The sequence below is a fragment of the Streptomyces sp. NPDC001828 genome (assembly GCF_042892175.1).
Lineage (GTDB): Bacteria > Actinomycetota > Actinomycetes > Streptomycetales > Streptomycetaceae > Streptomyces.
Genome location: NZ_JBIATV010000004.1, coordinates 335,274 through 392,673, shown reverse-complemented (window position 1 = coordinate 392,673; position 57,400 = coordinate 335,274). Strand labels below are relative to the sequence as shown.

Here is a 57,400-nt window from a genome sequence, read left to right as displayed (position 1 = left end):
CGGCCAGGAACACCGGGAAGGCGGTGCTGCGGCAGGTGCGGGCGCATTCCCTGAGCAGCGGTTCGACGTCCGCGCCGGGGACGGTGACGGTCAGGCTGTCGCCGCGGAACGTCTGCGTCGCGGGTCGCGGGCGGTCCAGAGGCATGCCGAGCAGTTCCGGGGCGTCGGCCAGCGACCGGCGCCAGCGCTCGACGGCGGCCTTGTGCTCCGCTCCGGCGGCCGCCGCGCGGCTGTCGGTGACGAAGGCACGGAACGCGGCGCCGGAGACCGGCCGCTGCGGAAGATCGCCGCCGGCCGCCAACGTCCGGTAATTCTCCGCCACTTCGTCCAGAACGAGACGAAGGCTCCAGTCGTCGATCACGATGTGATGGACCGTCAGACCGAAGAGCCAGATGTCGCCCGGCAGCGCCACCAGGACCGAGCGGAGCGGCGGGGCCACGCTCAGGTCGAAGGGCCGCCGATGGTGCTCGGCGAGCACCTCCTCCGCCCGGGAGCGGGCCTCGGCAGCGCTCAGGGTGCGCAGGCCGACGAGGGTCATGCTGTCCGGGAGCGCGTCCCCGGTGGCGTGGTGGACCACGGCCCGTGGCCCGTCGGGGGTCTCGTGGAACGTCGTGCGGAGCGCGTCGTGCCGCGCGACGGTGGCCCGCAGGGCTTGGCGCAACGCGTGCGCGTCGAGTCCGCCGGCCGTCTCGAAGACCACCGACTCGTTGTACGCCGGCTCGTGGGAGCCGGCCAGTTCGTGGAAGAGCCAGAGGCTCTCCTGGGTGTACGAGAGCATGCTTGCGCCTGTGTCCGGTCTCCCGGCCATACCGCACTCCAAACTCGGAACGAAACCTTGGCCCGTGACGTGACGGGCGATGTGAGGGACCGACGACGTGCCGCACGGGCCTCCGGCGCACCCGGGTGATCCGCGGGTCCGCGTCGTGGCCGTGTCCGGGCGGACGCGCGGGACGCGGCTGTCCGCGTTCCGGCGCGCCGATGGGCGCGGGCGTGCCCGGCCCCGTGATGACAGGAGATTGATCTGGCAGGTCCGACCGGGACGGCCGGACCCGCGACCGCGACTACGGCGTGGTCATCGAGACCTGATACGGATCGAACACCTCGTCGTACGGGCGCAGGATCGAGCTCAGTGTGTCCGGTGCCGCCGCGTCCGGACCCGGACAGTCCGTGACGGGCTCGGTGATGATCTCGACGCAAGCCGCAACCTCACGAGCGAGGCGTACCGCCGCCTCCGCGTCGTCGGCACGGACGATGACGTGCCCGCAGCGGTCGTCGGACCAGCGGAGTTCGGGCACCACGGATCCCACGTCCACACCCACCGATACTTCCACCACTCCGTCGACGGCCCGGGCCGCGTCGAGCCCGGTGACGGCGGTGACGGCTCCGGGGGCCGCGGTCAGGAAGCGGATGGCGGCCGCTCCTCGGGCCGGGTGCAGATGACCGTCGAGCGGCGCCCCGTGACCGACCAGGCGGTAGGCCGCCTCTTCCATGTCGACCCCGTACACCATCTTGACGAGATCGTTGATCCGGTCGCCTCCGCGCCGGGTGTGCGATTCGACGACCCGCGGTCCTTCGGCGGTGAGGATGACCTCCGTGTGCGCCGGACCGTCCTCGAGACCGACCGCGTCGAGCAGACGCACCGTCAACTCTCGTATCTGGTCGAGTTGTTCTTCGGACAAGGGCGCCGGAATGACGTGCCCGAGTTCCACGGTGCCGCCCTCGGTATCTTTGGCGGTCACCGCGATAATCGTGTGGCGGCCCGACTCGGAAAAGGATTCCACGCTGAGTTCGGGTCCGGTCAGAAGTTTTTCCACCTGGAATTCACCGAGCTCGAACTGCTGACTCCAGGCCCATACATCGTCGACGTCTTCGACCGATTCGATCCGGCGCACTCCGAGGCTTCCCGAGCCTTTGGTCGGCTTGACGATCGCCGCCCCGTGGGAAATCACGAATTCGCGAAGGCCCGCCTGGGTCGGATTGACCGCATAGGGAACGGTCCCGATTCCCCGCTCGTTCAGCAGGGCCCGCATCGCGGACTTGTCGTGCAGGAGCCGGGCGCACCGTTCCGAGGTGCCGGCGATCCCCAAGGCGTCGGTCAGGTGCCCGGCCACCAGCTGTGCAGCCTCGGTCTGGGTCACGATCCGTGTGATCGGCGCGATCCGGTGCAGCGCGGCCGCCATCGCGTCGGCGCTGGGCACATGCTGATAGTCCACCAGAACAAGCTGCTCACAGTGCGGAACCAGCGCGGGATCAAATTGTGACGGCTTTTGCATATAGACGACGTCCACGTCCGCCGACTTCGCCTTCGAAACTAATCGGATGCTGTCCCCAATGACAAGCACACGCCCCCGTAACACGATCATCCCCCGTTTCCGACCGCTTCCGCCAATCCGACCGTTCCTTCTAAGCCGTCGGCGACGCTAGCACAGCGCTACCCGCCCACATAGGGATCACACGAAGATCCACGGGCAGTCGGGCGCTCACAACGTCCCTGCCTGCGATGATGGGGATGCCGCAGCGGGCAACGTTCGCCCGGCCGACAACTTCCCGTAACAATTCGCCGGCGGCGACCGGCTCCACGAATGAATGCGGCGGCGTGAAAACGCCCCTCTGCCCCTTGTGGCGCGCGTCGCCCATCCGCACCCACGAACTCCCGTGGGATCGTGGACGTCCGCCGACGCGGTGCCGCCAACTCCTTTCGACCGAAGCCGACATGAGCCAACACGAGTGGAGAGACCTTCGCGTGCTGAACTACGACATCGATGTCTCCGACGTGGACTACGACCTCGTGCTCTCGGACCTGGCTGCCGAGGGCGACGTCCTCGACGCCCTGGTGGCTGCCGAGGACGACTGGACCCGGCCCACGCCTGCGGCCGGCTGGACGATCGCGCACCAGATCGCCCACCTCGCGGCGGCGGACGTGAACGTGCTGACCGCCCTGCGTGCACCCGCCGCGTTCGACGCGGTGCGCGAGCGGGCCGACGCCGGAGGCAGCCGGTACGCCGACGACGTGGCAGCCGAGGGGGCGGCCCGGCCGCGAGCGGCCCTCCTCGACCAGTGGCGCGCCGGTCGAGCCGAAGTGGTCGCGGCGTTGCGGGAGGTGCCGCGTGACTTCGCGTTCCCGTGGTTCGGGTCGACATTGACCGCTGCCCTCATGGCACCGCTGCGGGTGATGGAGATCTGGGCCCACGGGCAGGACGTCTTCGACACCGTGGGTGTCGCGCACCCCGCGACGACGCGGCTCAAGGCGGTGGCCTGGCTGGGAGTCAAGGGGGTGGATCTTTCGTTCGCCGCCGCCCAACTGCCGCCACCGAAAGCCCCGTTGAGGTTCGAGCTGGCCGGCCCGGGCGGCGAGACCTGGGCATGGGGTCCCCGGGACGCCGCCCAGCGGGTGCGCGGCTCCGCACTCGACTTCTGTCTACGCGTCACCCACCGCCGGCCGCTGTCCCGGACCGGCCTGACGGCGACCGGCCAGGACGCGCAGACCTGGCTCGAGGTCGCCCGCGTCTTCCTCTGAGTCGGCAAGGGGCCGCCCTCAGCGGGCCGTTCGCCCAGCGGCGGAACCCGCATGGACCAGGTGCGACATCGAGGGTGCACAACTCGGCCTCCGCACAGGGGACATGATGGTCTGACGTCATTGGCCGCAGCCGAGGAGCCCGATGCCCGGATTCGATGGTGCCAACCTGCCCACGCCGGCTGAGCCCGGCGCCAGTCCTGCCGGGGCCCGCAATGGGCGGATCATCTTCCTGAACGGGACGTCCAGTTCGGGGAAGTCCAGCATCGCGCGGGAACTGCTGCGGATCCTGGACGGGGGGCCGTACTTCCACCTCCCCGTGGACGCCTTCCATGCGATGCGGGCCCGCCGTGAGGTCTCATCCGACGAGCTGCCTCACCTTCTTCGACGCACCTGGATGGGCTTCCACCGGGCGGTCGCCGGGATGGCCGCGGCCGGCAATGACGTCGTGGTCGATCACGTGCTGAGTGAGGACTGGCGGCTGCTGGACTGTCTCGGACTCTTTCCGGCCAGGGACGTGGTCCTGGTGGGGGTGCGCTGCTCACTCGATGAACTCGCGCGGCGCGAACGGGAGCGCGGCGACCGCCCGTTGGGCCTCGCGGTCCGGCAATTCCATCAAGTGCACACGCACGGCCTCTACGACATCGAGTGCGACACGACCGCGACCAGTGCCGTGGACTGCGCGCGGCAGATCAGTGACTTCCTGCCGCAACGACCGGTACCCACCGCGTTCGAGCGGCTCATGGTGCGGCTGCGCCCCGATCTGCTCGGCATCGCCCCAGGCAGCGGCTGACGCCACTCTCCCAGCGCGGAGGAACGGCTCGCGGTCCGGGAGACCGCGGGAGGACGACGCGGGCTGGACTAGAGTCCCGTTCATGGCCACCCTCGTTCCTGCCCCCTTCGGCGACTTCGCCGCCGCGTACCCCGCGCTGGAAGTCCGCGCCGACCTCGCCACGCCCGTGGCCGGTGCTCTCACGAGCTGGGGCGACTCCGAAGCGGCCCGCTCGGTCCTCTACGTCGACACCGATCCGGCGAAGGCCGACACCGCCGTCTTCGCCGAGACGTACGAAGTACCGCTCGACGCCTCGGCGAACTGCGTCGTGGTCGCCGCCAAGCGCGGCGGCGAGACCACCCTCGCGGCCTGCCTCGCGCTCGCCGGCACCCGCGTCGACGTCAACAGCGCCGTGCGCAGACACCTCGGCTCGCGCAAGGCGTCCTTCGCGCCGATGGACGTCGCCGTGGCCGAGAGCGGGATGGAGTACGGAGGCATCACCCCCATCGGCCTTCCCTCCTCCTGGCCGCTGCTCATCGACGCGGCGGTGGTGGAGACCCCGTTCGTCCTGGTCGGCAGCGGACGCCGGCGCGGCAAGCTGATCGTTCCGGGCTGGGCACTGGCACAACTCCCGGGAGTGGAAGTGCTCCAGGGGCTGGCCCGCTGACCACCCGTACGTCTTCTCGATCGACGGAAAGCAACAGGCCGGACCCTTCACGGGTTCAGCCATGCCCGCAGCACGGCGCCCAGCACTGACAAAGCCCCCGAACAGCGCGGCCCGCTCGTCGTTCCCGGAATCACTCGGGGCGGCTGAACCGGTGGGCGGCCCAGAGCAGGGCCAGGACTCCGGTGGTCAGCAGGAGCCCGCCTTCCAGGAGCAGGGGAGGCTGCCAGCCGGACCATGCGATGCCCGTCGAGGCTGCCGCCCGGTCGGGGGCCCGAAGGGCGATGCAGCGGCGGAGCAGGTCCACACCGTAGGCGAGGGGGTTGGCTGCCACCAGGGTGTGGGCCCAGCCCGGCAGGTTGTCGACCGGGAAGAAGCCGCCGGAAAGGAGGAGCAGCGGCATCATCACCAGGCCGAGCAGCATGTTGAAGACCTCCGGCCGGTTGAGGCCCACGGCCAGGGTCAGGGCAAGCGCCGTGAGGGTGAAGGAGGTCAGGATCATGCCGCCGAGGAGCAACAGCAGCATGAGCGGGTCGTAGGGCAGGCCGATCGCGCCGACGAGTGCGAGCAGCACGGCGCCCTGGACCGTGGCGACGATGGTTCCGCCCGCGCAGCTGCCGAGGAGCAGGGTGGGTCGGTGCACGGGGGCCATCAGGAGTTCGCGCAGGTAACCGCTCTGCCGGTCGGTGATCAGACGGATGCCGACCATGATGGCCGGCGTCTGTACCGTCATCATCAGCACGCCCGGAAAGAGGTAGGTCTGGTACCCGCCCCCCAGTGAGGTGTTGGGGATCAGGGCAGCCAGTCCACCGCCCAGGATGAAGAGGTAGAGCATCGGCTGGACCAGCATCAGCGCGGTGTGGACGGGTTGGGACGCCAGGCGCAGCAGATCGCGGTAGACCAGGGCGTACACGGCACGCAGTTCGTGCCACAGGCGGGGCACCCGCTCGCGGTGGGTGTCGTCGTGGACGGCGGGTCCTTCGGGGGCGGTGCGGGCGTCCGAGGCGGGGAGTGCGGGTGCGGTCACGGGGCCTCCTCGGTTGCTGTCCGGCTCACGCCCGGACTTGTGGCTGCCGAAGTCCCTTGCGGAGAGGGGGTGTTGATGCTGCGGCCGGTGTGGTGGAAGAACACGTCGTCGAGGGTCGGCGGGGTCGCGGACGCGGCGTGCACCGCGATGCCGTGGGCCTCGAGTGCCGCGCAGAGGCGGGGAATCCAGGTGCTGCCGTTGGGCATCCGCAGCGTCACCCCTTCGCTGTCCAGGGTGACGGCGAGACCCGGGGGCGCCAGCCGGCCCACGACCTGCCGTGCCGCCGCGTCGTCGCTGGTGCGCAGCGCCACCCGGTCGTCCCCGATCGCGGCCTTCAGCGCGAGGGGCGTGCCCTGGGCCACGAGGCGGCCGTGGTCGATGATGCCGAGGCGGTCGCAGTTCTCCGCCTCCTCCAGGTAGTGGGTCGTGACGAACAGCGTGCTTCCGTGCTGGTCGCGCAGCGCGCGCAGATAGTCCCAGATCTGAGCGCGGGCGTGTGGGTCGAGGCCGGTGGTCGGCTCGTCGAGGAACAGGACCTGGGGTGCGTGCAGCAGGCCGCGGGCGAGTTCGAGTCGGCGTCGCATGCCTCCGGACAGGGTCCGTACCCGGGACCGCCGGCGGTCGGCGAGGCCGACCTTCTCCAGCGTCTCGGTGGCCCGCAGACGGGCGTGGCGGCGGCTCAGTCCGTAGAGGCGTGCGTGGATGTGCAGGTTCTGCTCGGCCGTCAGGTCCGGGTCCAGGGCGCTGTGCTGGAAGAGCATCCCGACCCTTCTCCGTACCTCGTCGGGCTGCTGGGTCACGTCGATTCCCGCCACCGTGGCCCGTCCGGCCGTGGGCCGGGCGAGGGCGCACAGGAGGGAGATGGTCGTCGACTTGCCCGCGCCGTTGGGGCCGAGGAAGGCGAAGGTCTCGCCCCGCAGCACGTCCAGGTCCAGGCCGTGAACGGCATGGGTGGTGGATCCGTCCGGGCCCGGATAGCTCTTGACCAGTCCGCGCGTGCTGATGGCGTACACCGGTGGGGCGGCGGGCCGCGCGGGGGCCGCTTTCGTAAGGGCGGCGGATGGTGTGGGCGCCGGACTTGTGAGGGTGGTTGGTGGGCGGGTCGCCCGGGTGGTGCGTGTCTCGTCGTCGGCGGGTGGCTGCATGGTCGGCTCCTCGTCCACGGGGGTGTCTTCCGCAGGCCTGCCAGCCACCGCGGCCCTGGCTCCGGCCGGTGGCTGCGGAGGCAGCCACCGGCCGGAGGTCTATGGACTAGGCGCAACTGACGCCGACACAGACGGTGTTGAGCAGGGTCAGCAGGCCAGTACAGGCGCACGTCCCGCCGAACTGTGCTTCGTCGACGCCAACCGGGTCGGTCTCCGGAAGGGCGTGCAGGTGCGCCAGAACCTCAAGGTCTTGGTGTTCCATGACTTTCTCCTTCTCTGTGAGCTGATCTGTGAGGTGGCGACAGCGACGATGGAGTCCCCTGTCGCTCAGCCCGGCTGCTGGATCATCCAGAGCCGGGGGCTTGGGTGGCGGGTCCGCAGCAGGAACGCCAGGATTCCCGCGGATCCGTCGCTCCAGCTCGTCGAGACGTTCCCGTATTCGTTGGGAAAGACGACGTGGCTGTCGCGGCGGGTCCGTTCGGAGCCGATGAGGCGGGCCAGGTCTTCGGCCATCGCGCGGTAGGAGGGGTCCCCGGTCGCTTCCGCCATGTCGAGGAGGAAGTCGCCGTTGCCCGCGAGCCCGTGGCATTGGGTGAGGGCGGCGCGGGAGGCCCGCTCCACGACGGCCCGTGCGGCGTGGCGGGCGAGTTCGGCGAACCGCTCGTCCCCGGTCGCCTGCCAGAGGCGGATCAGGAACGAACCGATGCCCGCCGAACCATGGCACCAGTAGGGGGCCGTGGGTACGTCCGTGGCCTGGGCCGGCCACTGGGCCGCTCGGCCGACCATCACGGCGTGGGCCACCAGGGACTCCCCCGCCGCCACGGCCAGCTGCATGTGTTCGGGGCGGTTGGAGATGGCCGCGGCGGCGAGGAGGAAGCAGCCGATGCCGGCGGTTCCGTGCGCGAAGCCCAGATAGCGTTTGCCGGCCTCTTCGGATACGGCTTCCGCGGGTACGGGCCAGCTCACGCCGGCCGACTCCATCCGCGCGGCGGCGGCCAGCCGGTCGGCGTCGGCCACGACCAGCTCGGCCAGGCGCGGATCACCGGTTCGGTGCCACAGATGGGCGGCGGCGAGTCCACTGCCCGCCGAGCCGTGGGTGATGTCGTAGCTGGGTGTCGACTCCAGCGACGCCAGAGCCAGGGCCACCGCGTGATCCGTGAGTTCACGATCGCCGATCGCGTGTCCGGCGTCGTACAGCGCCCAGGCGATGCCACGCCCGCCGAAGTGCAGTCCTGGACGTATGGAAGCGGTGTCGGCGCGCTCGGCGATCCACCGGCCGGCGGTGGAGATGAGATCCGGCAGGCGCGGGTCCCCGGCGGCCTCGAAGTACCGGGTCAGGACCGCCAGTACCCCTGCCGCGCCTTGCTGCACGGTGCAGGGGCCGGTCTCCCCGGCCTGGGTGGACACGGGCCACAGCCGCCGGTCGTCGGCCGGGGTCATCGAATCGACGAGGTGGTTCACGATGCCGGTGATCGCGTCCTGCGTCACGTCGCGCGGCGCTTCCCTGCGTACCGGGCCGGTGGCGGCGCGTCCCGGCCGGGCCGGGTTCACCTCGCGAAGGGCCGCTCGCGCCGCGGCCGGGTCCCAACGCGCGTCGGGATCGTCCCTCATCAGGCCGAGGATCATCTCGGCCAAGCCGTCCGGCAGGCGCAGCACTCCGTCACAGGCCGTCAGCCACTCGGCGAACCGCTCCTCGGCGGGCCTGGCGGCCGGCTCCTCGGTCAGCAGGTTCGCCACTTTCCCCGCGAGTACGAAACACACCGTGGCGCCGAGGCTGTAGTAGTCGGCCGTCGGCGAGACGGGAGCGCCCACCAAGCGTTCGGGGGCACTGAAGCAAGGGGTCCCCACCGTGGTCGGGAGCATGCCCTCGCCCTCCGGTACGGCGAGCTCCAGGTCGATGAGGCGTAGCTCGCCGTCGGGGCGGACCATGACGTTGCCGGGCGTGAAGTCCCTCAGTACCCAGCCGTGGTCGTGGGCCGTGGCGACCAGGTCCACCAGGCGCCCGACCTGGGCGAGCGCGTCCGCTCGGTAGCGTTCGCTTCCGACGTCGCGGAAGCGCTCGGCGACCCAGGCGTGCAGGGGCACGCCCGGCACCTCCTCCTGGGCGAGGAACAGGTGCCCGCCCGTCTCGAACATCGCGAGCGGCTCGGGCGCGAGGCCGGTGCCCCTGAGCCTTTCCAGCGTCCTGGCCTCGGCGCGTAACCAGTCGCGGACGTCGGAGCCCGAAGCGTCGCCCTCGACGTGCGGCCGGGCCTCCTTGAGCACCACCGCCCTGCCCGTGGTGATGTCCGTGCCCCGGTAGACGCCGCCCTTGTTGGTGTGCCGGATCGCTTCGCGTACCGAGAACCGGCCGCCGAGCACCACGGGGCTCGTCGCCACCTTCTCCTGTCGCGGCGGAAGGGGTACGGAGGCGGGGAAGGGGCTGACCGCCCATGGGGGCGGCGAGTAGCGTCCGGTCCGTTTGTCCTCCACGGGGTTGCCGTCGGGGTCCTCGATGAACCACACCAGCAGGCCGTGCTCCGACAGCCTGCGCCGGCCGACGAACGCGCCGTAGCGGTAGTGCACCAGGCTGTGCGGGGCGTACGGCTGGTCCGAGAGGATCTGCGGACCGGCCAGTCCCACGGTCGCCTTGTGCAGCTCAAGCGCCAGGCGGGCCGCGTCGTCGTCGGAGGTCGGATAGACGGTGATGAACTTGCCGGAACTTCCCCGTGGCGTGGCACGGGAGTTGAGCGCGCCCACCTGCTCCAGCGACCGGGCGAACTTGAATATCGACTCCTCCCGCAACAGCACGTCCAGAGCCCTCACGAGGACTTCCGGTGCCGAGGCGGCCGTCGCGGACACATGCAGTTTCCAGCCCTGCCGGCGTCCGATACCGGACGGGCGCGTGAGGCGGCACCACATCTCGTCCGTGTCGACGGTCCAGCGCTCGCTCGTACCCGTGGCCTGCAATGCCCGGCGAAGCAGAATTTGGAGATCGACCTCGGTTGCGTGACTCGTCATGCGCGTTCCTCTCAACGGCGAAAACCGCTGGTGGAATAGGCCCTGGAATATGCCTTCGGTAAGAAATGTAGAGCGCGAAAGCGGCAGAGGATACGGGCTGCCACTGGCGCGCAGGAGTACTCGGACGGCGGCTGGCGCAGTCCGGCGCAAAGGGAGGCGCACGCCCGTCGCCGGGCGGGAAATAATCCACCTGTTCGACTATTCGAGTCGCGGTCACTCACAGGCTGCCAGGCAAACAGCATGGGATCATTTTCCTGAGTTTCACAGGGCTTCTTCAGGTTGACCATCTATCGAGTGACGCGGGCGGAGAAGCCGGCAGAGCCCAGCGCTACCCGATGCGGGAGGGCCGCGACGGTCCTGTGGCCCCGCTCATCTCAACTGCCCCAGCAGACCCACCATTCGCGACGACAAGGGGCCGTCTTCCCGAGTTCACCATCATGCGACTCCTGGTTCCGATCAAGCAGCGGATTGATCACCGGCAGTGGCCCCGCCGAGCACCTCCGGCGTGGACTGCCGCCCCACAGCTTCATCCCCGTCCAGCACTCGGTAAAGGGCGCAATCCCGCCACGATGGCAGCCACCGGGAAGGGGACAATCCGAGCCATGGATACGGTCATGGATACGGCCACGATCAGTAGCCTGAATTGCCCTCTCAGTGAAGAAATTGAATCATCAACGCATACCGGAAACCGCCCTGGTGAAATGCATTGAGCTTGGCTGCGGGACTGCTTGGCTATCGATCCCGGTGAACTGACTTTCGGCCGCAATGCGGAACAGTCGGGTGCATCGCTTCAGCGGATGGCTTCAGCGGAGGGGCCTGGTGGCTGAGGGGAGGCTTGCCCGCCTAGGCCAGACGCGGTCTCGTGCGCATGCCGGCATGCGTCCGCCCCACGGCCTGCGGGGCCCGCACCCCGTGCGGCCGACGTCGGATGCGTCGTCATTTATGCTTCAAGGCGGCTTCGGGGTGGTGGCCTGTCGTCCGGCAACCACGGGAAGCCGGTCCGGACAGTGGCCACATGACGCTGACCTGAACGTTCTTGGGGAGTCGGCGCTCCGCCGACACACGTCTCAGTTGGTGCGGCCTCCCAGCCAGGCCTGCCAGCGCAAGACCCCCCGGGGAGAAGTGAGGAATGCCAGTGATCTGCGTCGGAGGCATGATCGGGATCGGCAAGACGAGCGTGGCCGAACTGCTCGCCAAGGAGCTCGGAAGCGCGGTCTTCTACGAGAGCGTGGAAGACAACCCGATCCTCCCGCTCTTCTACACGGCGACCCCCGAGGAGATCCAGGCCAAGCGCTACCCCTTCCTGCTGCAGCTCTACTTTCTGCAGACGCGGTTCGCCTCGATCAAGGAGGCGTACAAGCAGGGCGACAACGTCCTGGACCGGTCCATCTACGAGGACTGGTACTTCGCCAAGGTCAACCACGACCTGGGCCGGATCAGCTCCCTCGAGATGCGGGTGTACGAGGGCCTGCTCGGCGAGATGATGCGCGAGATCGACGGCCTGCCGTACCGCAAGGCACCCGACCTCATGGTCTACCTGAAGGCGGACTTCGCCACCGTGCTGCACCGCATCGGGCTCCGGGGCCGTGATTTCGAGCAGGACGAGGGACTCGTCGAGTACTACCGGACGCTGTGGGCCGGCTACGACGACTGGGTGCACAAGCACTACTCCGCGAGTGACGTGCTCGTCATCGACATGAACCAGACGGATGTGGTGAACAACCCCGAGGACGCGGCCCGCGTGGCCCGAGAGGTCAAGGACGCCCTCGCGGCGGCCAGACTCCGAGGCTGAAGCCGGTCCCTCCCGGCGTGCCCCTCCGCCGGGCATGGAACGACCCGGTCACGACGTGCGGGTGGGTTCGCCCAAGGCGCGCGCGGGGCCGCCGGGCTCCAAGTCCCCCACCCGCACGTCCAGTTCAGGCGATGGTCACCGGGACCAGGGGGATCTCGACGCCGATACGAGCGAGCATCTCCCGGAACCGGTCCGCCGGGTAGTCCGGGGTCTCGGTGACCAGACCCACCACTGAGCCACTCCCGGCACGAGTGTGCGGAGCGATCTCGGCGATCACCGAGTCGCCCGGGTCGAGGAAGTCCAGGTCCGGGGCAGCCTCCTCCAAGAAGGGCCGCAGCCACGGGAGATGCGTGCTGGACAGGGTCGCCACGCGGACCGCGGGGTGCTCGCCGCGAAGACGCGCCACGTACTCGGCGACGGTACGCAACGTGCCCTCCGGGTCGAAAAGGAACGCCCCGCTCTCGACCAGCTCGACCAGCGCCGAGGCATCGCGCAGCCGCACGCGGGCACTTCGGCCCGGCCCGGACTCCCGGTCCACGTAACGGACGAGGGCGTCGCTGGTCACCAGGCTGGTGACTCCGAGCACGGCCACCTCCCCGTACTCCCCCGCCTTCTCCAGCGCCTCCCGGACGGGCGGCACCACCCGGACGACGGGCATACGCCGCCCCGTCACGGTCTCGTCCAGCACGGTGACCGACGGCACGTTGGAGGCGACCACGATCGCCGAGGGCGCGGGGTCCAGCGCCTCCAGGTGGTCGAGGGTCCGCTCGATCGTCGTACGCAGCTCGGGAAGAGACTTGCCCCCGTACGGAAAGCTGGCCCGGTCGGCCAGGTACACGATGTCCTGCTCAGGAAAGGCGCGATGGATGCGGTCGACGGCCGCATAGCTTCCGATGCCCGCGTCGAACACGGCGACGGGGGCGGTGAGGGGAGGGAGCACGGGGGAGGTCATCGAGGTCTTTCCGTGAGCCGGACGGGAACGCCACGATAACCGGCGTGCGGGGAGCGCGCGTTGACCACGTCTCGAACCGATTCAGCGGGGCGTTGGCCGGACGTCGGCGGACATCGCTTCAGCTGACGTCGCTTCGTTCTCAACAGCCCCTGTCAACACTATGTACAACAGGGTTACCTATAGGTAACTTGCCTGCAATCGATCTCGTCGCTCATCTCACAATCCATGGGGAGCCATGTTCAGACGCACGAACCGGGTACTGGCGACCGCGATTGCCACGGCGCTGGCAGCCACTCTCGCTCCGGTCGCCACGGCCGCCGCCGCCACGTCGTCGACGGCCAGGGCGGCCGACTCGTTCTACACCTACGACGGCGGCGCACCCCTGTCCTCGTACGCACCCGGCACCGTTCTGAAGAAGCGGACGCTGCAGTACCACATCGTGGGTCTGGCCACCCCGGTCAAGGCGGTCCAGCTGCTCTACCGCACCAGTGACGCTCAGGGCCGTCCGGCCGCCAACGTGACAACGGTGGTCCGCAGCATCAACGGCGACGGCAGCAAGGCGGTCTCCTACCAGTCGTTCTACGACTCCCTCAACCCCGAGGACGGCCCCTCCCGCGCCATCGCCGGCGACGTGAGCCTGGGCGGAGTCATCGCGAACGCCGAAAACCTCTTCCTGGTGCCCCTGTTGGCCAAGGGCTACAACCTCGTCATCCCGGACACCGAAGGCCAGACCGCCGACTTCGCGGCCGGTCCGGAGTACGGGGCCAACACGCTGGACTCGATCCGGGCCGCGACCGCGCCCGAGGCCGGAACCGGCATGACCGCCGACACCGAGGTCGGCCTCATGGGCTACTCCGGCGGCGCCATCGCCACCAACTGGGCGGCGGCACTGGCTCCCGCGTACGCGCCGGACGTCAACAAGAGGCTCGTGGGCTTCGCCGAGGGCGGCCTGCTCGTGGACCCGGCGCACAACCTCAAGTACGTGGACGGTTCCGTCGTCTGGTCCGGCGTGATTCCCATGGCCATCATCGGGGTCTCGCGGTCGTACGGCATCGATCTGAAGCAGTACATGAACGCGTACGGTCAGCAGGTGTACGGGGACCTGGAGCACGGCTCGCTCCTCGACGCGCTCGGCCACTACCCGGGGTTGACCTGGAAGAAGCTGGCGAAGCCGGAGTACGCCAACCCGAATTCGGTTCCCGCGTTCGTCGAGGCGGTCAACAAGATCAACCTCGGTTCGGCCGCCACCCCGACCGTCCCCGGCCTCATCGCGCAAGGCAACGGAGGCGTCGTCGAGGGCACCTTCGGCAACCCGCCCGGCATCGGAACGGGTGACGGAGTGATGGTCGCCGGGGACGTTCGCGCACTGGCCCGGCAGTACTGCGCCACCGGCAACAACTCGGTCGCCTACCGCCAGTACAACCTGCTCAGCCATGTCTCCGTGGCTGCGGCCTGGGCTCCCGACGCGATCGGGTGGCTCGGAGACCGGTTCGCCAAGAAGCGGGCTCCGTCCGACTGCGGTCACATCGCGCCGGGCAACTCGCTCGCACCGGAGCGGCCGACGCCGGGGGCCTGACGCCGGGAACCTGACGTTAGGGGCCTCACGCCAGGGGCCTGACCGCCGGGAGCCTGACCGCCGGTGCCTTGATGCCTCAGCGGCAGCGTCCGACCGCACCCGTCCATCGACTTGCCGATCCGGGAGGAGAGGGCGAGACCGTGATGGTGGCGGGGAGGGCAACTCCCCTGAAGCGTCCGGAAATCTCGCCCTCCAGCGCCGCAGCGCCGGCAGGTGGCACGTCATCGGCCCCACCACGTACCCAGCGGCTGCGGGGTCACGCCCCGGCGGAGGTCAACTCCCCATGCTGTTCAGGTTCTCGCGCACCTTGGCGATGGCGAAGCCCCAGCCCTGCTGCACGGTGGGCTTGGCGGGTACGGCGATTTCGTCGGGGTTGGTGAGCACGTCGAGGAGGACCGGTCCGGGTTCGGCGAAGGTGCGCTCGATCGCGTCGGCCAGGTCCTCGGCGCGCTCCACGCGGATGCCCTTGATGCCGAGCGCCTGGGCGACCGCCGCGAAGTCGGGGTTGTCCAGGACGGTGCCGAACTCGGGAAGGCCCGCTTGCTCCTGTTCGAGTTTCACCATGCCCAGGCGCCGGTTGTCGAAGACGACGAGCTTGATGGGCAGCTGCTCGGTGTGGATCGTCATGAGGTCGCCGAGCAGCATCGACAGGCCGCCGTCGCCGCAGAACGCGACGGTCTGCCGGTCGCGGTCCAGGAGCTGGGCGCCGATCGCCTGCGGCATCGCGTTGGCCATGGAGCCGAGGTTGTAGGAGCCGATCAGCCGGCGGCTGCCGCGCATCTCGACGAAGCGGGAGAGCCAGACGGTGGCCATGCCGGTGTCGGAGGTGAACACGGCGTCGTCGTCGGCGGCGGCGTCCACCGCGGCGGCGAGCGCCTCGGGCCGTACGAGGTGGTCTCGGTTGTCGAAGACGGAACGCACCCTGCCTACCAGGCCCTTGTCATGGCCGGGGGCGGCGAGCCGGCGCTGGCCGTCCTGCCAGTGGGTGAACTTCTCGCGCGCGGAGTCGAGGTGCTTGCGGTCCTCTCGGGCGGCGACGCGCTCCAGGAGTCCGCGCACGGTGGGGCCTACGTCGGCGGCGAGCGCCACGTCGACGGGCACACGGCGCCCGATGTGTTCGGCGACGCGGTCGACCTGGACGACCTTCTTGCCCTCCGGGTACCACTCCCGGTACGGGAAGTCGGTGCCGAGCAGGACCAGGGTGTCGGCGTGGTCCATCGCGTGGGCGGCGGCCGGGTTGCCGATCAGGCCGGTCTGGCCGACCTGGAAGGCGTTGTCGCCCTCGAAGCCTTCCTTGGCCTTGAGGGTGAGGACCATGGGTGCGGCGAGCCGGTCGGCGAGGGCGAGGACGTCGTCGCGGGAGGTCCGGGCGCCCCGGCCGACGAGCAGGGTGACCTTCCCCCCGTCGTCGATGAGGCGGGCGGCCTCGTCGAGGGCGGGGTCGTCGGGCCGGTACTCGGACTGGGCGACGGAGAGCCGCAGCGGGCGGTCGGTGGGCAGTTCCTGGTCGCCGATGTCGCCGGGGATGGTGAGGACGGCGACGCCCCGGCGGCCGATGGCGGTGCGCACGGCGACCTCGAGGAGGGCGGGGAGCTGTTCGGGCGAGGTGACGGTGGCGCGGAAGACGGCGACGTCCTTGAAGAGGAGGTCGTTGTCGACCTCCTGGAAGTAGTCGGTGCCGACCTCGGACAGGGGGACCTGCCCGGCGATGGCGAGCACCGGTGTGCCGCTCTTGGCCGCGTCGTACAGGCCGTTGAGCAGGTGAACGGAGCCGGGCCCGACGGTGCCCATGCAGACGCCGAGGGTGTCGGTGAGCTGCGACTGCGCTCCGGCCGCGAAAGCGGCGGCCTCCTCGTGGCGGCAGCCGACCCAGGAGAGGGTCTCGGAGGTCCGAATGGCGTCGGTGAGCGGGTTGAGCGCGTCACCGACGACACCGAAGACCTGCCGCACTCCGAGTTCTTCCAGCGCGTCGGTGAAGAGTCGGGCGACGGTGCGGGACATGAAGGGTGTCCTTTCTGCGGGGCCGGACCGCGGGATCCGGCCTGCGGGGTCTTCCAGGGGTGACCGGTCGGGGTTACACATCCGGTGCGCCCGTAGTGGAGCGTTCAAACAGAATTGGGGCAAACGGGACGGCGGGCTGGTCAGGCGGCGAAGCTGTCCGGGTCGGCGGCCTTCCAGTCGGCGGCCCATCCCGTGGGCGGGTCGACGGTCAGCTCGCCGGGCTTCAGCCACTCGTAGAGCTCGGCGTACGAGCGGAAGTCGTCGGTGTCGGCGGCACGGCGGCGCAGCAGGTGCGGGCCGAGGTCGCGGGGGTGGGAGGCGCCCATCGCGGCCATGATCTGAAGGGCGCTGGAGACGGTCGCCTTCTGGTAGCGCCGGACCCGTTCGGACTTGTCGGCGACGTCGAGGGCGCGGGCTCGGCGCGGGTCCTGGGTGGTGACGCCGGTGGGGCAGCGGTTGGTGTGGCAGCGCTGGGCCTGGATGCAGCCGACGGCGAACATCATGGCGCGGGCCGCGTTGGTCCAGTCGGCGCCTATGGCGAGGCGCTTGACGATGTCCGAGCCGGTGGCGACCTTGCCGCTGGCGCCGATCCGGATCCGGTCGCGCAGTCCGGCACCGACCAGGGCGTTGTGGACGGTGATCAGCCCCTCGGTGAGCGGCATGCCCAGGTGGTCGGCGAACTCCAGTGGGGCGGCACCGGTGCCGCCTTCGGCGCCGTCGACGACGATGAAGTCGGGGGTGATGTCCTCGGCGAGCATCGCCTTGCACACGGAGAGGAACTGCACGCGGGAGCCGGGGCAGAGCTTGAAGCCGACCGGTTTGCCGTCGGCGAGCTCCCGCATCCGGGCCAGGAACCGCACCATTTCACGCGGCGTGGAGAAGACACGGTGGTACGGCGGCGAGACGACCGTCTCGCCCTCCGGGACGCCGCGGACCTGGGCGATCTCGGAATTGACCTTGCTGCCCGGCAGTACGCCGCCGATGCCGGGTTTGGCACCTTGGGAGAGCTTGAGGGAGACACACTTGACGGCAGGGTGGGCGGCCTTCTCGCGGAACTGGTCCGGGTCGAAGTCGCCGTCCTTCGTACGGCAGCCGAAGTAGCCGGTGCCGATCTCCCAGATGATGTCGCCGCCGGGACGCAGGTGGTACTCGGACAGGCCGCCCTCGCCGGTGTCGTGGGCGAAGCCTCCCCGTGCGGCGCCCGTGTTGAGGGCCAGCACGGCGTTGCTGGAGAGCGAGCCGAAGCTCATCGCGGAGACGTTGAGGAGCGCCATGTCGTAGGGCCGGGTGCAGTCCGGGCCGCCGACACGCACTCGGGGTATCTGCTGGGGTACGTCACCCGGGTGCATGGACGGCACCAGGAACTCATAGCCGCGGCTGTACATGTCACGCTCGCTGCCGAAGGGCTCCTCGGCGGCGACGCCCTTGGCGCGCTCGTAGACGATGCTGCGGGTGTCGCGGTCGTAGGGGCGGCCGTCGTAGTTGCGCTCCACGAAGTACTGCTGGAGTTCGGGACGGATCGCCTCAAGGAGGAAACGGGCGTGTCCCAGAACCGGATAGTTGCGCAGGACCGAGTGGCGCCGCTGCAGCAGGTCGTAGCAGCCCAGCAGTGCGATGGCGCCCAGCAGGACCCCCGCGAACCACCACCACGGCGAGACGGCCAACGCCGAGACGACCGCCGCGGCGGCACACAGAATGAGCAGGCCTACGGCCCCGATACGCACCATGGGTTACCGGATATCCGGGATCGAGGCATTCATGTGTGCCGGGTACGGGCGACCCCGGGGCGACCGTCGTCACCCCGCCCTACGACAGCCACGGGCCCGGCCGCACTCCCCCGCCCACGTCCACGGCCGGGCGGCCGGGCACCGGCTCCCGACGCTCCTCCCTCCGGCCGGGCCCCGTATCAGCCGGCACGCACGCCCTTGGCCTCGATCGGCTCGAAGCCGGAGCGTGAGGGCGGCGGCGGTGCCGAGGTGGGCGCAACCGGCACTTGTCGTAGCAGGTGGCCGCCTGCCTCAGAAGCGGTGGCGGGGCCAGCGCGGATCTTCCCAGCGTGCCGGACCGGATAGCCCCAACAGCTCTATCCGGCCGATCAGTTCCTCCGCCTCCCCCCGGGCGCGCAGCCGTTCGGGGGCGACACGGACGAGCCAGGCCGCGAGCTCGGTCCCCCAGGCATGCGCGTCGATGTCCCCCAGGTGCCCTGGCTCCCAGGGCAGGCTGTCCACCAGCAGGTCGCGCTCCCAGCGAGCAGCCGCCTGGGCCAAGTGCCGGTCGGCGACGGGGTCGTCGAGAGCCTCCCAGGTTTCGAGCCACGGGCTGAGCGTGGCCGACGCCTCGGCGCACAGTGTGAGCAACTCGTGTGCCGGGAAGGCCGGTTCGGGCTCGGTGAGGCTGTGAGCCCACCAGGCGTCCAGGAACTCCGCTACCGCCGCGCGCTGCTCGGCGGGCCAGCGCCGCCACTCGCCGCGCGCGAACGACTGTCCGGCCCAATCGCCGAACGTGGGCTCCACGCCACCGTTGACGAGCGTCCTGGCGAATTGAGGAAGGACACGGCGGAGCACCGCCCCGTGGTCGTTCCAGTCGGGGGCGTTCCAAGTGCGGAGCAGGAGGTCCGCGTCGAGCTCCACGTCCGGGACCTTCAACCGCTCAAGCTCTTCGTCGCTGCCCCAGTGGCACTCGCATTGGACCTCATCGCCGCGCGCTTTCATACCGCGGAATGTGACGGACAGACAGTCCAGTGCCCGGTCGAGTCGGAGTCGTGCGGGAGTCGTGTTACGGGTCATCGTCGTCGGCACAACCTCAAAGGACTCCGGACGGCCTCCGCCGGCCGAAGTTCCCTACGCTACCTCAGCGCAGGGAGCGGATCGCCGGGCTCGTGGCGACCAGGCCGGCGCAGGCCAGGACGGCGCCGCCACACACCAGGAACAGTGTCGTCGTCCCGTACGGGATCAGGACCCCGGCCAGCACGTAGGAGAACGGGTCGAACGCCACCGTGGCGAGCACGACGAGACTGAGCACCCGGCCCCGCAGTCGCTCGGGCACCATCTCCTGCAGCGTGGCCACGACCACCACTCCGAGAAACGCGGACCCGAGGCCGACGAGCGAGACGAGCGCCGTCGCGGTGACGACATGGGTGACGCCCGCGAGTCCGGCCACGCCCGCCCCGATCGCCGCGACCCCGCCGACCACGGTCCAGCCGCGCCGGGCTGGCGGCCGCCAGCCGGCCACGAGTGAGCCGGCCAGGGAGCCGACACCGAAACCGGAGAGGACGATGCCCAGAGAGCCCGCGCCGCCGAGGCGTTGGTCGGAGAGCACCGCGCCGCCGACGATCACGGGGCCCACGACCGCGATGTTGATCAGGGCGATGGCTGCCAGCATCGCTCGCACCAGCGGTTCCTGCCAGGCGTATCTCAGGCCCGCGCCGAGGGCGCGCGCACTGCTGGGTCGCTCACCGTCGAGGGCGTCCGGACCGGCCTCGGCCTCGGCACCTTCGCCCCGTCGTACCAGGCGCATGAGTGTGCTGAGGGCGACGGCGGCCAGCGCGGCCACCGCCGTGATCCCACCCAGCGTCGCATCGAAGCCGACCGCGGCGATGACTCCGGCGGCAACCGCCGGGCCGACCAGGTCGCCGCCCGACTCCGCCCCCTGTACCAGCGCGTTGACCCGCGAGAGCTTGTCGGTCGGCACGATGGCGGGCAGTAGCGCAAGGGCCGCCGGGAAGTACGCGGCGTCGGCGGCGCCGAGCAGTGCGGCAAGCAGCGCGACCGTCGTCACCGAGGGCGAGCTGAGGGTGACCACGGCGCCGAGGGCGAGCAGGACCGCCACCCGGAGCCAGGCGGCGCCGGCCGCTACCCGGGCGGGGCCCATGCGGTCGACCAGCACTCCCGCAGGGAGCAGGAGGACCGCGCGCGGCAGCGCCACGGCCACCAGTACGAAGCCCGTGGCCATCCCCGGTTCCGACAGCTCCAGCACGAAGAGCGTGAGCCATATGAGGAACAGCGCGTCGACCACGGCCGCCAGGCCCTGGCCCACGATCAGGCGGCGCAGGTGCGCATCGCCGAGCGGTTCGCGCGGAAGGGAACGGGCGGTCGGCTCCGTCGTCATCGCCGGCCCCCGGGGGCGCCGAGTGGGCCGGTCCCGCGCAAAAGGCGGTCAACTGCCTTGCGTACAAAGCCATATGCGTCGGAGTGGCTCGCACACCGACCCCCGAGCTCGGCGCCCGCGACGTCACCGCCCACGTGGCCGCGCCCGGTCGAGCGGGGGTGGACGCGGCCGCGTCTCTCATTGCTCGACAAGCCGCGTCTCTCGCTGATCGACAACTTGAACACCTCCACTCATCTCGGGCGGGACGCGCTGCTCGCGGCGGCTGTTGCCCGGTCGGCGGCCCCATCGGCGCCGCCGACCGGGTCACGCCGCTGTCGCTATGCGATGTGCGTGCCTCCGTCGACCGTCAGGGTGGTGCCGGTGATGTAGGACGCCGCGTCGGACACCAGGAAGACCAGGGCCGCGGCGAGCTCCTCGGGCAGCCCGATGCGGCCCGAGAGCACGCGCGGCATCACGGCCTCCAGGTAGCCCTCGACATAGCCGTCGGTCATCTCGGAGGTGAACAGGCCTGGCGCGAGGGCGTTCACGCGGATGCCCTTGCCGGGGGTCCACTGCTGGGCGAGATCTCGGGTGAGACCGAGGATCCCGGCTTTCGACGCGGAGTAGGCGGCCTGCGGAAGACCGCCCGTGACCATCGCGAGGATGCTGGAGACGTTGACGATGGCGCTGCCGGGCAGCATCACCTCGCCCGCGGCCTGAGCCATCCAATAAGAGCCGTTGAGATTGATGTCGATGACCTCGCGGAACTGCTCCGGCGTCTCCTCCGCCGCCGGCACCTCACTGCTGATCCCGGCGTTGTTGACGAGAATGTCCACCCGCCCGAACGCGTGCACGGCGGCGTCGATCAGCGCGCGGCAGTCCTCCGGCTCGGCGACATCGGTACGCACGGCGACGGCCCGGCGGCCGAGCTTCTCGACGGCCGTGCGCACCACTTCGAGGCGCTCGGTGCGCCGCGCCCCGAGCACGACATCGGCACCGGCCTCGGCCAGCGCCGTGGCGAAGGCGACCCCCAGTCCGGAGGAGGCGCCGGTGACCACGGCGACGCGGCCGTCGAGCCGGAAGCGATCGAGGACGCCCATGGTCAACTTCCCCTGGACAAAGGCAACTTGTGCATGGCACATCTCCCGATAGTGAGTCTCGTGCGGTGCGGGAAACGATGCGGTGACCGCCGTCCGACTGCGGTCACCGGTGGTCGGCGATATAGCCCACTACGTCACCGACGGTCCTCAGATCCACGATCCGGTCGTCGGGGATCTTCACCTCGAAGCTGTCCTCGAGCGCCACGGTGATCTCCACCATCGACAGGGAGTCGATGTCGAGATCGTCGGTGAAGGACTTCTCGGAGGTCACCTCGGCGGCGTTGACGCCGGCGACCTCTTCGACGGTCTTGGCAAGGGTGTTGAGAATCTCGGTGTTGTTCAGCACGGGTCTCTCCTTCTCGGGATGGGGTCGGGACGTCAGAGCCCGAGGCGCCGTCGGTAGGTGAGCAGGGTGCGCAGGAAGCCGTCCATCTGCTCCTCGGTGTGGCCGGCGTGCGGGAACAGGCGCAGAAGCGCCCGGTTGCGCGAGACGGCCGGGTAGGAGAAGACGGGCACGAGGTAGCCGTCCTCGACGAACCACTCCCGCATCTGGAGGGCGGCGGCGTCGTTCCCGATCGGCACCGAGAGCATGTAGGACTCGGTCGGCGTCGTCGGCGTATCGGCCTCGTGCATCTGCCGGCGGAAGCGGGCGGCATGCGCCAGGTAGTCGTCGACGATCGCCGGATTGTCGGCGAGGGCGTCGATCGTGCGCTGCGCGGCGTAGGCGGTGGGCGGCTGGATGGCGGCCGTGAACATCGAGGTGCCGGAGAGGAGTTCGAAGGCGTCGATGGCCATGGCCGGGCCGGCGATCGCGCCGCCTTCCAGGCCGATGGCCTTCGACAGGGACACCATGACGAAGTCGGCCCGCTCCCTGATCGCGGCCGCCTCCCGGGCGTACGGACGGCTCTCGGGCCCGTAGACCATGAAGCCGTTCGCATCGTCGATCATGCTGATGGCGCCGTGTCGGTCGCACTCGTCGAGGATCTCCACGATCGGCCCCATGGTGCCGTCGGCCGAGTAGATGCTCTCGGCGATCACCACGGTCTTGCGGGACCGGACCCGTTCCAGGATGCGGGCCAGGTCGGAGACGTCGTTGTGCCGGAACGCGTGGACGTTGCGGCCGTAGGCAAGTCCCTCCAAGCCCTTCCAGATGCTCCAGTGGACGTCACGGTCGACGACGAAGACGGTGTCGTGGTTGCGCACCTCGATCCCGGCGTCGAAGTGCGCGGAACTGCTCATGGCGTGGACGAACCCGATGTTGGCGAGCAGCCCCGTGGCGAAGCTGATGGCCCGCTCCTTGCCGGTGTGGCGGGCGATCGTCTCCTCGAGGACTTGGTGCGGGCGGCAGATCCCCTGGGTCATCCTGGATCCGCTGGTGCTCAAGCCGTGGGCGAGCGCCCCCTCGGCGAAATGACGCTGCACCGGAACGTGACGCTCCAGATCGAGGAAGCTGATACTGGCGAAGTTCACCAGCTCTCGGCCGTTGCGGACGATGGTCGGCCCGACGGGACCGTCCACCACCGGCGGGCGGTACGCCGTGTCGTGGGTGTTCGCCTCGACGAAAGCGTCGAAGGCCCACGGAGCCAGGCGGTTCACGGACGGTGCGGCGGTGTGGGACGCGGTCATGGTGAGGTTTCTCCTCCACGAGGGGCGCGGGGCGGCAAGGGCTCCAGGGCTGCGGCGAGGTGACCGAGCGAGGCCGTTCCGGCCAGCTCGTCCGACGCGATCCCGGTGAAGCCGAACTGATGGAGCAACGCCAGCAGACGCGGGACGGCGACCAGCGTGACTCCGTGGTCGGCGAGGCAACGATTCATGTCCACGGCGTCAGGGCCGTCGAGGGAGCCGGCCGCCAGGCCGCCGGGCCGGACGGCGGCCACGGCGGCGGCCAGCGCCCGTTCGGCGCCCGTCGCGGGCGGGCGGGCCGGGAACCGAAAGGTCGTCGTGCCGCCGGTGATCGTGCGGGGCGGGTCGGAGGGACGGCCTGATGCGAGGCCGGCCGGGGACAGGACATAGCGGCCGGGCGCCACGAGAGCGGGCACTTCGCCGAGGTGGTCCAGGACGTGTCGGTGCAAGTCGTCGGGGGTGACGTCAGGGACGGTACGGGCGCGCACGACGAGATGCGGTTCCTCCCCCACGGCGGACTCACTGGGCACCACCGTCACATCGAGCACCCCGGGGTGGCCACGCAGCACCTCTTCGAGGCCGGCCAAGCACACCCACCCCTGCGGGGCCCGCCACCATCCGGAGGCGGCCGGTGCGAGCGCGCGTGCCGGCACCGGGCACTCGGCGCCGCCGGCGAGCGCGCGCAGGAGAGCGCACAACCGGACGGGCAGCGCCACGGCCTGCTCGGCGTCGAGGAGGTGATCCCCCACGGTGACGTCGAGGGTGACGACCCCCGCGTCGCGGCCGAGGTCGACATAGAGCGTGTCGCAGGGCTCGTCGGGCGCGCTCCTGATCCAGGTGTCGGTCCCGTCCGGCGCGGTGGGCCGCGCGGGGACCAGGTAGTCGCGCGGCCACGCGTAGCAGTTGAACTCGATGGTGGGCACGGTCAGCACGCCCCGGCGACGGTCCATGCGCGCCTGCGCGGCGACCAGTTCCGCCGGGCGCCACTGACCGTGCCGGTAGGCCGCGGCCGAGGCGGCGACGACCGAGGCGAGTACCTCGCCGAACGCCGCACCCGGGCGGAGATCGATCTGCACCGGGACCGTCAGTGCCCGGACGCCGATGCTGTGCCGCAGAGCGGCCCGGGCCCGGTTGGAGACCACCACGGACGCGAGGAACCGGTGTTCGCCGGTGCGGGCGGCCACGTCGTGGGCCAGCGCCGCGAGCACCACGGCCTCCGGGCTGACCCGGTAGCGCCGCGCGACCCGGTCGAGGTCGTCGTACGCGCTGACCGAGCGGTGCTGGAGTCGGTGGCGCCCCGCGCCGTCGGCGGCACCGCCGAACGGGCCCAGCACGCCGGTGGGGTTGCTCGCGAGACGCGTGAGCCATTCGCGCTCCGCCGCGCGGGTGCGCTCCGAAGGCCGGGCGGCGACCATGTCGAGCGGGTGCACGGATGCCTCCAACGGCGCCTCGTCGCCGCTCAGTTGATCGTGCAGTTGGCTGATCAGTACCGCCAGCCCCCAGCCGTCGATCAGAACGTGGTGGGCGGCCATCAGGACGGCCCGCGGCTTTCCTCCTTCGAGCAGCACCCTGGCGAGCCAGGGCGGATTTCGCTCGGGGTCGATCGGGCGGGCGGCGAGCGCCGCCGTGGCGGCCTCCAGGGTCTCGGCATCGGCGTTGGGCACGTCGACGTAGTCGACCGGCAGCGGGGCCCAGTCCGGGCGGTGGACGTGCTGTATCGGGTGGAGCGGGTCGACGGTGGTGCGCAGCGCCTCGTGGCGGGCGGTGAGGGAGGCGAGCGCCGCGAGTACGTCGGCGACGGTGGCCGGGGGCGGGATGTGGCAGTGGTCGGCGAGCGGCGTCGGGTTCACCCGACGTGGTGCGGGGATGGTGTGTTCGAACCAGTGCCACTGCTGGATCCAGGTCAGCGGTCCGCTGCGGATGACGGTGTCGGGGGTCGGTTCCGGAGGGTGGTTCACGGGCAGGACCTCATACCGCTCGGACCACGAGAGCCGCGTTGTGGCCCCCGAACCCGAACGAGTTGCTGAGAGCGATCCGTACGCCCTCGTGGCGCTGCGCCTGGTGCGGTACGAAGTTGATGTCCGGGTCGAGCGGTTCGTCGCAGTTGATGGTCGGCGGGACGTCACCGGTGCGGAGGACCTGGATCGACGCCACGAGTTCGACGGCTCCGGCGGCGCCGATCATGTGCCCGGTCATCGACTTGGTGGAGCTGACCGGGATCCGGGTGACGTGATCGCCGAGCACCTTGCGCAAAACGGCCGCCTCGGTGGCGTCGTTCAGGACCGTGCCGGTGCCGTGCGCGTTGACGTAGTCCACGTCCGACCCGGATATTCCGGCGTCGCGCAGGGCCGCCTCGACGGCGAGGCAGGCGCCGCGTCCCTCCGGATGCGGGGCGGTCCAGTGGTGGGCGTCGGAACTCGCTCCGTACCCGATGAGTTCGGCCAGGGCCGTCGCCCCCCGCCGCTCGGCCGCTTCGGCGGCCTCCAGGACCAGCACGGCGGCTCCCTCGCTCATCACGAACCCGTCGCGGTGCACATCGAACGGCCGGCACGCGGCGGTCGGGTCGTCGTTGCGTCTGGACAGCGCGCGGGCGTTGCCGCTGCCCGCGAGGTCGACGGTGGTGACGCAGGCGTCGGCGCCCCCGACGAGCACGACGTCGGCCTCCCCATTGCTGATCATGCGCATGCCCGCGCCCACCGCGTCCGCGCCGCTGGCGCACGCCGTGCTCTGGGCCCGGCTGGGCCCCTGGGTGCCCAGACGCATGCTGATCTCGCCGGCGGCGCTGTCCATGGCCGTCGTGACCTGGGTGAAGGGGCTGATGGCCCGCGGCCCCTTGTCGCGCAGGATGTTCGCGGCGCGGTAGATCGATCCCACCGGGCCGTAGCCACTGCCGATGATCACGGCGACTCGCGGCGCCAGCTGGTCGTCCACGACGAGCCCGGCGTGCGCGCACGCCTCAAGGGCCGCGGCGAGGGCGTACTGCGCGTACGGGTCGGCGCGGCGGCTGACCATCGGGGGCATGTAGCGGCTCGGTGTGAATCCATGGACCTGGCCGCCTATGCGGACGCCGAGGTCCGTCACGTCGATCGCGTCCACGGTGTCGATGCCGCTGCGCCCGGCCAGCATCGCCTTCCACGTCTCGTCGGCACTGTGGCCCAGCGGGGTCACGGCCCCGTACCCCGTGACCATCACCCGGTGTCGGACCCGGCCGCGCCCGGCGTCGCCGCCCTCTCCTGTGAGAGTCACTGGGGAACCACCTCCGCGTCACCGATGCACGGCGGAATGTCATCGGGGGCGACCGGCACCATGAGCACGGCCGTGCCTCCCTGGGAGCAGAACCGTCGTGCGGCGAGGACGTCGTCGGTCAGCGCGGCCTTGTCGCGCAGCACCCGGTAGTGGAGGTCCGCCCCGTCCACCACGGGCGGCGGGGCCCCCGGACGTGTGAAGGGATAGCGTTCGGCGTCGAGGCCGAGGCGGGCACGCTGGGCGTCCAGCCAGCCGTAACCGCCGTTGCACAGCACCACGTACAGCACGCCGCCGTGGGCCGGAGCCGCGACCGCGATGTCCGTGCGGGCCGCGAGGAACGCTCCGTCCCCGATGAACGCGGTGACCTCGTGGTCCGGGGCGGCCCGCTTGACCCCGATGGCCGCGGCGGCCCCGAAGCCCAGGGGGGTCTGCTCCGACGGCACGATGGAGCCGCCGCCGACGTGGAAGGGGAAGCAGTAGGACCACATGTCCTGCAGCCCGTTCTCCTGGACCAGGACGTGGTGCCGGCCGGCGGTGGCATCGAGTGCGGCGAGCAGTTCGGGGATGCGGATCTCCGGGAGTGTCGCGGCGCGGACCAGTTCGGCTTCCGCGTCGACCGACATGGCTTTCCGGGCGACGGCGATCCTGTTGGTCCAGGCGTCGGTCGCGTCCGTGTGCTCGGCCGTGTGGTCCTCATCGAGCGCCCGGGACCAGCCGAGCAGGGCGTGCCGGGCGTCTCCGAGCACGCGCGGGCCGGGGAACTCGGCCGACAGGCCGGCCGGATCGATGTTGACCTGCACCACGGTCACCGGGGGCCAGGGGGTGCCGCCTTCGACGACCGTCTCCTCCAGGCGCCCGGCGAGCGACACCACCAGGTCGCACGATGACCACAGTTCACGGGCGGCGGCCGGCGCGTAGAGGCCCGCCACGCCACAGAACAGCGGGTGGTGCTCGTCGACGGTGCCGCGGCCGGAGGCGGTGGTGAAGAGTGCCGCGCCGAGGCGTTCGGCGAAGCGCTCGACCACACCGTCGTCGTTGCGGTGCCGCATTCCGCCGCCCACCAGCACCACCGGGCGCCGGCTCGCGCGGAGTGCCGCCAGCGCCGGTCCCGGCGTCAGGGGAACGGACTCAAGTACCAGTGTTTCCGGCCGAGTTGGCAGCGGCCCGGCGACTACCTCCGACGTGCGGACGTCGTCGGGGATCTCCAGGTACACGGGTCCGGACGGCGGTCCCATGGCACGGGTCAGCGCCGTCACCGTCGCGGGGACGACCCGGTCGGGGTGACCCACCCGGTGTGCCCATCGCACCAGGGGCGCAGTGACGGCGACCTGGTCGAGTTCCTGGAATCCGCCGCTGCCCCGGCTCCGTTCGGGCGCACCGGCGGCGAGCACGAGGACCGGCGCACCCGACTCCCGCGCCTCGAGCAGCCCCGTGGCGGCGTGGGTGACGGCCGGGCCCTTGCCCAGTACGCAGACGGCGAGCCGGCCCGATTGCAGCGCGTAGCCGGTCGCCATGTACATCGCGTTGCGCTGGTCGCGGCACGGTACGAGGTCCAGGCCGGCCGCGTCCAAGGCGCCGAGCAGTTCCAGGTCGTCGCCGGGGAGCCCGAAGCAGGTGTCCACCCCGTTCGCCGCCAGGACGTCGACGACGGCCGACCACGCGCCGGCGTACTTCTTGATCCCCAGGGTCACTTGCCACCCACCGTGACGGGGGCGGCCGCCGGGATGTTCCGCGCCACGGCCTGCGACATGAGCAGCGGTTCGGCATGCCGCTCGCCGCCGTAGGAGATGTAGTTCGCCCTCATCCCGAATCCGCCGAACGGCCGGTTGCCGTCCTCGGCGTCGAGCAGCGTGTGGTTGACACAGGTGTGGTGACGCTGGGACAGGACCTTGACGGTCTCCGGGTCGTTCCCGTAGACCATCGCTCCCAGCGCGCGTTCGCTGAAGAAGGGGCTCGCCAACCGTTCCCGCAGCAGCCTCGCGCTGGGGTACGCCACGACGTTGAACACCGGCGCGAACATCTCGTCGAGGGGCATCTTGTCGTCGAAGCCCCACAGCAGCACGGTCGGCTCGATCCTGCGGGACGGCAGATCGATGCGACCGCCGTGCCGGATGTACCGCGCGTGGCGCACCAGGTAGTCCGAGCAATTCACCAGTGCCGAGTCGTAGTAGATCGGGCCGTAGTCGATGCCGGGCTCGTCGTTCGGGCCGAAGCGCAGTGAACTCAGTTCGGCGGACAGCAGGTCGACGAAGTCCTCGGTGCGGCCTTTCGGCGCGAACACGACGTCGGGTCCGAAGCAGTCCTGGCCCGAGTTGTAGAGCCGGATTGTCGTGACGTCACGGGCGGCTTGCGCGAGGTCGGCGTCGGGTGCGATCACGAAGGGGTTGATGCCGTGGCCGAAGAAGAGGAAGAGCTGGTCCTCCGCAAGTCCTTCCCGAATGGCCTCGGCATTGGAGTATTGCCCGGTGAAGACGATGAGGTCCGCCTCGCGTACCGGTCCCGTCACGAACTTGCGCTGACTGAGTTCGAAGAGCTCGATGGGCAAGCCGTGAATTGGCGCCAGCAGGGCGTGCAGGCGTTGCATCTGGCTCTTTGTCTCGGAGGAGGGCCGGAAAATGATTCGGTCGCTGTACAAGGACCCGACCAGCAGGTAAAGCGCATAGGAATAGAACGGGATGTTGGACGGCATGAAGACCGCGGCCAGGGGCACGCTGCCGGGGCGGACCCGGCGAATCTCCTCCTCCGCTCCATCGAGGGTGCTGAGGAACGACTGGATCTCCGCACTCGCGGTGTGGTGGGGCGAAACCTCGGTGAGGATCCTCATCACCGCGTCCTCGTTGTCGGCCACATAGCGGCGCACCGCGCGCAGCGCGTCGACGCGGTCGGCGAAGGGAATGCGGTAGTCGCCCTGACCGATGGTGGTCGAGGCGGACGCGGATAATTCGGCGGTCGGGGAGGAGGCGGATAAGTCAGTGGTCGTGTCGAACGACGCGGACAGCGAGTTCATGGCGATCTTCTCCAGAACGGCCGGATTGGGCTTTCCCGAGCTTGTGAGAGGCAGCTCGGGCAGGACGACGATGTGGTCGGGCTGTTCGTATCGGGCGAGCACCGGGCGCAGCGCGCGTTTCCAGTGCGCGGGTTCGTGACCCTCCGGGTCCGTGATCACGAACACCAGACGACAGCCCAGACGCTCGTCCGGGACGGCGACCACCTCGGTCTGCGCGCCGGCCGACTCGGCCCGCTCGGCGAGGTGGTCGGGGTAGAGGGTGTGGCCGTCACGGTGCACGGCGTGCTTGCGCCCGACCGGGAAGACGCGGCCGGCGTCGTCGACCAGGCCGATGTCGCCCGTGCGGTGCACGCGACCCGAAACCGGAACGATCTCACCGTCGTCGCCCAGGTGACCGGTCATCAGGCCGTCGGTGACTACGACGAGTTCGCCGAGCCGGCCGGGGGGAAGCGGCCTGCCGGCGTCGTCGTGGACTTCGACGACGACACCGGGCAGCGGTGTGCCGCATCCCACCGGATCGGCCGGGGGCGCCAGCGCGATGTTTCCCACCTCGGTGGCCCCGTAGCCGTCGAGCAGACGCTCGCCCGTGCGGGCGTGAAACCGGGCCGCCAGGGTGCGCCCCAGCGGCGCACCGCCCACGCACCAGGCTCGTACCCGCTTCAGCGCGGTCGCGAGAGCGGGACGACGGTCGAGCAGGTTGAGCAGGGTGTGATAGGTCGACGGGGCCCCGTCCACGATGGTGAGGCCGTGGTCCAGGCCGACCGCGAGCGCACGGTCCAGGCGCGTGGTCGGCCCGTAGACCACGAGCGTGCCTCCGCCCAGCCACCAGCACAGGACCAGCGAAAGTCCGTATTGGTGGGAGTACGGCAGGACCGGTAGGAAGACGTCGTCGGGCCGGTAGCCCATGCGTTCCGCACTGAGTGCGAGGTTGTCCAGGATCGAGCGGCCGGAGCGGACTATGCCTTTCGGGCTGCCTGTCGTGCCCGACGACCACGAGATCGCCGCGTCCTGACGCCGCGCCCAGGCCGCCACATCGGGCACCGCCGCCGCGTTCGGAGCGGGCCCTGGCGCCGCGGTGCCGCCCGTACTGTCGTCGTAGCCCGCACTGTCGTCGCAGCCGACACTGTCGTCGATTTCGAGCACCACGCGCGCCAGGGCGTGGATTCGCGCCCGCTGGGACGGGGTCGCTCGATGATCGGCCAGGACCACCGAAGCGTCGAGGTGAATGAGCGCGAGCAGCTTGACGACCCATTCCGGCGAATTGGCCCCGCTCATCATTACCCGCGAGCCGGCCCCGATGCCGCGGCGCGCAAAATGCTCGGCGGTATCGAATATGCGGGCCGCTATTTCTTCGGTCTCCCAGATTTGCCCCTCGGGCGAGATCAAGCGCCTGGAAATGGGCAACTCGCGCTCCTTAACGCCAGGGGGTGCGCGCAGCATCCTGAATGTGCACGTTTATGGAACCGTAATCCCGTGATGACGTCCGCTTCCACTTAAGAAGATGAATCTAAAACGACTATCCCATACCTCTAGAACCGTGTCGAGTATGACAAAGGCACTCCACGATACGCCTGAGGCAGGTGAGTACGTTGTGACGGAAGAGTTGTGACGCGTGGCCATTTCTGATCGGTTAATTCGAGGGCCGATTCTTGTCCCCGCACAGGTGGAGGCCGCCTTCCGTCGAGTACCGACCGGCGCGCTCCACGAAATACGGACAGGCGCACTCAACCGCCTGTTCGAGCGGTACGTGTCCCGGCCACCGACAGAGGGAGAGCCATGGCATCGGCCGCGTGCCGGATCCGTCCGCCCAGCGCTGACCTGAATCGACTCGTCTATGCCGATGGCACGGGCCATAAGTGCCGGTCCCGAAGCCGGCGGACACGGGCCATGGCCGAAAGGCGACGGGCCGGCCCGTCGAACTCGGTGAGATCAGTAGGGGCCGGGGCGGAGACACCGAAGGGGGCGCGCCCGCCAGAACTCCCGGAGCGGCCACTCCCCCGTCGTGCGCTCTCCCTGTTCGCCTGAGCGCCACGGCCTATACGCCACGTTTTCACGCGGCGTCGCTGCCGGATTTCGAACAACTGGCCTCTCCAGGGCCCGAGTTGGCCAATGCGCGGCACCACCCCCACATCCGCCCTCACCGGGGTCGGCCGGGTCAGCCTCGGAGGAATGCCGCCAGAGCCGCCGCGAACCAACCGGCGTCGTCGAGCCATGGATAGTGGCCCGCCCCCGGCTGAACCACGAGCTTGGCGTCAGGGAATGCTTCGGCGACCTCGGCAGCGGACGCGGGCGGGCTGTTCAGATCGAACTCTCCGGTGAGCAGCAGAACGGGAGCCCCGCAGGAGGCGAGCGCCGCACGAGTGCTGTCCGATCACCCTCGACCAGCCCGACGCCCCTGGCTCGAAGGACGGCTGTGGGCCCTGGCCGAGGCGATCTGCGAGACCTCCGACGGAACCGCCCGCTGTACCCGCTACGTCGGCGCGCTCACCCGGGGCAGGAAGCGCTCCACCCCCCAAAGCGTCGACGAGCTGCGGCGCCTCGTCGAGGAGGACCTGCCCTCGCGCCGGGCGGAGTTGACCGCCGGTCACCAGGGTGCGTACGACGAGATCAGCCGCGGCCTCGACCTCCCCGCGAAAGCCGCCACCGCATCGGCCACGACGGCGGCATCAGTCCGCCGCGCCATGGCCCGTCAGGTTCAGCGCGCTCTGCTCAAGGACTGACGACCGCCCCGCCGCCGCACCGCCTCCTCCGGGGACGACCGGGGGTGCGGGTGCGCGCCGGTCAACCGACCAGTCCACGAGCCTTTTGTCAGACAGGCACCCGCTGAACGAGCAGCCAGTCCCGGGGGAAAACCGAATGCGCCCCGATCGGGCAGATCGCTACGCTGAAGCGATGGACTCTGTGCAGGTCAGGCTGATGCGAGAGGCCGATCTCCCGTCGGCGGAACGGGCTTCGGCGGTGACGTTCTTCGAGTCGGAGCGAAGCACCAGACGGGTCAGTGACCCGGAGATCGAGCCGCGCTCCGCCGACGCCTCCCAGCAGTGGGTCGACCGGATGCGCTTCTTCCTGAGCGTCGACCCCGAAGGGTGCTGGGTCGCGATCGACGAGGTCGCCGGCGCCCGCAGGACGGTGGGGTTCGCCATCGCGCAGAACCGCGCCGGCCTGTGGTTCCTCGCCACGTACGGAGTGCTGCCCAGCCACCAGGGGCAGGGCGTCGGCAAGCGACTGCTGGACGCCGCTCTCGCGCACGCCGGCGGGCGCCCCGGCATCTTCTCCTCCAGCGTCCACCCCGGCGCCACACGCCGGTACCGGGCGGCGGACTTCTCGCTCCACCCTCAGATGCGAATGGTCGGGGTCGTGGACAGGTCCACGCTCCCCGTGATCGACGGCCTCCGGGAGGGCCGGGCCGACGACTTCGCGTGGATGGACCAGCTGGATCGGGACCTGCGCGTTGCGGGCCACGGTCCGGACCACGGCTACATGCTCGACACACTGCGGCTGGTCGTGTGCCGAGACCCGGCAAGGCCGGGATACGTCTACCTCGACGACCGGGGGCGAGCGTCACTGCTCGCCGCCTCGGACCCGGCGACCGCGCGGAAGCTGCTGTGGGAAGCCCTCGCCTCGTCGCAGGGACCGACCTTGGTCAACTGCATCACCGCTCCCAACGAGTGGGCGATCGACGTCGGCCTGGCCGCACGTCTCGACATCGGCCAGGAAGGCTATATCGCCGTCCGCGGCATGCCCGTTCCGGCGCCCTACCTCGCCAGCGGACACTTCCTCTGAAACCTCGCCCCCGTCGAGAAACGCCGTCGCGGCCACATGATCGATTGACTTACGGTTCCCGCATGACGACCACACTCTCTCTGCGGGAAATCACCCCGGCCAACTTCGACGTCGCCATCGGCCTGCGGGTCCGTCCCGACCAGGAGCACTTGGTCGCGCCGGTCGTGAAATCCCTGGCCGAGGCATACCTCCATCCCGGCACGGCCTGGCCCCGCCTCATCGTCGACGGCGACCGTCCGGTCGGCTTCCTCATGGCCTTCTTCGACATCGACTGGAAGGGCGACGGCACGGGCACGGACATCCGGTCCGGTCTGTGGCGGCTCAACATCGCGGCCGGCGAACAGGGCCGCGGTTACGGCCACTTCGCGGTCGAGTCCGTTGCCGCTGAGATACGCCGTCGCGGCGGCACCCGCCTGACCACCAGCTGGCATCCGGGGACGGACGGCCCCGAGGGTTTCTACCTCGGGCTCGGCTTCCGTCCGACGGGCGAGACCAGCGGCGACCAGACGGTTGGCGAGCTGGACGTGTGCCCCTGACCCCAGCGGCCCTCCCGTGGCGGCGGTGGCAGCACGTCACGGGTGGGCGGTGGGTTCCGGGGCGCGCACCTCACTCCCTGCGATCCCGGCGCAGCACTCGGAGGCTGTGCGGCTCCAGTGGGAATTCGGCGTCCGGGCCGAACACGCTCTCCTCCTCGTCCGCCGACGGGCTGGCGGTGTCCAGCGCGACATGCCACTTCTCGCCGTACGCGGCCGAGGGCAGCCGGAACTCGACCGGATCCCGACTGCTGTTGAACAGCAGCAGGAACGTGTCGTCGGGGAGCGGTCGGCCCTGCGCGTCGCGTTCCATCGGCCGGTCGGCGCACAGGTACACCGCGAGGGCGTGCGCGTCGCCGCGCTCCCAGTCCGCGTCGCCCATCTGGCGGGCGTCGGGCCGCAGCCAGACCACCTCCGCCTGCTCCGGCGGGATGTCGGGCGTGGGGCCCACGGGGAAGTGCCGGCGGCGCAGCCCGGGGTGGGCGTGGCGCAGCGCGACCGCCCGCCGGGCGAAGTCGAGCAGCGCGCGCCGCTCGTCGTCCAGCTCCCAGTCCACCCAGGAGATCTCGCTGTCCTGGCAGTAGGCGTTGTTGTTGCCGCCCTGGGTGCGCCCCATCTCGTCGCCGTGGGCGAGCATCGGTACGCCCTGCGAGAGGAGCAGCGTGGCCAGCAGGTTGCGCTGCTGGCGCAGGCGCAGCTCCCGCACGCCGGGACCGTCGCTCTCGCCCTCGGCCCCGCAGTTCCACGACCTGTTGTCGTCGGCCCCGTCCCGGTTGTCCTCGCCGTTGGCCTCGTTGTGCTTCCCGTCGTACGAGACGAGGTCGCGCAGCGTGAAACCGTCGTGCGCCACAACGAAGTTGACGCTCGCCCGGGGCCGTCGCCGGTCGTGCTGGTAGAGGTCGGAGGAGCCGGTGAGGCGGGACGCGAAGTCGGCCAGGGTGTTGTCCTCGGACCGCCAGAAGCCGCGCACGGTGTCCCGGTAGTGGCCGTTCCACTCCGACCACAGTGCGGGGAAGTTGCCCACCTGGTAGCCGCCGTCCCCGACGTCCCAGGGTTCGGCGATCAGCTTGACCCGGCTGATCACCGGGTCCTGCTGGACCAGGTCGAAGAAGGCGGAGAGGCGGTCCACCTCGTGGAACTGCCGTGCCAGAGTGGCCGCCAGGTCGAACCTGAACCCGTCGACGCGCATCTCGGTCACCCAGTACCGCAGGGAGTCCATGATGAGCTGCAGGACGTTGGGGTGCCGCATCAGCAGGGAGTTGCCGGTACCGGTGGTGTCGAAGTAGTGCGCCGGATCGTCGTCGACGAGCCGGTAGTACGCGGCGTTGTCGATGCCCCGGAACGACAGCGTCGGACCGTGCTCGTTGCCCTCGGCCGTGTGGTTGAACACCACGTCCAGGATCACTTCGATCCCGGCGGCGTGCAGCGCCTTCACCATCTCCTTGAACTCGGCGACCTGCTGTCCCCCGCTGCCGCCGGCGGCATAGGCGTTGTGCGGCGCGAAGAACCCGATGGTGTTGTAGCCCCAGTAGTTCGACAGGCCCCGATCGACGAGGAAGCCGTCCTGGGTGAACTGGTGCACCGGCATCAACTCGACTGCTGTGACGCCCAGTTCCTTGAGGTGACCGATCACCGCGGGGTGCCCCAGACCGGCGTACGTGCCGCGCAGTTCCTCCGGCACGCCCGGGTGACGCATCGTCAGACCACGGACGTGCGCCTCGTAGATCACCGACTGGTGATAGGGGTGGTCCGGTCGCCGGTCCCCCTCCCAGTCGAAGTCCCGTTCCGTGACGACGGCGAACATCCCGTGCCCGGCGCTGTCCAGGCCGTTGAGCCTCTCGGGGTTGTCCGGATCGGCGGTGAACAGCGAGGGATCTCCGTCGAGTTGACCGTCCACGGCGGTGGCGTACGGGTCCAGCAGCAGCTTCGAGGGGTCGCAGCGGTGCCCCTCGGTGGGCCGGAAGGGGCCGTGCACGCGGTAGCCGTACCGCTGACCGGGACCCACCTCCGGCAGATAGGCGTGCCACACCGAGCCGTCGACGTCGGTGAGCGGCACGCGCCGCTCCTCGCCCGCCGCGTCGAACAGGCAGAGTTCCACCCGTTCGGCGACCTCGGAGAACAGAGCGAAGTTGGTTCCGGCGCCGTCGTGGACGGCACCGAGCGGATAAGGACGACCAGGCCACGTCTGCATCCGCGCATCAAAGCACGACAGTCCCGGCCGTAGATCCCGACGCGACCGCACGCCGTCCGGCCACTTCACCGAGGCCGGTCGCGCAGGTGCGACGGGGTGCCTGTCCCCGGTGGCCTCGTCCGGCGGAGCGCCGTAGGGGCCGAGAACGAGGAGTTCGTGCGCACCAGGCTCCCGTCTCGGAGTCACGGTCTGCTCAAGGTCCTCTCCACCGGCCGAGCCGATATTGGCCGTCCGCCACCTCGGCGGTCCCGGCAGGCCTTCACGCGCGGCACGCGTGGGGGCATGGGACTCGGGGCAGACGGACTCGAAGACCACCACATGACATGACAAAAGGACGACTTCGATGTTGATGGCCCACCCCGCGGTCCTGAGGAACCTGATCGACCAGTACGAGACCCTGCGCGTCCTGCGGGCCGAGAACGGCAGCCCCGAGGCGGACCGTCGCCTGGAGGACCTCGCGTACACGCTGTGCGTCTCCACCGGCACCCGCGACATCGACGCCGCCCTCGACGCGGCCCACCACCAGCTCACCGGCGGCACCGCCCGCCACTCCCGCGAGGCATCCCTCCAGGCCGCCTGATCCGGCGCGGCGGAGCAGCGGTGGTGGATGCGTGATCGGTACGGCATCGGCTTACAGCCGACGGCGGTGAAGGCCGATGGCCGTACCGGGGCGGGCCGGCAGCGCCGTTCAGCCGAGGCTGAGGACGGCACAGATCTGCTTGCCGCCGGAGGGAAGAGCCCTGAGCGACACCTTGTCGGCGATCGTCTGGACGATGGACCAGCCGTAGCCGCCTTCGAACGGCTGGCAGTCGGACCGGCTGGGGATCGCGGGCAGGCGGTCGCTGTGGTCGGCGACATGGAGGACGAGCCGCCCGTTCTGGACCTCCTGGGTGCAGGCCGACAGGCCTTCTCCGTGCCGGATCGCGTTGGTGATCAGCTCGGTCACGACGAGGAGGGCGTCGGAGACACGTTCCTCGGAAGTGCCAGGAGCCGCTTCCTGGATGGCGTCGACGACCTGCGCGCGGACCCGAGCGGTCTCCGGCGCCTCGGCCACGATGCCGACGCTCTGATGCATTTCGCTCTCCCTCGCGACACAGGCCCCTCTGCACGGGGCGACGGAATGAGGGCGGCACGCATGTGGCCGCCATGTATCAGTCTTCTCGCTGCGAGGCGTCCGGAGACGTAGCGGAGGTCCCCATTCCCTGGGGTCCATGGACTGCCGGACAAGGGATCGCATCTCCACCGATCGGCCGATACCGCGGTCCCCGAAGGAACGAGATGTGTCTCGGCACCTGGCGCCGGCACAGGCCCGCCTCATGCGCGACGCGTCTCGGCGGCGAAGGCGTCCAGCAGGGCGAAGGTGCGCTCCGGCTGTTCCAGGTGGGGCAGGTGACCGGCTTGCGGAACCGTCGCGAAGCGCGCGTTCTCGAAGGCCGCGGCATACGCCGATCCGTAGGCGGGCGTGACGATGCGGTCGGCCTCTCCCCACAGCACGAGGGCCGGCGTGGCCACCTGCGCGAGACGCGCCCGCAGGCTGGGGTCCGCCATCGCGGGGCCGCCCGCGAAGAGACGCAGGGCCGCCATGTTGCCCGCCATCGCCGCGCGCCGCTCGGCCGGCAGATCCTCCGGAGCGACGTAGAAGCGCTCCGAGTCGTAGTACGCGTACGTGGCGACACCCCGGGCGTCGAGTGCGAAGAAGTCGCGCACCGGCTCCTCCTCGACCTCGATGCCGACCGCGTCCACCAGAGCGAGCCCGCTGATCAGCCCCTCCGTGTCGGCGGCCGCCATCTCCGCACCGATCCATCCGCCGAGCGAGGACCCCACGACCAGCACGTCGGACAGACCCCGGTCGCGCAGGACCCGGAGGTAACCGATGGCGAGATCGGCTATCCGCGTGAGGCCATCGGGGCGCGCAGTGCCGTTCCAGCCCGGATGAGTGGGAAGCAGGGCGAGAGCGGACGCGGCGAAGTGCTCGGCGATGGGCGCGACGGTGGCGGGGCCGCCGCCACCGTGCAGAACGAGGACGGGGCGGCCGGTGGCAGGTCCGGATACGGCGAGTACGAGGTCTGAAGTCATGCCGCGACTTTAACTAAGCATCCTTAGTTAAACAAGCTTAGTCGCCGTGCTAGTCTGCTCGCATGGCCGTTGACCTGCAGACCCTCGGGAAGGCCGTGAAGGCCGCCCAGTACCGGCAGCACCGCTCGCTGGACACTCGCCTCGCGTCCGTCGGCAGCACGCTGGCCCAGTGGGACGCCCTCCGCGCGATCGACAGCGCGCCCGGGGCCAGCGCCCGGGAGCTGGCGGCGACGACGTTCCAGAGCGAGCAGGCGTTCGGCACGCTCGCGGGCCGGTTGGTGGCACAGGGCCTGGTGGACCGGCGCAAGGGCCACGGCCGGCGCATCGAGCACCACCTCACGGCTGCGGGGAGGCAGATGCTGCGGGCCGGACACGAGGTGGCGGACACCGCGCTCGCGGAGTGCTTCGAGGGGCTGACGGCGGCCGACCGGGAGTCGCTGCTGCGTCTGCTGCGCAAACTCGCGGCCGGTACGGACAGCGGCACCTGAGGCGCAACGGACACTCGCATCCGTACGCGGACACCCACCACCCCTGCGGCACCGAGCCCCGGGCCATGCCCCGAGGGTGTAGGTAGGACCACCCCGTCCGGCGTCCAGGCCCAGCGACGAAGAGCGCCGGGAGCAGCAGAATTCACATCGCCGAACCAACGAGGAACCCACCACACCGGGGGAACACCATGAACGAGCGTGGAGCGAGGCGTCTCACGGGCCTGGCCGCCATCCTGGCCGCAGCCGCCTTCATCGTCGAAGTGCCGCTGTACTTCCTCTACTCCGGCCCGCCACCGGACTCGAACGTCCTCGCACGGCTGCTGATCGGCATCCTCGCGCTCGCGTTCCTGATCTGCTTCGTGACCGCCTTCCGGGAACTGGTCAGGACGACGAACCCGGCCTATGAGTGGGTCGGCACGCTGGCCTTCGCCTCGGGACTGGTCTACGCGACGATCACGCTGGTCTCGAGCGGCCTGGAGGCCGGCGCGGTCATCGCCGCCGACCACGCGATCGACCCGACCATCACGGTGAGCGGCACCTACATCCTCTACGGGTCGATCGGCCGTCTCATGATGGCGCTGTTCCTGACCGCCGTGGGCTTCGGGATCTCCCGGACGAGGCTGCTGCCGCGCTGGACGGGCCGGTCCGCCTTCGTCCTGGCCGGAGTCAGCCTGGCCTTCGTGCCGTCCCTGTTCTTCGGCAACGATCCCGCGCACTTCTACGCGGCGAACGGATGGGGCACCACCGCCCTCATGGGCGCGGTCTTCAGCTACTGGATGCTGGGCCTGGGCATCTCCGCCTACCGCAGTGGCACACGCCGCGCGCCCATCGGCGCGCCTGCTGCGCAGCACTGACGCCGCTCCACGAGAGCGGGCCCGGCCGGCCCGGGCTCACGTGGTGAGGGGCTGCCTGGCGGCGGAGTCTCCGGCAGCGCCCTCGGGGTCGAGTCCGGGCTGCTCCTCGGGGCGGCCCTTCCTGGGCAGCAGGAAGGTGATGGCGAAGAAGGCCACCAGCAGACCCGCCTGGACGATCAGCGCGCGATGGAAGCCCCCGGTGAAGTCGCCCGTCTTGGCCCGGGCGAAGAACACCGAGCCGAAGACCGCGACACCGATGGAGCCGCCGACCGCCTGGACCGCCGACAGGACGCCGGAGGCGGAACCGATCTCGTCGTCATCGACCGCGGCCAGGATGAAGCTGAACAGAGCGGCGATCACCATGCCGGCACCGACGCCCGCCACCGCCACTCCCGGCGCGATGTCCCAGATCGAGAACGAGGCGGTGTCGAGCCCGTTGAGCTCGAACCACAGCACGGCCGCACCGGCCAGCTGGACGAGCGGCCCGATCTGCAGCACCCGGCGGCCGATCCTGTCCGCGAGGAACGCACCACTGACGGCTCCGCCGATCGCGGTTCCGACCGCCAGCGGAAGGTTGCCGAGCCCGGCGTCACCGGCGGTGAAGTGCCGGCCGATCTGGAGGTAGAGGGTCAGCACGAGCTGGGTGCCGATCAGCCCGCCGAAGAACAGGGCGATGCCGCCGAGTCCGACCGTGAAGGCGGGCTTGCGCAGGAGGCGCGGAGTCACCAAGGGCTCGCGGCCCGCGGCGGCCGTACGGCGCTGCTGGACGGCGAACAGCGCGAACCCGATCACCGAGGCCCCCATGCACAGCCACGTCCACATCGGCCAGCCGTTCTCCTGCCCCTGATTCAGCGGGAGGACCAGCAGGGCGCAGGACGCCGCCACGAGCCCCGCGCCGGCCACGTCGACCCGCACCGTACGGTCGCCCGCCTTCCGCGGCACGAACGTCGCGGCGACGATCAGCGCCGCAACGCCGATGGGCAGGTTGACCAGGAACACCGACCGCCAGCCCAGGCCGAAGAAGTCGCCCTCGATGAGGAAGCCGCCGAGGACGGGACCGATGATGCCGCCGAGGCCGAGGACGGGACCGAAGATCGCGAAGACCTTGGTGAGCTCCGGCCCGGAGAAGTTCTCGCGCAGCAGACCGAGCCCCTGCGGGAGCAGCATCGCGGCGGCGGCGCCCTGCACCAGCCGGAAGGCGATCAGGGACTCGATGTTCGGTGCGATCGCACACAGCAAGGAGCTGAGCGTGAAGGCGGCCAGGCCGATCAGGAACATCCGGCGTCGCCCGAAGCGGTCGCCCAAGCGGCCGCCGAGCACGAGCCCGGCACCCAGAGTGAGGGCGTAGCCGCCGATCACCCACTGCAGGCCGACGGACGACGCCCCCAGCGACTTCTCCAGATCGGGACCGGCGACGTTGACGATCGAGGCGTCCAGGAGATCCATGATCTCCGCGACGAGCATGACCACCAGGATCAGCCATCGCCACCGGTACGGCTCGCCGGTCTCGTCAGGGCTGGGCGCCTGATCACTCACGTCAGATACCTCCATCATGAAGTAGTTCCACGATGAAGGTAAAGTCGGGACGGTAGGTTGTCAAAGCGGGCCGGCGACCAGGACGGCGGAGCGAGAGAAGGTGGAGGGGCCTCCATGAAGGAAGCCGAGCACGAGGGCGTCGCGGCGCAACGTGAGCAGCTCATGGAATCGCTGAGGACCTACGGCGGCCATTACGCCGAACTGAGCCGGCGCTTCGCCGCCTGGCTGGGCCTGCACTCCACGGACGCGACCGCGGTACTGGAGATCGCCGCCGCGGAGGAGCGCGGCGCCCCCTTGTCACCGGCGCGGCTCAGCGAGCGGATCCCCCTGTCCACCGGAGCAACTACCGCACTGCTCAACCGCCTTGAAGCGGCGGGGCACATCACCCGCGTCCGCGAACACTCCGACCGGCGCATCATCACCCTGCGCAGCGGCGGACACATTCAGGAACGGGCGGACGAGTTCTTCGGCCCACTCGCCCTCCGCCTCGACACCACCATGGCGCACTACCCGCCCAGGCTTCTGGAACAGTTCGAGTCGTTCATGGCCGACCTGAACAACGCGATGGACACCCACCTCACGGAACAGGGCGCGGCAACACCTCACTCCCCCAGCACTCCTGGCGGCCCGACCCGCTGACCGTCGACGCGGGCCCGACCTGACTATCGAGGTGGGCCCGACCTGACCGGCGGCGGGGGCCCGACCAGTGATCTCCCAACATCCCTACCGTCAGGCACAGTCCGGCCCGGCGCGTCCCCGGCACCCGGTCCACCGGCCGAGCGGCGCCGGGCAGGACCTGCGAGGGCGAAAGGTACGGCAGACTGTGCGGGTGACCACAGACCCTCGCAGTCCCCTGGACAACGACGCGCCTTCCTTCAGTTCCCCGGAGTCGGCACGTCCCCGTCAGTCTGCGCCCCGCTCCGCGGCCGTCGCGCCGCCCGCCACCTTCCTCGAGCCCAAGCTCCGGCCCGGGCCGCCGGAAGACACGCCCATAGCCTGATCACGCCGCAGGCCCCCGTACGGGGCTCCGGTCGTGTCGAGTGAGCGGCCCACGTACCCGGCCGCGCTCACGGCCTCCGGCGCGTACGGGTACGCGAAGAAAGGGCAGTGCCCCGTGCGGTGCACTGCCCTTTGGCTCGGTCGCGAGCCTTCCAGCCCTTCGGGCGGGTGGATCAGCGCAGGCCGGCGAAGAGGTCGTTCTCGGGAAGGGCCGTGCCGGTCGGGTCCTGGACGCGTACGAAGGTCTCCATGCCCATCAGCTCGGCGAACCGCTCCTTGCCCATCTTGAGGAAGAAGATGTTCTCGCCCTGACTGGCGTGCGCGGCCAGCGCGTCGAACTTCTGGCCGCTGAACGGGGTGGTGTCCACCCACGTGCTGATCTCGTCGTCCGGGAGGCCGATCTCGGCCATCGCGGCGGCCTCGGCGGGGTCCGGCTCCGGCATGTCCTCGTTGAACTCGCGCATGAGCTCGCCGAACCGCCGCATCCCGGAGTGCGGCATCGTCGTCCAGTACACCTTCGGTGTCAGCTCGACCATCTCCAGCGCGGCCATCGTGATCCGGTGGGCCTGGATGTGGTCGGGGTGGCCGTAGAAGCCGTTCTCGTCGTAGGTGACGACCACGTCAGGCTGGTAGTGGCGCATGAGTTCCGCGAGCCGGGCGGCGCCTTCCTCCACGGGGGTCCGCCAGAACGAACCGGGGGCGTCGTTGCTCGGCCAGCCCATCATTCCGGAGTCGGCGTAGTCCAGCATTTCCAGGTCGCTGATCTTCAAGACGTCACGGCTCGCCTCGAGTTCCCGCCGGCGCATCGCGGCGACGGCCGCCGGATCGTGCCCGGGTTCGCCCGGCTTGGCTCCTCCCGGTCCGTCGCCGCAACCGCCGTCGGTACATGTCACGAGAACCGTACGGATGCCCTCCGCCGCGTACCGAGCGAGTACTCCCCCGGTTCCGGTGGCCTCGTCGTCGGGGTGGGCGTGCACTGCCATGAGCGTCAAAGGCCGGTCAGCCATGAAAAGTCCTCCTGCGAAGAATGATGGTGGTCCGGGCAAGCAGCGGTTGTACCGCGACCCCGAGGTACCGATCCTGTCAGGGCGGTCGACCTCGCGGCGCCGCTTCCCCGCACAGGCGGTCCCGGTCCCTCGGTCGATCCAACAGTGCCGACCTGACCTGCTGTTCCCGGTACGGGATCTTCGCCGCCGCGACCTGTGGAGCGACCCAGGCCCGTGATCACTCCGCGGCACTCCAACGGGCGGGCTACGAATATACTAAGGCAGCCTGATAAGGTAGCCTTAGTAAATGAACGACGATCCGGATCCCGGCGAGGTCGCCTCCGCCCTGCTGGCGAGTCTCAGTGTCCTGGTGCGGCGGGTGCGGCAGGTGCCTGTCGAGGGCGGCCTGACGATGCCCGAGCGGACCGCACTGTCGCATCTGGCCCGGTCGGGCCCCAGTACCTCTTCGGCACTTGCCCGGGACGTGCAGATCACCGCGCAGTCCATGGGGGCGACGCTCAGCGAACTGCGGGCCCGTGGCCTGGTCGAGCGCCGGCCTGATCCGAACGACGGCAGGCGCGGCGTGATGTCGGTGACCGCCGCCGGTCACCAGGCGCTGAAGGACAAGCGCAACGCGCGGGCAGAGCTCATCGCCCGGGCCCTGGCCAGCGGCGAGTTCACCCACGCGGAGCTGGAGCAACTGGCGGCATCCGCGCCTCTTCTTGCGCGGCTGGCGCGGAACATCTGAGGACGGGGACGTGTCGGCGGCAGCGGAGGGCCGGCGGGGCGCGACCGCATACCGAGAGAGCAGACCGATGACGAATGGATCCTCCCTTGGGCATCAAGTCCCCCGGGAACACAGGCGGGCACCACCGAAGATGCCCTCACGCCCGACGCCCCGGCTCCGAAGCCAGGGCCGCCACAAAGCCCAACGGGCTTACTGAGAACGGCAGTTGACAACACCGTTCTAGACACCGGCAACCAGCCGGCCTCTCCTGGAGAACCAACCATGGCACTCACCACAGTCGACCCCACGCCCGCGCTCGTCGTGATCGATCTGCAGAAGGGCATCGCGGCGGCCCACCCGGACGAGCCGACGACCGCCGCCGTCGCACAGGCGGCCCGCCTGGCCGCGGCCTTCCGTCGGCACGCCCTGCCCGTCGTCCTCGTCAACGTCACCGGACGTGCGCCGGGACGTACCGACGCCGGACGGGCAGGCCAGGCCGGACGGCCGGGGAACGGCCGGGCGGCACTGCCGTCCGACTGGGCCGAGCTCGTGGACGAACTCGACGTCCAGCCGACCGATCACCTCATCACCAAGCGACGACGCAGCGCGTTCCACGACACCGGACTCGACACGCTCCTGCGGGACTTGGGGGCCAGCCAGATCGTGCTCGCCGGCATCTCGACGAGCTCGGGCGTCGAGTCGACCGCGCGCTCGGCCTCCGACCACGGCTATCACGTCGTCCTGGCCACCGATGCCATGAGCGACCCGGACACCGAGGCCCACCGTCACAGCATCGCGCGCGTCTTCCCCAAACTCGGCGAGACCGCCACCACGGCCGAGGTCCTCGACATGCTGGGAGCAACGCGATGACACTCCTCGGACGCCTCCTGAAGAACCGCCGGGCCGACGAGGCCCACACCGCGTGGCACCTCGCCAACCTCCAGTCCCCACAAGGGCTGACGCTCACCAGCAACCAGTTCACCGACGGCGAGGTCATGCCGCTTGAGCACTGCGCGAAGAACGTCGGCGGCCGCGACCTCTCACCCCATCTGGGCTGGAGCCCGCTGCCGTCCGGTACGGCACAACTCCTCCTGGTCATGGAGGACATCGACGTCCCGCTGTCCAAGCCCGCCGTGCACTGTGTCGCCCTGATCGACCCGTCCTGCGGGCACTTGGAGCCCGGCGCCCTCGACGGGCGCGGGCCCGGAAGCGGGGTGCGGTTGATGCGCTCCACCATCGGACGCGGCTACCACGGCCCAGCACCGATCAAGGGCCACGGGCCGCACCGCTACATCTTCCAACTGTTCGCCCTCGCGACCCCGGTGGCCGCCGGGAACGACGCCAAGCCGGTGGACCGGGTACGCCCTCGGGCCCTCCTGGCCACCGTGCCCGGACCCGTTCTCGCCCGGGGCCGGCTGACCGGCGTCTACGAACGCTGAGGGGCACCACGACGTGCACGACATACGCTTCCGCCTCGCCACCGATGCCGACTTGGCCTCCGTCGTTCGTCTGCGTGACGACGCCGCGCGCTGGATGCTCGCTCACGGCATCGTGGGCCAGTGGCAGCCGGGCGAACTCGACGAGGGCCACTTCCGTCGGACCATGAGCGGCGGTGAGCTCTGGCTCGCGGAGACGGGCAGCCGCCTGGCCGGCGCCTGGGAGGTGTGGTGGCAGGACGAGGACGCCTGGGGACCGCAGCCACCGGTCGCCGGTTACGTCCACCGTCTGATGGTGGACCGAAGCAGTACGCCGCCGGGGACGGGCCGGCTGCTGCTCCAGGCCGCCGAGCGCCGTGTGGCGGCGGCGGGGCGGACATGGGTGCGCCTGGACTGCCTGGCCGGCAACGCGCGCCTCAACGGGTACTACCTCAAAGCCGGTTACCAGGTCGTCGGCCACAAGGCGGACAAACCCCAACCGGGCGGCGTGGCCAAGTCGTTCACCCTTCTACAGAAGGCGGTACCGGTTCACGAGGAGAGCCGGTAGCCGTAGGCCCCGCTGGGGCTGGTGACGGCTACCGTCGACCGCTTTCGTACGCTTGTGCCGCCGACGGGGCAGTCGGGAAACAGGAAGTGGAGCGGATGGCATTCGGACGGAGCAGGCCGACAGAACCCTTCGAGCCGATGCACTGGAACGAGATCACGCAGTTCACCGTCGGCAGGATGCTGCGGTACACGATCCGTAAGTCGAAGCGGGGCGTGGGGCCGTACGCGGTCCGGTTCCGCAGGACGCGCCAGGGCGACGAGTACATGGTGCCCGGTGTCTACATCGTTCCCGCCGAACGCGATGCGCCGCTCTCCAAAGGGGGCTTTCGCCTCTTCGAGGACGAGGGCGGTCGGCAGCTGCTGTGCGGTGTGCTTCCGGACGGCTCCGATCGCTATCGGGTGACGGACGCCGCCGGCCAGGAACTCGGCTCGGTCCGCCGTACCGCGATCACCAAGCGGCTCACCCACCAAGGCCTGTGGCTGGAACAGGCGGGGCACCCGGCCGTCGTGTCCCGCCACAACTGGGCGAGGGGTGGTCTACGGGCGTCGGCGGGACGAGGAGTGGGCAACGTGGTGGGAGGTGTTGTGGACTCCTTGCTGTCCTTCGGGGCAGACGGATCCGACCACGCGACATCGTTCAAGCCGGTGGTCTGGGCGGTGGAGACGGACAGCGCGGACGGGGAGCCCGGAGAAGCGGTGCTGACCGTTCCGCGTACCACCGAAACCGCGAAATGGTACTTCGTCATGCGGGAGGGCTGGCTGGACAAGCGACTCGCCTTCGCGCTGGCGGTACTGCGCGAGAGCGAGTCCTTCGGAGCCGACCGCCGCTGAAGCGTGCCGTCGTCTGTCAGCGAAACGCGAGGTCAGGGAAGCGCGGGGTCAGGGAGACGCGAGGTCAGCGGAGTGCGAGGTCAGTGGAGCGTGGGCCGGTAGATCAGCTCTTGGATGTGACCGTCGAGCGTCCGGCTCTCCAGGAGCTCCAGGTCGAAGTCGGCTGCGCCTTGGAAGATCGCGGCCAGACCTGTCTGCCCTGTGATGACGGGGAAGAGAGTCACCTGCACGGCGTCGACCAGGCCGGCGGCCATGAGCGCCCGGTTCATGGACAGGCTGCCGTGGGAGCGCAGTGGCACGTCGGACTCCTCCTTGAGCCTGGCGACGACGTCGACGGCGTCACCGCTCACGACGGTCGCGTCCGGCCAGTCCAGGGGGCCCTTCAGCGTCGTCGACACCACGGTCGTGGGCATGTTCCTCATCCTGGTGACCCACTCGTCACGCACGTCGGACTGTTCGTCGCTCGACGCCAGCATCTCCGCGAACGCCCGATAGGTGTTGGCGCCGAGGACCATCCGCTGCTCGGTGCCGTAGTGGGCGAGGCGGCGGTCCAGCAGCTCCGGGCCCTGCTTGCCCCAGTAGCCGGTCCAGTTCCCGCCGGCCCCGCCGAAGCCGTCGAGACTGGAGAAGACGTCGAAGGTGTAGGTAGCGGTCATGTCGTGCTCCCGGAGTGCGGTGATCGGTATGGGTACGGGCCGACGATCGTTCGAGGCCCGGTTTTGGCGACCGTCATACACATAGACCCGGAACGCTTCCGAAAGTCATCGCCACGCCAGCCGATGGATCCGCGACCCTGATTCCGGCGGCCTTGGAACACAGTCTGGCGGACCGGAAGTGCCTGAATCACACTTGGCGCACAGGGGCCGTCGAGGCTCCACTTGGGTGACAGAGGGGTCACATGGGTGACAGGGGGGTCCGTGTGACGGCCTGCTGACCGTCGCCTGCGGCGCGATACAGCTGGCCACGGGATTGCACCTGCTCGGAGGCATCGCAGCGGTCCTGCACGGCGCCGGACGGTTCACAGCTCCCGATTCACTGTTCACCAAGGCGATGAGCACGGTCCGCAAAATGCTCACACCGGACGTGACCGTGATCCAGGAGACCGTGGCGATGATGGCACCGCTGCCGGTCAACGAACGCTCGGGCCTGCGCGACACCCTGGCCCTCGCCGCCCATGAGATCACGGGGCTGGAAGTCGGCGTGCTCAAACATCAACTCTTCGCTCCAGAGAAGCCGGAAGTGGAGGAGCGGCTCGCAACCGAACTTTCCGAACCGGACGGCTTTCTTGCAATCAAGGACATCGGCGACGAGGAAATCGAAACGTGGAGTAGGGACAGGCGCCGTTTCCGCCGGGTGAAGCACCAGCCGAAGCCTGAACCAAAGCCGGCACCGAAGCTGGACCAGGTGTCCGAACAGGGGTGGCACGAGAGCTTGGCCGAGCTTCCGCCGCCGCATCCACCGCACAAGAGCCAGGGGCCCGAATCGACCCCGCCCCCCGACCCGCCGGATGAGCACGGAATCGGCGATATCGGCATCTGAAGACCCGCCGCTGCCCCGCCCCGGCCCTGAACCACGCCCCCCACGAACGCGAGGGCTCCCTGCGCCGCATCCTGCCGCCTTGCCGACCGTGGAGGCGCGTAAAGCCCCTGCTCGTAGGGAAGTTCGCCAATTAGAGGGATTCTGCGCGAGGCGCCGGGACCCTAATCTGGCTTTGGAGAAGGTATTCACGGCCGCGACCCGAGCCTGCTCTCCTGGTACAGGCCTCCTGACGATCCTCGACATCCTCCGGCACGAACGGGAACGCCGTCGCGTTCTCCGGTACTTCGGCACCGGGCGGCCGGCGCACCGAGTAGTTTTCCGCCAACCGCCCTACCTTTGTGGCCAGTTGTATACGGCCACCTACATCTGAGGAATGCCATGCCGCACATTTCCCGCGAGCGGATCACCAGCCTTCCACGTACCGACATCGCCGGCATCGACGCCGGCGGCACCAAGACGCACATGCGGTTCCTGGATCCGGTCACCGGAGAGACCCGGCACGTCCAGGCCCGGTCGGCCGACTACGACTCGCTGGAGCACCTTTTCTACGGCTGCTTCGACATGGCGGGCTGCCTGCCTCGGACGCTGGTCGCGGGGGTGGCGGGACGGCCCGGGCGCGACGGCGACGTCAGGATCACCAACCACCCGCAGTGGCCGACCTTCCGGCGCCGGGCCTTCGCCGCGGACCTCGAAATGTCGCTGACCACCATCAACGACATGGTCGCGACGACGGCCGGAGTCGCCGATCTCGACGAGTGCGACTGGGTGGCGCTGACCCCGGAGGTGCCGCCCCACCCCGGCCCCGCCCTGCTCGCCGTGTCGGTCGGCACCGGCGTCGGGAGCGCCTCGGTGGACCGGTCGGGACAGGCACACCCGGCGGAGTCGGGGCACGTCTCCTGGCAGCCGGTGACCGTCCTGGAGGAGGACTACCTCCGTTCCCTGCAACGGCTCAGGCCGGGGATCCCGATCTCGGTCGAGCTGTCCATCGGTGGACTGCGCGGCATTGACCACATGTACGACTTCATGACGACGCGAAAGAAGCCGGGCCCCTACATCCAGGAGCACGTCGACCGCTTCCGGCGGGAGCACCGCGGCATCGGCCCGGTGATCACCGCGGCCGCCGTCGGCGGGGATGCCTGCTGCCGGGAGATCATGCGGCTGTTCGGCGCCATCCTCGGGCAGTTCCTCCGCAACATCGTGCTGACCTGCATGAGCGAGGGCGGTTCCGTCTGGCTGACGAGCGGGGTGCTGCAGGCGCCCGGGGTCTGCGACCTCCTGATCTCGGACACGGCCTTCGTGGAGCGCTTCATCGCTTCCGGCGCGGAGCACTCGGAGCTCATGCAGGAGATCCCCCTCTTCAGCGTGACGGACCGTCAGGTAGCGGTACGGGGCGCGTTCGCGCTCACCCGCCGGTCCGCCGAGCAGGAAGCCGGCGCACTCCACTAAAGCCGCCAACACCCCTGCGGATGCGTGCCCTCTGGGCTAACATCCTTGGCACGCAAGGCAAGTTCGTACATCCAATGTCGTCACTTGCTGGGAGCGCCGCCTATGTTCCGGGTCCTCCGACACCAAAGCGCAACCTGTGGCCACAGTTTCCGATCAGGGTCTGCCGAACGTGTCGGATGACCCCACAGTGCTCCGAAGCGGTCCCACTCCATCAAGCCGTCACACGCGATCCGCGCCGCACCTGTACGAACTCTTCCTGCGGGAAGCGGCCCACGGCTTCGGCGCGATCGACCCCGGCGCGCTGAACCGGGCCGTGGCGCTCCTCAACGCGGCCCGGCGCCACCGGGCCCGCGTCTACGTCATGGGCAACGGGGGCAGCGCCTCCACCGCGAGCCACATGGCGTGCGACCTGTCCAAGGGAATCGGCCGCACCCGACACGAGCGGTTGCGCGCCATCGCCCTCGCCGACAACTCCTCGCTGTTCAGCGCCTGGATCAACGACAACGGCAGCGACCAGGGCTTCGCCGGCCAGCTGGACACCCTGCTCGACCCGCAGGACGTCGTGATCGCCGTCAGTGTCAGCGGCAACTCGGGGAACGTACTCGCGGGCCTCGACACGGCACGCGAGTTCGGCGCCGCCACGATCGGACTGCTCGGCTCCGACGGCGGGCGCGCCCTGAACCGGCTCGATGTGGCTCTGCACGTGCCCAGTTGGGACTACGGGGTGGTCGAGACCGTCCATCTCGGCCTCGTGCACGCGATCGCCAACGCCCTGCGCGGCCATGCGTTGACCGCACCTCGGACGGTCGGCGCGGAGCCGGCCGACCTCGCCGTGGTGCCTCCGCCGTGACACTGACCCTGGCGATCGCCTCCGACCGCGGCCCCGTCGTCTTCTCCGGCGCGGGGCCGCGACCACGGATGGAACACCGGCCGGGCAGCGTCACCGCCCTTCTCGACACCGCCGCGCGGGAACTGCCCCACGAAACGGTGTGGGTGGCGCCCTCCGCCGCCGAAGCGGACCACAGCGCCATCGGCGGCGCGGAGCGCGCGAGGCTCACCCGTCACCTCGGCTACGCGTACGCCCCCGTCCCCGTCAGCGAACACAGCTACCGCGAGTACTACGACGACGTGGGTGTACGGATGCTCTGGCTGGCCCTGCACGGCCTGTGGCCGGACGTCGCCGGCACGGGCGCCCCGCCACCCGATCCGGACACCTTCACCCGCTCCTACCAGCAGGTGAACCAGAGCGTCGCGGAACAACTCGTGCGGCGGACCGGGCCCGAGACCCCCGTGCTGGTCCAGGACTACCAACTGGCGACCACCCCCTGGTTCCTGCGCGCCCTGCGGCCGCGCCAGCCCGTCGGGCTCTTCCTGCACACCCCGTTCTGCACCCCCGCCGAACTGGCCCAGCTTCCACGGTCCGTCTCCGGCGCGCTGCTCGACGGCATGCTGGCCGCGCGTCTGATCGGCTTCCAGTCCCCGCGCTGGGCGGCGAACTTCCTTGACTGTTGCGAGAGTTGGGGACACCGAGTGCATCGCGCGGATCCCGGCAGCCGGATGGGCGGCAGCGTGGAGGCGCCGTCCGCCGGGCCCACCGACACCCCCCGCACCACCGCCGTCAGGTGCTACCCGGTGCCGGCGGACTCGGCCCTGCTGGCCGACACCGCACGCGGCGCGGAGGTCGGCGCCTGGGAACGCCGGCTCGCGCTCGGCCCCGGCATCCGGCACATCGTCCGAGTGGACCGGATCGACCCGTCCAAGAACGTCCTGCGCGGCCTGGAGGCGTACGAGCTGGTCCTGGAACGCTCGCCGGAACTGCGGGGCCGAGTGGTCATGACCGCCTGCCTGACACCGTCCAGGGAGCGCGTCCCGGAGTACCGCGCCCACGCCGACCGCGTCCGAGACCTGGCCGAGCGCCTGGACCACCGGTTTCCCGGCTGCCTCCGCGTGCACCTGGGCCATGACGTGTCCCGGTGCGTGGCGGCGCTCAAGTCGTATGACGTCCTGATGGTGAACCCGGTACGCGACGGCATGAACCTCGTGTCGCAGGAGGGGCCCCAGCTCAACACCCGCCATGGCGCCCTGGTGCTCTCCCACGGCGCGGGCAGCAGCGATCTGCTCGGTCGCCAGGCCGAGTTGCTGCACGACCCCCGGGACGTCGGCCGGACCGCCGACGCGCTGCGCAAGGCCCTCGGCCTGGCCCCCGGCGAGCGAAGGCGGCGAGCGGCGGGGCTGCTCGCCGCGGTGGCGGGCGGCGACCCGGTCCGCTGGCTGGGACAGCAGGTCCACGATCTGGAACGGCTGGCGCACTCGCCTCAGCCGGACGCCCCTTCGCCGTAGTAGTCGAAGACGCAGACCTCCCGCCCCGTCCCCACCACCAGCCGGTTGTCCGGGGCCGCGGCCAGGGACCACCCCGGGGCGGGGAGCACGAAGCCCTCCTGGCGCTCCCGGGTGTGCAGGTCCCAGAACCGTACGACCCGGTCGTCCCCGGCCGTCACCACGACCGTGCGGCCGCGCAGCCGCATGCACGCGATGGCATTCGTGCCGGCTCCCGCGTCGCTCAGCCGCACACACCTCTTGCGGTCCTTCAGGTCCCACACGAACACGGCGCCGTCGTCGTCGACACTGATCACCACCGGCCGCCCGTCGAGCGTGGCGCAGTCCAGCGCCCGCACCCAGCCCGTGTGCCCGGTGAACACGGCGGAGGCCCGGCCGGTCTCCAGGTCCCACAGCCGGATCGAGCCGTCGAAGGCGCCGGTCAGCGCGACCGGCCGGCCGTCCAGCGACGTGCACGCCACCGTGTTGATCCCGCCGGTGTGCCCCGACAGGATGTCGCGCTCGCTGTTGCTGTGCAGATCCCAGACCCGCAGGGTGCAGTCGTCGCTGGCGCTGACCGCCACGGGTCTGCCTCTGATCTGCGTACAGGCCACCGAGCTGACCCAGTCGGTGTGCCCGGTCAGGACCGCCCGCCGACGCCAGCCCATCACGTCCCACACGCGGACCGTTCCGTCACTGGCCCCACTGACGACCACGGGCGCCTCGTCGAGCCTGGCGCAGGCCACCGCCCGCACGAACCCGGTGTGTCCCTCGATGACTCCGCGCTGGCGGCCGGATTCGACGTCCCAGACGCGCACCGTGCGGTCGTCGCCGCCGCTGACGGCGACGGCACGGCCCTCCACGGTCATGGCGCCTACGGCGTTCACTCCACCCGCGTGCCCCACCACGTCCTTGGGCTTGGGCTCCACGCTCGGATCCCACACGCACATGGTGCCGTCGCTGGCGCCGGTGACGACGGCGGTGCGCCCCTCGATCTGCACCCCGGCGACGGCCCGCACCCAGTGCGTGTGCCCGATCAGCACGCTCAGTTCGGTCTCCCGGTGCAGGTCCCAGATGTGGGCGTGGCCGCTGTCCGTACCGCACACCACCACGCTCCGGCCCCCGAGCGTCATGCAGGCGACCGCGCGGACCCAGCCCATGTCACCGGAGAACAGGCACCGCTGCTCCTGTCGGCGCACGTCCCAGATGCGTACGGTCCGGTCGTCCCCGCCGCTGATCACCACGGGCACTCCGTCCAGTTCGGCGAAGGCCACCGTGTTCACCTCGCCGGAGTGCCCCGTGAGCACCGCCCGCTCCCCCGACCGGCGCCCCGCCCGCCCGGTCCGCGCGGGCGCGGATCCGGACAGGTCCCACAGCCGTACGCTGCCGTCGCTCCCGCCACTGGCGATGAGCGGCTCGCCGTCGATCTCCGCACACGCGAGGGCCCGGACAGCACCCGTGTGACCGTCCATGCGGCGCTTCTCCTGGCCGGTCGCGACGTCCCAGAGCCGTATGGTGCGGTCGTCGCCGCCGCTCACCAGCATCAGGCGTTCGGCGACGACGAGACCGGCCGCCACACCCACCCGGCCCACATGCCCGCTGAACACCGCGCGTTCGCTCTCGTCCCGCAGGTTCCACACCCGGGCCGTGCCGTCGCTGCTCGCGCTGATCCCGAGCGCCTCGCCGCCGAATCGCAGGCAGTTCACGGAGTTCACTTCCGCCATGTGGCCGCGCAGCATGCCGTGCAGGTTGCCGTTGCCCAGGTCCCACAGACGCAGCATGCCGTCCGTGTCCGCCGTGACGGCATAGGGCTGTTGGTCCAGCTCGAAGCAGTCGGCGCTCTTCACACCGTGGGAATGGTCGACGAAGGACATCTGCAGCGCGGGATTGACCTGGGAGCCGGTGGCCCACCGCACCCGCCAGGGCAGGTTCGCACTCAACTCCCTTGCCAGGCCGGGCATTTGATGGCTCGCGGCATCAAAGGCGAGGATCTGACGCCGTGTTACGGGATCGGACTGGCGGTGCAGCGTGAGCGAGGACCGGTAGACCGAGCGGACCATCCGCGCCTGCTCGCCGCCGACCCAGCGCAGCGCGGGCGCCAGGACCCCCGGATCGGCGTGCACCAGGAACTCCGGATCGGCCAGCAGGTCGTCGAGATCGCCGGCGATCGCCGCGTGACTGGCCAGATGGCACCGTATGTAGAGGTGGGCATCGCCCCAGGCCCGGCGCCCCGCCGTGATGGGCACCTGCTCAAGGAGCGTGGTGGTGATCCGGCGGTGGGCCTCGGTGTCGCGCCGGGCGTCCCGGAGGAACTCCGCGAGCGTCTCGTGGTAGAGCCGGAACACCGAGCGCTCCCCCACCCGCACCTCGACGATGTACGCTCCGGCGTTCCCCAGAAGCCAGTTGATGTCCTCGTCGGAGCAGCGCACCCCGGCCAGCACGGAGGCCAGCGGCGCCCACACGTTGTCCCAGGGAAGACCCTGCCCTTCGGCGTAGGCGAGCGGGGTGAGCAGTCTGCGCACCCGCCACTCGTTGGCCCCGAAGCGCGAGAGGTAGGCGGCGAAGACGTCCTTCACCTCGTTGGGCAGCCGCCGGTGCCAGCCGGCCTGGGTCGGGTCGACCTTGACCTGACGGTTGATCAGCGAGCGGGCCGTCATGTTCGCGACGAGGAAGGACTGTCCCGCCCGGACCGCGACCCCGCCGGCCACCGCCGCCGCCAGATCCGACTGGCCCCGGTAGGGCGAGAGGCTGTCGGGGTCGTCGTCCGCCAGCAGCAGGGCCGTCACGTAGTCGGCCACGTCCTGGATGCCGGCGTACTCCGGCCGGTCCAGGTCGATGAGTTCGACTCCGGTACCCAGGGCCTCGATCGGGCCCCGCCGGGTGCCGACGATGAGCCGGACCTGTGCCATCGTCGACATCGGCCGCAGCAACGCCCGCGCGATCAGCATCGCCTCCGCCTGGTCGCCGACGATGCCGGCCTCGTCCAGGGCGTCGAGCAGCACCGTGAACCGCGCGGACCGGTCCCGCAGGAAGCCCAGCAGATCGTCGGGCGTGGCGGCCACGCAGCCCGCCGCCCGGCCGAGTTCGGCCACGACGTCGTCGAGGGTGCGGCGGCGCAGGTGGAGATGGGTGGTGATGGATCCGGTCGGGGGCACCGTCTCGGGGGGTGTCCGGTCGTCGGCCTCCGGGGTGTCCGCGAGGTACAGGAGCCGCCCGAGCAGGGCGGACTTGCCCGAGCCCGGCCCGCCCGTGACGACCCGCGCGCGGCGGTCGTGCGAGGACCTGGACAGCCACTGGGAGAGCGCGCCTAGGGCGGCGACGCGTCCGGTGAAGTAGGAGCCCACTTCCCCGACGTACTCCACTCCACGCGCGCGCGGATCGAAGTGCGCGGACCGCTCGCGCCTCATCCTGGAGAGCGTCTCGACATCCAGCTCCCCGCCGTGCAGGCCGGGTATGAAATTCCGGTTGGGGAAGAACGGCGGCACCCCTGCGGTGTCCACGGATGTGCAACTCGCGTGCTGGTAGGGGTGGTTGGCGCGGAAGTGCTCGTTGATCCGCTCGGTGATCTCGGACAGGTCGATGTACTGCTGGTGGGCGCCGGCGCGCGGCGCGGAGAGGATGCCGGTCAGCGCGCCGGTCAGCACTCCTTCGCCGGCCTCGTCCCGGGCGCGGGCGCCCGCGAGGAGCCACAGGTTCCCCGCCACCGTGGTCCGCCCGGCCGCCAACTGGTTGGCCACCATGGCGATGTCGGTCGTCCCGGCCCCCGCGTAACAGGTGTCGAGAACGATCAGCACACGGGCGCGGACCGCGTCGTCGGCGAACATCAGGGCCAGGTCGTCCGTTCTGATGGCGGTCGACACCAGGCGGTTCTCCGCGCTGTCGGTGCAGAGCAGATAGTGCCGTCCGGCGCTGGCGCGCACGCCGTGGCCGGCGTAGTAGAGCACGATGATGTCGTCCGGCCTGCGGTCGTCCGAGCCGAGCCACTCCTCGAGGCCGGACACGAGTTCCCGGGCCGTCGGATTCCTGCTCCGGTCCCCGAGCACCCGTTCGTAGCCGAGGGAGGCGAACAGCTCGGCCATGAGTTCCACGTCGCCTTCGACGCCGGGAAGGTCTTCGATGCCCGGCTGCGCGTAACGTCCGGTCCCCGCCGCGATCACGAATCTGCGGGGTTCCCCGCAGTCCGCCCCCGTTGAATCATGCGAGATCATTCGACCGCTTCCGCCCCCTCGGAACCCCAGCCCTGGGCCCGTACGATACGCCCGATGCGTTCGAGTCGATAGCATTTCGCCGTTCACGGTAAGACGCCGATCGCGAAGTCGGCACCGACAGCTGGGACAGAAATGGGCGATGCGGTCACCATTCAAACACCCTTTCCCTTCACCGAGGGGCGCCTCAAGGTGATCGTCACCGGGGCGGCCGGGCGCATCGGGAGCGGATTCGCCAAATTCGCGGCGGACCGGTTCGACCTGGTCCTGCTGGACCGGCCCGGCGTCGACCTCTCCGAACTCGCCGCGTACGGGCGCACCGAGCACTGCGATCTGGCCGACCTGCCCCGGCTCGTGGAACTGTGCCGGGGGGCCGACTGCGTCCTCCACCTCGCGGCGGATTCGAACACCGCCGCGCAGTGGGAGAGCCTGCTCGCCACCAATATCGTGGGCACCTACCACGTCTTCGACGCCGCGAAGCAGGTCCGCTGCCCCCGGCTGGTCTTCGCTTCGTCGGTGCACGCCGTATCCGGATATGCCGCCGGCCGCCAGATCTCCGCGGACGCCCCGGTGAATCCGGGAAATCTCTACGGAGTCACCAAATGTTTCGGCGAGGCATTGGGCCGCTATTTTGCCGAGCGCGACGGCCTCTCGGTCATGGCGGTGCGCATCGGGGCCTTCCAGACGCCCGACGCGGCACGGGAACCGGACTCGGAATGGATGATCGGAACCTTTGTGGCGGATCAGGATCTCTACAGTCTCCTGGAACGCGCCATCCGCATCGAGGGAATCGAATTCGGCATTTTCCACGCGGTCAGCAACAACTGGTTCAAGCGCCTGGACATCACCGAGACGCGCGAGCTGCTCGGTTACGAGCCCGCCCATGACTTCATGCGGCTCTCGCCGGTGTTCAGGGAGCTCTTCACCGATCTACCGCACGGCCACAATCCCGCCGGCGCGGGCGGTGGCGGCACGCCGGCCTGAACCCTCACCCACCGCCGCCCCGCCAGGACTTGGCCGGGCGCCAGCCGAGCAACTCACCTGCTCTCGCGGAGCTTTGGAGCGACTCGAAAGTGCCCAGCGGCCCGGTGACGCGCACTTCCTTGTAGTACGTGCCGAGCAATTCCGCGGTGGGCCGGTCGGAGAGGGTGTCGGGAGCCGCCAGCGTCACGGCCGTGGCGCCGGGTCGCTCCGCCGCCAGGGCGAGCCTGCAGCCCACCGCCACATCGGCGAGGTCCACATAACTCCACAGGTTCCAGCGGCCGCGTTCGGGCTCGGCCCAATAGCCGGGCAGCGCCGCGTAGTCCGTACCGTCCATGACGACCGAGAAGCGCAGCGCCACCAAGGTCATCCCGCAACGATGGGCGAAGTGCCGCGCCAGTTCCTCACCCGTGGCCTTCGAC

Annotated in this window: 48 protein-coding genes and 1 pseudogene (2 of these 49 only partly in view); 22 read left to right on the top strand and 27 right to left on the bottom strand. The window is 70.2% G+C overall.

Annotated features, from left to right (window positions below; all coding sequences use genetic code 11):
* Positions 1-778, bottom strand: partial view of an amino acid adenylation domain-containing protein gene (locus ACFYZA_RS16040; RefSeq protein ID WP_388490901.1) — the 5' portion only. Its footprint begins 5,378 nt before the window's first position; only the first 778 of its 6,156 coding nucleotides appear in the window; it begins with the start codon at positions 776-778; its stop codon lies off the left edge, out of view.
* Positions 779-1,061: 283 nt separating this feature from the next.
* Complete coding sequence (locus ACFYZA_RS16035) at positions 1,062-2,288, bottom strand: ATP-grasp domain-containing protein (protein WP_388490900.1); 1,227 nt, start codon at positions 2,286-2,288, stop codon at positions 1,062-1,064.
* Positions 2,289-2,713: 425 nt separating this feature from the next.
* Between ACFYZA_RS16035 and ACFYZA_RS16030 the strand changes: the two genes are divergently transcribed.
* The 3 genes from ACFYZA_RS16030 to ACFYZA_RS16020 all read left to right on the top strand — a co-directional run bounded on the left by ACFYZA_RS16030 (position 2,714) and on the right by ACFYZA_RS16020 (position 4,953).
* Complete coding sequence (locus tag ACFYZA_RS16030) at positions 2,714-3,517, top strand: TIGR03084 family metal-binding protein (protein ID WP_388490898.1); 804 nt, start codon at positions 2,714-2,716, stop codon at positions 3,515-3,517.
* A gap of 142 nt (positions 3,518-3,659) precedes the next feature.
* Positions 3,660-4,307 (top strand): chloramphenicol phosphotransferase CPT family protein, encoded by a 648-nt coding sequence (locus ACFYZA_RS16025; RefSeq protein ID WP_388490896.1) that lies wholly within the window; start codon positions 3,660-3,662, stop codon positions 4,305-4,307.
* 82 nt (positions 4,308-4,389) lie between these two features.
* Positions 4,390-4,953: a YbaK/EbsC family protein gene (locus ACFYZA_RS16020; RefSeq protein WP_388490894.1), complete on the top strand. Its 564-nt coding sequence runs from the start codon at positions 4,390-4,392 to the stop codon at positions 4,951-4,953.
* 130 nt (positions 4,954-5,083) lie between these two features.
* Here the strand turns inward: ACFYZA_RS16020 and ACFYZA_RS16015 are convergent, their stop codons facing one another.
* The 4 genes from ACFYZA_RS16015 to lanL form a co-directional block, all read right to left on the bottom strand.
* A complete protein-coding gene (locus ACFYZA_RS16015) occupies positions 5,084-5,977 on the bottom strand; it encodes an ABC transporter permease (RefSeq protein WP_388490891.1) in 894 nt (297 codons plus the stop codon).
* Entirely contained in the window at positions 5,974-7,122 is a 1,149-nt protein-coding gene (locus ACFYZA_RS16010) for an ATP-binding cassette domain-containing protein (RefSeq protein WP_388490889.1), read from the bottom strand. The genes ACFYZA_RS16015 and ACFYZA_RS16010 overlap by 4 nt, the downstream gene beginning before the upstream one ends.
* A gap of 106 nt (positions 7,123-7,228) precedes the next feature.
* Positions 7,229-7,384 carry a VenA family class IV lanthipeptide gene (locus ACFYZA_RS16005; protein ID WP_382585397.1) on the bottom strand — a complete coding sequence of 52 codons (156 nt, stop codon included), beginning with the start codon at positions 7,382-7,384 and terminating at the stop codon, positions 7,229-7,231.
* 65 nt (positions 7,385-7,449) lie between these two features.
* The gene (gene lanL / locus ACFYZA_RS16000) at positions 7,450-10,122 is read right to left on the bottom strand and encodes a class IV lanthionine synthetase LanL (protein WP_388490888.1); all 2,673 of its coding nucleotides are present in this window, start codon (positions 10,120-10,122) and stop codon (positions 7,450-7,452) included.
* Between the two features lie 1,129 nt (positions 10,123-11,251).
* Between lanL and ACFYZA_RS15995 the strand changes: the two genes are divergently transcribed.
* Positions 11,252-11,914 (top strand): deoxynucleoside kinase, encoded by a 663-nt coding sequence (locus ACFYZA_RS15995; RefSeq protein WP_382585390.1) that lies wholly within the window; start codon positions 11,252-11,254, stop codon positions 11,912-11,914.
* 124 nt (positions 11,915-12,038) lie between these two features.
* On the opposite strand, the gene ACFYZA_RS15990 is transcribed toward ACFYZA_RS15995, so the two are convergent.
* The gene (locus ACFYZA_RS15990) at positions 12,039-12,866 is read right to left on the bottom strand and encodes a glutamate racemase (protein WP_388490885.1); all 828 of its coding nucleotides are present in this window, start codon (positions 12,864-12,866) and stop codon (positions 12,039-12,041) included.
* A 235-nt stretch (positions 12,867-13,101) separates the two neighbouring features.
* Between ACFYZA_RS15990 and ACFYZA_RS15985 the strand changes: the two genes are divergently transcribed.
* Entirely contained in the window at positions 13,102-14,442 is a 1,341-nt protein-coding gene (locus ACFYZA_RS15985; RefSeq protein WP_382585384.1) for a lipase family protein, read from the top strand.
* A 273-nt stretch (positions 14,443-14,715) separates the two neighbouring features.
* Here the strand turns inward: ACFYZA_RS15985 and ACFYZA_RS15980 are convergent, their stop codons facing one another.
* From ACFYZA_RS15980 to ACFYZA_RS15925, 12 genes and pseudogenes are all read right to left on the bottom strand, one after another.
* The gene (locus ACFYZA_RS15980) at positions 14,716-16,443 is read right to left on the bottom strand and encodes a thiamine pyrophosphate-dependent enzyme (protein WP_388490882.1); all 1,728 of its coding nucleotides are present in this window, start codon (positions 16,441-16,443) and stop codon (positions 14,716-14,718) included.
* Between the two features lie 140 nt (positions 16,444-16,583).
* Complete coding sequence (locus ACFYZA_RS15975) at positions 16,584-18,170, bottom strand: FMN-binding glutamate synthase family protein (RefSeq protein WP_388490880.1); 1,587 nt, start codon at positions 18,168-18,170, stop codon at positions 16,584-16,586.
* 291 nt (positions 18,171-18,461) lie between these two features.
* The gene (locus ACFYZA_RS15970) at positions 18,462-19,154 is read right to left on the bottom strand and encodes a hypothetical protein (RefSeq protein WP_388490877.1); all 693 of its coding nucleotides are present in this window, start codon (positions 19,152-19,154) and stop codon (positions 18,462-18,464) included.
* Between the two features lie 139 nt (positions 19,155-19,293).
* On the bottom strand, positions 19,294-20,550 hold the full coding sequence (locus ACFYZA_RS15965) for an MFS transporter (protein ID WP_388490874.1): 1,257 nt from the start codon (positions 20,548-20,550) through the stop codon (positions 19,294-19,296).
* A gap of 317 nt (positions 20,551-20,867) precedes the next feature.
* Positions 20,868-21,629: an SDR family NAD(P)-dependent oxidoreductase gene (locus tag ACFYZA_RS15960; protein WP_388490873.1), complete on the bottom strand. Its 762-nt coding sequence runs from the start codon at positions 21,627-21,629 to the stop codon at positions 20,868-20,870.
* Positions 21,630-21,732: 103 nt separating this feature from the next.
* Complete coding sequence (locus ACFYZA_RS15955; protein WP_388490870.1) at positions 21,733-21,975, bottom strand: acyl carrier protein; 243 nt, start codon at positions 21,973-21,975, stop codon at positions 21,733-21,735.
* A 32-nt stretch (positions 21,976-22,007) separates the two neighbouring features.
* Entirely contained in the window at positions 22,008-23,255 is a 1,248-nt protein-coding gene (locus ACFYZA_RS15950; RefSeq protein ID WP_388490868.1) for an aminotransferase class I/II-fold pyridoxal phosphate-dependent enzyme, read from the bottom strand.
* Complete coding sequence (locus ACFYZA_RS15945) at positions 23,252-25,210, bottom strand: condensation domain-containing protein (RefSeq protein ID WP_388490866.1); 1,959 nt, start codon at positions 25,208-25,210, stop codon at positions 23,252-23,254. Before ACFYZA_RS15945 ends, ACFYZA_RS15950 begins: the two co-directional genes overlap by 4 nt.
* Positions 25,211-25,220: 10 nt before the next feature.
* Positions 25,221-26,498 carry a beta-ketoacyl-ACP synthase II gene (gene fabF / locus ACFYZA_RS15940; protein WP_388490864.1) on the bottom strand — a complete coding sequence of 426 codons (1,278 nt, stop codon included), beginning with the start codon at positions 26,496-26,498 and terminating at the stop codon, positions 25,221-25,223.
* On the bottom strand, positions 26,495-28,189 hold the full coding sequence (locus ACFYZA_RS15935) for a thiamine pyrophosphate-binding protein (protein ID WP_388490862.1): 1,695 nt from the start codon (positions 28,187-28,189) through the stop codon (positions 26,495-26,497). Before ACFYZA_RS15935 ends, fabF begins: the two co-directional genes overlap by 4 nt.
* Positions 28,186-30,945, bottom strand: coding sequence for an aldehyde dehydrogenase family protein (locus ACFYZA_RS15930; RefSeq protein ID WP_388490859.1), 2,760 nt, complete (start codon positions 30,943-30,945; stop codon positions 28,186-28,188). The genes ACFYZA_RS15935 and ACFYZA_RS15930 overlap by 4 nt, the downstream gene beginning before the upstream one ends.
* Before the next feature lie 715 nt (positions 30,946-31,660).
* Positions 31,661-31,870, bottom strand: a pseudogene (locus tag ACFYZA_RS15925) (alpha/beta fold hydrolase); the annotation flags it as partial.
* Here ACFYZA_RS15925 and ACFYZA_RS15920 point away from each other — a divergent pair.
* From ACFYZA_RS15920 to ACFYZA_RS15910, 3 genes are all read left to right on the top strand, one after another.
* Positions 31,821-32,225 carry a hypothetical protein gene (locus tag ACFYZA_RS15920; protein ID WP_388490857.1) on the top strand — a complete coding sequence of 135 codons (405 nt, stop codon included), beginning with the start codon at positions 31,821-31,823 and terminating at the stop codon, positions 32,223-32,225. The pseudogene ACFYZA_RS15925 and the gene ACFYZA_RS15920 sit on opposite strands and share 50 nt — an antisense overlap.
* Positions 32,226-32,397: 172 nt before the next feature.
* Positions 32,398-33,288 (top strand): GNAT family N-acetyltransferase, encoded by an 891-nt coding sequence (locus ACFYZA_RS15915; RefSeq protein ID WP_388490856.1) that lies wholly within the window; start codon positions 32,398-32,400, stop codon positions 33,286-33,288.
* 62 nt (positions 33,289-33,350) lie between these two features.
* A complete protein-coding gene (locus ACFYZA_RS15910; protein WP_388490854.1) occupies positions 33,351-33,824 on the top strand; it encodes a GNAT family N-acetyltransferase in 474 nt (157 codons plus the stop codon).
* Between the two features lie 70 nt (positions 33,825-33,894).
* Here ACFYZA_RS15910 and glgX read toward each other — a convergent pair whose 3' ends face one another.
* The gene (gene glgX / locus ACFYZA_RS15905) at positions 33,895-36,012 is read right to left on the bottom strand and encodes a glycogen debranching protein GlgX (RefSeq protein WP_388490851.1); all 2,118 of its coding nucleotides are present in this window, start codon (positions 36,010-36,012) and stop codon (positions 33,895-33,897) included.
* Between the two features lie 343 nt (positions 36,013-36,355).
* Between glgX and ACFYZA_RS15900 the strand changes: the two genes are divergently transcribed.
* Positions 36,356-36,592, top strand: a complete 237-nt coding sequence (locus ACFYZA_RS15900; RefSeq protein ID WP_388490849.1) for a DUF5133 domain-containing protein — start codon at positions 36,356-36,358, stop codon at positions 36,590-36,592.
* 108 nt (positions 36,593-36,700) lie between these two features.
* Here the strand turns inward: ACFYZA_RS15900 and ACFYZA_RS15895 are convergent, their stop codons facing one another.
* Both ACFYZA_RS15895 and ACFYZA_RS15890 read right to left on the bottom strand, forming a co-directional pair.
* The gene (locus ACFYZA_RS15895) at positions 36,701-37,087 is read right to left on the bottom strand and encodes an ATP-binding protein (RefSeq protein ID WP_382585331.1); all 387 of its coding nucleotides are present in this window, start codon (positions 37,085-37,087) and stop codon (positions 36,701-36,703) included.
* A 239-nt stretch (positions 37,088-37,326) separates the two neighbouring features.
* On the bottom strand, positions 37,327-38,088 hold the full coding sequence (locus ACFYZA_RS15890) for an alpha/beta fold hydrolase (protein ID WP_388490847.1): 762 nt from the start codon (positions 38,086-38,088) through the stop codon (positions 37,327-37,329).
* 62 nt (positions 38,089-38,150) lie between these two features.
* Between ACFYZA_RS15890 and ACFYZA_RS15885 the strand changes: the two genes are divergently transcribed.
* Together ACFYZA_RS15885 and ACFYZA_RS15880 are read left to right on the top strand one after the other, a co-directional pair.
* Entirely contained in the window at positions 38,151-38,576 is a 426-nt protein-coding gene (locus ACFYZA_RS15885) for a MarR family winged helix-turn-helix transcriptional regulator (RefSeq protein ID WP_388490844.1), read from the top strand.
* 188 nt (positions 38,577-38,764) lie between these two features.
* Positions 38,765-39,430, top strand: coding sequence for a hypothetical protein (locus tag ACFYZA_RS15880; protein ID WP_388490842.1), 666 nt, complete (start codon positions 38,765-38,767; stop codon positions 39,428-39,430).
* Between the two features lie 36 nt (positions 39,431-39,466).
* On the opposite strand, the gene ACFYZA_RS15875 is transcribed toward ACFYZA_RS15880, so the two are convergent.
* Positions 39,467-40,984 carry an MFS transporter gene (locus tag ACFYZA_RS15875; protein ID WP_388490840.1) on the bottom strand — a complete coding sequence of 506 codons (1,518 nt, stop codon included), beginning with the start codon at positions 40,982-40,984 and terminating at the stop codon, positions 39,467-39,469.
* Positions 40,985-41,080: 96 nt separating this feature from the next.
* On the opposite strand from ACFYZA_RS15875, the gene ACFYZA_RS15870 reads away from it, so the two are divergent.
* Positions 41,081-41,605, top strand: a complete 525-nt coding sequence (locus ACFYZA_RS15870) for a MarR family winged helix-turn-helix transcriptional regulator (RefSeq protein ID WP_382585315.1) — start codon at positions 41,081-41,083, stop codon at positions 41,603-41,605.
* A gap of 533 nt (positions 41,606-42,138) precedes the next feature.
* Here the strand turns inward: ACFYZA_RS15870 and ACFYZA_RS15865 are convergent.
* On the bottom strand, positions 42,139-42,972 hold the full coding sequence (locus ACFYZA_RS15865; protein ID WP_388490838.1) for a PIG-L family deacetylase: 834 nt from the start codon (positions 42,970-42,972) through the stop codon (positions 42,139-42,141).
* Between the two features lie 286 nt (positions 42,973-43,258).
* Here ACFYZA_RS15865 and ACFYZA_RS15860 point away from each other — a divergent pair, with 286 nt between their 5' ends.
* The 5 genes from ACFYZA_RS15860 (at position 43,259) to ACFYZA_RS15840 (ending at position 46,491) form a co-directional block, all read left to right on the top strand.
* On the top strand, positions 43,259-43,699 hold the full coding sequence (locus ACFYZA_RS15860; RefSeq protein ID WP_382585309.1) for a MarR family winged helix-turn-helix transcriptional regulator: 441 nt from the start codon (positions 43,259-43,261) through the stop codon (positions 43,697-43,699).
* A gap of 261 nt (positions 43,700-43,960) precedes the next feature.
* Positions 43,961-44,548, top strand: coding sequence for an isochorismatase family protein (locus tag ACFYZA_RS15855; protein WP_382585306.1), 588 nt, complete (start codon positions 43,961-43,963; stop codon positions 44,546-44,548).
* A complete protein-coding gene (locus ACFYZA_RS15850) occupies positions 44,545-45,117 on the top strand; it encodes a YbhB/YbcL family Raf kinase inhibitor-like protein (protein ID WP_388490836.1) in 573 nt (190 codons plus the stop codon). Before ACFYZA_RS15855 ends, ACFYZA_RS15850 begins: the two co-directional genes overlap by 4 nt.
* A 13-nt stretch (positions 45,118-45,130) precedes the next feature.
* Positions 45,131-45,661 (top strand): GNAT family N-acetyltransferase, encoded by a 531-nt coding sequence (locus ACFYZA_RS15845; RefSeq protein ID WP_388490834.1) that lies wholly within the window; start codon positions 45,131-45,133, stop codon positions 45,659-45,661.
* Positions 45,662-45,756: 95 nt separating this feature from the next.
* On the top strand, positions 45,757-46,491 hold the full coding sequence (locus ACFYZA_RS15840) for a hypothetical protein (protein WP_382585297.1): 735 nt from the start codon (positions 45,757-45,759) through the stop codon (positions 46,489-46,491).
* Positions 46,492-46,571: 80 nt separating this feature from the next.
* On the opposite strand, the gene ACFYZA_RS15835 is transcribed toward ACFYZA_RS15840, so the two are convergent.
* Positions 46,572-47,147 (bottom strand): dihydrofolate reductase family protein, encoded by a 576-nt coding sequence (locus ACFYZA_RS15835; RefSeq protein WP_388490831.1) that lies wholly within the window; start codon positions 47,145-47,147, stop codon positions 46,572-46,574.
* A 412-nt stretch (positions 47,148-47,559) separates the two neighbouring features.
* Between ACFYZA_RS15835 and ACFYZA_RS15830 the strand changes: the two genes are divergently transcribed.
* The 4 genes from ACFYZA_RS15830 (at position 47,560) to ACFYZA_RS15815 (ending at position 51,816) form a co-directional block, all read left to right on the top strand.
* A complete protein-coding gene (locus tag ACFYZA_RS15830) occupies positions 47,560-48,030 on the top strand; it encodes a hypothetical protein (protein ID WP_388490830.1) in 471 nt (156 codons plus the stop codon).
* 378 nt (positions 48,031-48,408) lie between these two features.
* Positions 48,409-49,476, top strand: coding sequence for a glucokinase (locus ACFYZA_RS15825; RefSeq protein WP_382585288.1), 1,068 nt, complete (start codon positions 48,409-48,411; stop codon positions 49,474-49,476).
* A gap of 169 nt (positions 49,477-49,645) precedes the next feature.
* Positions 49,646-50,326, top strand: coding sequence for an SIS domain-containing protein (locus ACFYZA_RS15820; RefSeq protein WP_388490827.1), 681 nt, complete (start codon positions 49,646-49,648; stop codon positions 50,324-50,326).
* Positions 50,323-51,816 (top strand): trehalose-6-phosphate synthase, encoded by a 1,494-nt coding sequence (locus ACFYZA_RS15815; protein WP_388490825.1) that lies wholly within the window; start codon positions 50,323-50,325, stop codon positions 51,814-51,816. Before ACFYZA_RS15820 ends, ACFYZA_RS15815 begins: the two co-directional genes overlap by 4 nt.
* Here ACFYZA_RS15815 and ACFYZA_RS15810 read toward each other — a convergent pair.
* Positions 51,792-55,949 (bottom strand): caspase family protein, encoded by a 4,158-nt coding sequence (locus ACFYZA_RS15810; RefSeq protein ID WP_388490822.1) that lies wholly within the window; start codon positions 55,947-55,949, stop codon positions 51,792-51,794. The genes ACFYZA_RS15815 and ACFYZA_RS15810 overlap by 25 nt on opposite strands.
* A gap of 183 nt (positions 55,950-56,132) precedes the next feature.
* On the opposite strand from ACFYZA_RS15810, the gene ACFYZA_RS15805 reads away from it, so the two are divergent.
* Entirely contained in the window at positions 56,133-56,981 is an 849-nt protein-coding gene (locus ACFYZA_RS15805) for an NAD-dependent epimerase/dehydratase family protein (protein WP_388490821.1), read from the top strand.
* A gap of 4 nt (positions 56,982-56,985) precedes the next feature.
* On the opposite strand, the gene ACFYZA_RS15800 is transcribed toward ACFYZA_RS15805, so the two are convergent.
* Positions 56,986-57,400, bottom strand: the 3' end of a protein-coding gene (locus ACFYZA_RS15800; RefSeq protein ID WP_388490820.1) for an NAD-dependent epimerase/dehydratase family protein. The gene runs 437 nt beyond the window's last position; the window shows 415 of its 852 coding nt (coding positions 438-852); its start codon lies off the right edge, out of view — the gene reads right to left on this strand; it ends in the stop codon at positions 56,986-56,988.

Bases quoted from the DNA above. Each gene is read 5' to 3' on its own strand.
- ACFYZA_RS16025 (WP_388490896.1), top strand. From the start codon at position 3,660: ATGCCCGGATTCGATGGTGCCAACCTGCCCACGCCGGCTGAGCCCGGC.
- ACFYZA_RS15995 (WP_382585390.1), top strand. From the start codon at position 11,252: ATGCCAGTGATCTGCGTCGGAGGCATGATCGGGATCGGCAAGACGAGC.
- ACFYZA_RS15885 (WP_388490844.1), top strand. From the start codon at position 38,151: ATGGCCGTTGACCTGCAGACCCTCGGGAAGGCCGTGAAGGCCGCCCAG.
- ACFYZA_RS15930 (WP_388490859.1), bottom strand. From the start codon at position 30,945: ATGCTGCGCGCACCCCCTGGCGTTAAGGAGCGCGAGTTGCCCATTTCC.
- ACFYZA_RS15805 (WP_388490821.1), top strand. From the start codon at position 56,133: ATGGGCGATGCGGTCACCATTCAAACACCCTTTCCCTTCACCGAGGGG.
- ACFYZA_RS15915 (WP_388490856.1), top strand. From the start codon at position 32,398: ATGGACTCTGTGCAGGTCAGGCTGATGCGAGAGGCCGATCTCCCGTCG.
- ACFYZA_RS15975 (WP_388490880.1), bottom strand. From the start codon at position 18,170: ATGGTGCGTATCGGGGCCGTAGGCCTGCTCATTCTGTGTGCCGCCGCG.
- ACFYZA_RS15900 (WP_388490849.1), top strand. From the start codon at position 36,356: ATGTTGATGGCCCACCCCGCGGTCCTGAGGAACCTGATCGACCAGTAC.
- ACFYZA_RS15875 (WP_388490840.1), bottom strand. From the start codon at position 40,984: ATGATGGAGGTATCTGACGTGAGTGATCAGGCGCCCAGCCCTGACGAG.
- ACFYZA_RS15960 (WP_388490873.1), bottom strand. From the start codon at position 21,629: ATGGGCGTCCTCGATCGCTTCCGGCTCGACGGCCGCGTCGCCGTGGTC.
- ACFYZA_RS15835 (WP_388490831.1), bottom strand. From the start codon at position 47,147: ATGACCGCTACCTACACCTTCGACGTCTTCTCCAGTCTCGACGGCTTC.
- ACFYZA_RS15880 (WP_388490842.1), top strand. From the start codon at position 38,765: ATGAACGAGCGTGGAGCGAGGCGTCTCACGGGCCTGGCCGCCATCCTG.
- ACFYZA_RS15860 (WP_382585309.1), top strand. From the start codon at position 43,259: ATGAACGACGATCCGGATCCCGGCGAGGTCGCCTCCGCCCTGCTGGCG.
- ACFYZA_RS15825 (WP_382585288.1), top strand. From the start codon at position 48,409: ATGCCGCACATTTCCCGCGAGCGGATCACCAGCCTTCCACGTACCGAC.
- ACFYZA_RS15980 (WP_388490882.1), bottom strand. From the start codon at position 16,443: ATGTCCCGCACCGTCGCCCGACTCTTCACCGACGCGCTGGAAGAACTC.
- ACFYZA_RS15950 (WP_388490868.1), bottom strand. From the start codon at position 23,255: ATGACCGCGTCCCACACCGCCGCACCGTCCGTGAACCGCCTGGCTCCG.
- ACFYZA_RS15985 (WP_382585384.1), top strand. From the start codon at position 13,102: ATGTTCAGACGCACGAACCGGGTACTGGCGACCGCGATTGCCACGGCG.
- ACFYZA_RS15855 (WP_382585306.1), top strand. From the start codon at position 43,961: ATGGCACTCACCACAGTCGACCCCACGCCCGCGCTCGTCGTGATCGAT.
- glgX (WP_388490851.1), bottom strand. From the start codon at position 36,012: ATGCAGACGTGGCCTGGTCGTCCTTATCCGCTCGGTGCCGTCCACGAC.
- ACFYZA_RS15965 (WP_388490874.1), bottom strand. From the start codon at position 20,550: ATGACGACGGAGCCGACCGCCCGTTCCCTTCCGCGCGAACCGCTCGGC.
- ACFYZA_RS15830 (WP_388490830.1), top strand. From the start codon at position 47,560: ATGCTCACACCGGACGTGACCGTGATCCAGGAGACCGTGGCGATGATG.
- ACFYZA_RS16030 (WP_388490898.1), top strand. From the start codon at position 2,714: ATGAGCCAACACGAGTGGAGAGACCTTCGCGTGCTGAACTACGACATC.
- ACFYZA_RS15870 (WP_382585315.1), top strand. From the start codon at position 41,081: ATGAAGGAAGCCGAGCACGAGGGCGTCGCGGCGCAACGTGAGCAGCTC.
- ACFYZA_RS15970 (WP_388490877.1), bottom strand. From the start codon at position 19,154: ATGAAAGCGCGCGGCGATGAGGTCCAATGCGAGTGCCACTGGGGCAGC.
- ACFYZA_RS16020 (WP_388490894.1), top strand. From the start codon at position 4,390: ATGGCCACCCTCGTTCCTGCCCCCTTCGGCGACTTCGCCGCCGCGTAC.
- ACFYZA_RS15865 (WP_388490838.1), bottom strand. From the start codon at position 42,972: ATGGCTGACCGGCCTTTGACGCTCATGGCAGTGCACGCCCACCCCGAC.
- ACFYZA_RS15990 (WP_388490885.1), bottom strand. From the start codon at position 12,866: ATGACCTCCCCCGTGCTCCCTCCCCTCACCGCCCCCGTCGCCGTGTTC.
- ACFYZA_RS16010 (WP_388490889.1), bottom strand. From the start codon at position 7,122: ATGCAGCCACCCGCCGACGACGAGACACGCACCACCCGGGCGACCCGC.
- ACFYZA_RS15890 (WP_388490847.1), bottom strand. From the start codon at position 38,088: ATGACTTCAGACCTCGTACTCGCCGTATCCGGACCTGCCACCGGCCGC.
- ACFYZA_RS15895 (WP_382585331.1), bottom strand. From the start codon at position 37,087: ATGCATCAGAGCGTCGGCATCGTGGCCGAGGCGCCGGAGACCGCTCGG.
- ACFYZA_RS16005 (WP_382585397.1), bottom strand. From the start codon at position 7,384: ATGGAACACCAAGACCTTGAGGTTCTGGCGCACCTGCACGCCCTTCCG.
- ACFYZA_RS15840 (WP_382585297.1), top strand. From the start codon at position 45,757: ATGGCATTCGGACGGAGCAGGCCGACAGAACCCTTCGAGCCGATGCAC.
- lanL (WP_388490888.1), bottom strand. From the start codon at position 10,122: ATGACGAGTCACGCAACCGAGGTCGATCTCCAAATTCTGCTTCGCCGG.
- ACFYZA_RS15850 (WP_388490836.1), top strand. From the start codon at position 44,545: ATGACACTCCTCGGACGCCTCCTGAAGAACCGCCGGGCCGACGAGGCC.
- ACFYZA_RS15910 (WP_388490854.1), top strand. From the start codon at position 33,351: ATGACGACCACACTCTCTCTGCGGGAAATCACCCCGGCCAACTTCGAC.